Origin of the sequence: Dehalobacter sp. MCB1 (assembly GCF_003590275.1) — a bacterium.
Taxonomy (GTDB): domain Bacteria; phylum Bacillota; class Desulfitobacteriia; order Desulfitobacteriales; family Syntrophobotulaceae; genus Dehalobacter.
In genome coordinates, this window is the sequence record NZ_LXPC01000003.1 from 1 (window position 1) to 57671 (window position 57671).

At 40.0% G+C, this 57671-nt stretch carries 58 protein-coding genes and 1 riboswitch; of the genes, 4 read left to right on the top strand and 54 right to left on the bottom strand.

Going from position 1 to position 57671, the window contains the following annotated elements; translation table 11 throughout:
* Positions 1-130: 130 nt before the first annotated feature.
* From A7K50_RS01385 to A7K50_RS01420, 8 genes are all read right to left on the bottom strand, one after another.
* A complete protein-coding gene (locus tag A7K50_RS01385) occupies positions 131-856 on the bottom strand; it encodes an energy-coupling factor transporter transmembrane component T (RefSeq protein ID WP_119774482.1) in 726 nt (241 codons plus the stop codon).
* Positions 843-2339, bottom strand: coding sequence for an ABC transporter ATP-binding protein (locus A7K50_RS01390; protein ID WP_119774483.1), 1497 nt, complete (start codon positions 2337-2339; stop codon positions 843-845). The genes A7K50_RS01385 and A7K50_RS01390 overlap by 14 nt, the downstream gene beginning before the upstream one ends.
* 109 nt (positions 2340-2448) lie before the next feature.
* Positions 2449-2629: riboswitch (cobalamin riboswitch) on the bottom strand.
* A gap of 57 nt (positions 2630-2686) precedes the next feature.
* The gene (locus tag A7K50_RS01395) at positions 2687-2887 is read right to left on the bottom strand and encodes a zinc ribbon domain-containing protein (RefSeq protein ID WP_119774484.1); all 201 of its coding nucleotides are present in this window, start codon (positions 2885-2887) and stop codon (positions 2687-2689) included.
* Between the two features lie 277 nt (positions 2888-3164).
* Positions 3165-3830 carry a Crp/Fnr family transcriptional regulator gene (locus A7K50_RS01400; RefSeq protein WP_119774485.1) on the bottom strand — a complete coding sequence of 222 codons (666 nt, stop codon included), beginning with the start codon at positions 3828-3830 and terminating at the stop codon, positions 3165-3167.
* Positions 3831-4150: 320 nt separating this feature from the next.
* Positions 4151-5356 carry a 4Fe-4S binding protein gene (locus tag A7K50_RS01405; protein WP_019225851.1) on the bottom strand — a complete coding sequence of 402 codons (1206 nt, stop codon included), beginning with the start codon at positions 5354-5356 and terminating at the stop codon, positions 4151-4153.
* A gap of 258 nt (positions 5357-5614) precedes the next feature.
* A complete protein-coding gene (locus A7K50_RS01410) occupies positions 5615-5920 on the bottom strand; it encodes a hypothetical protein (RefSeq protein ID WP_015043197.1) in 306 nt (101 codons plus the stop codon).
* 12 nt (positions 5921-5932) lie between these two features.
* Positions 5933-7474, bottom strand: coding sequence for a reductive dehalogenase domain-containing protein (locus A7K50_RS01415; RefSeq protein WP_019225850.1), 1542 nt, complete (start codon positions 7472-7474; stop codon positions 5933-5935).
* 345 nt (positions 7475-7819) lie between these two features.
* Positions 7820-8176: a helix-turn-helix domain-containing protein gene (locus A7K50_RS01420; RefSeq protein WP_119774486.1), complete on the bottom strand. Its 357-nt coding sequence runs from the start codon at positions 8174-8176 to the stop codon at positions 7820-7822.
* A 125-nt stretch (positions 8177-8301) separates the two neighbouring features.
* Here A7K50_RS01420 and A7K50_RS01425 point away from each other — a divergent pair, with 125 nt between their 5' ends.
* Entirely contained in the window at positions 8302-8607 is a 306-nt protein-coding gene (locus A7K50_RS01425) for a pyridoxamine 5'-phosphate oxidase family protein (protein ID WP_119774487.1), read from the top strand.
* 140 nt (positions 8608-8747) lie between these two features.
* On the opposite strand, the gene A7K50_RS14115 is transcribed toward A7K50_RS01425, so the two are convergent.
* The 3 genes from A7K50_RS14115 to A7K50_RS01435 are packed head-to-tail and all read right to left on the bottom strand — an operon-like array spanning position 8748 to position 10719.
* A complete protein-coding gene (locus tag A7K50_RS14115; protein ID WP_020491072.1) occupies positions 8748-8891 on the bottom strand; it encodes a hypothetical protein in 144 nt (47 codons plus the stop codon).
* 13 nt (positions 8892-8904) lie between these two features.
* The gene (locus A7K50_RS01430; RefSeq protein WP_119774488.1) at positions 8905-10077 is read right to left on the bottom strand and encodes a uroporphyrinogen decarboxylase family protein; all 1173 of its coding nucleotides are present in this window, start codon (positions 10075-10077) and stop codon (positions 8905-8907) included.
* A 3-nt stretch (positions 10078-10080) separates the two neighbouring features.
* A complete protein-coding gene (locus A7K50_RS01435) occupies positions 10081-10719 on the bottom strand; it encodes a cobalamin-dependent protein (protein ID WP_020491074.1) in 639 nt (212 codons plus the stop codon).
* 392 nt (positions 10720-11111) lie between these two features.
* Between A7K50_RS01435 and A7K50_RS01440 the strand changes: the two genes are divergently transcribed.
* Positions 11112-11795 (top strand): Crp/Fnr family transcriptional regulator, encoded by a 684-nt coding sequence (locus A7K50_RS01440; RefSeq protein WP_243103601.1) that lies wholly within the window; start codon positions 11112-11114, stop codon positions 11793-11795.
* Between the two features lie 4 nt (positions 11796-11799).
* On the opposite strand, the gene A7K50_RS01445 is transcribed toward A7K50_RS01440, so the two are convergent.
* The 18 genes from A7K50_RS01445 to A7K50_RS01525 form a co-directional block, all read right to left on the bottom strand.
* The gene (locus tag A7K50_RS01445) at positions 11800-12006 is read right to left on the bottom strand and encodes a hypothetical protein (RefSeq protein WP_083916694.1); all 207 of its coding nucleotides are present in this window, start codon (positions 12004-12006) and stop codon (positions 11800-11802) included.
* 28 nt (positions 12007-12034) lie between these two features.
* Positions 12035-13213, bottom strand: coding sequence for a 4Fe-4S binding protein (locus tag A7K50_RS01450; protein ID WP_020491076.1), 1179 nt, complete (start codon positions 13211-13213; stop codon positions 12035-12037).
* 115 nt (positions 13214-13328) lie between these two features.
* Positions 13329-14723: a reductive dehalogenase gene (locus A7K50_RS01455; protein ID WP_026156198.1), complete on the bottom strand. Its 1395-nt coding sequence runs from the start codon at positions 14721-14723 to the stop codon at positions 13329-13331.
* The gene (locus tag A7K50_RS01460) at positions 14724-15107 is read right to left on the bottom strand and encodes a hypothetical protein (RefSeq protein ID WP_020491078.1); all 384 of its coding nucleotides are present in this window, start codon (positions 15105-15107) and stop codon (positions 14724-14726) included.
* Between the two features lie 231 nt (positions 15108-15338).
* Entirely contained in the window at positions 15339-16040 is a 702-nt protein-coding gene (locus A7K50_RS01465) for a Crp/Fnr family transcriptional regulator (protein WP_020491079.1), read from the bottom strand.
* 432 nt (positions 16041-16472) lie between these two features.
* Entirely contained in the window at positions 16473-17822 is a 1350-nt protein-coding gene (locus tag A7K50_RS01470) for a reductive dehalogenase (protein ID WP_119774489.1), read from the bottom strand.
* Positions 17823-17835: 13 nt separating this feature from the next.
* Positions 17836-18144, bottom strand: a complete 309-nt coding sequence (locus A7K50_RS01475) for a dehalogenase (RefSeq protein ID WP_119774490.1) — start codon at positions 18142-18144, stop codon at positions 17836-17838.
* Between the two features lie 337 nt (positions 18145-18481).
* Positions 18482-19180 carry a Crp/Fnr family transcriptional regulator gene (locus A7K50_RS01480; protein ID WP_119774491.1) on the bottom strand — a complete coding sequence of 233 codons (699 nt, stop codon included), beginning with the start codon at positions 19178-19180 and terminating at the stop codon, positions 18482-18484.
* 31 nt (positions 19181-19211) lie between these two features.
* Complete coding sequence (locus A7K50_RS01485) at positions 19212-20117, bottom strand: trigger factor (RefSeq protein WP_119774492.1); 906 nt, start codon at positions 20115-20117, stop codon at positions 19212-19214.
* Positions 20118-20271: 154 nt separating this feature from the next.
* Positions 20272-21531 carry a 4Fe-4S binding protein gene (locus A7K50_RS01490; RefSeq protein ID WP_119774493.1) on the bottom strand — a complete coding sequence of 420 codons (1260 nt, stop codon included), beginning with the start codon at positions 21529-21531 and terminating at the stop codon, positions 20272-20274.
* Positions 21532-21651: 120 nt separating this feature from the next.
* Entirely contained in the window at positions 21652-21969 is a 318-nt protein-coding gene (locus A7K50_RS01495; RefSeq protein WP_119774494.1) for a tetrachloroethene dehalogenase, read from the bottom strand.
* A gap of 17 nt (positions 21970-21986) precedes the next feature.
* Entirely contained in the window at positions 21987-23642 is a 1656-nt protein-coding gene (locus tag A7K50_RS01500) for a reductive dehalogenase (RefSeq protein ID WP_119774495.1), read from the bottom strand.
* Positions 23643-23949: 307 nt separating this feature from the next.
* Positions 23950-25335: a reductive dehalogenase gene (locus A7K50_RS01505; RefSeq protein ID WP_119774496.1), complete on the bottom strand. Its 1386-nt coding sequence runs from the start codon at positions 25333-25335 to the stop codon at positions 23950-23952.
* A gap of 15 nt (positions 25336-25350) precedes the next feature.
* Positions 25351-25656 carry a hypothetical protein gene (locus tag A7K50_RS01510; RefSeq protein ID WP_020492685.1) on the bottom strand — a complete coding sequence of 102 codons (306 nt, stop codon included), beginning with the start codon at positions 25654-25656 and terminating at the stop codon, positions 25351-25353.
* A 139-nt stretch (positions 25657-25795) separates the two neighbouring features.
* The gene (locus tag A7K50_RS01515) at positions 25796-26533 is read right to left on the bottom strand and encodes a Crp/Fnr family transcriptional regulator (RefSeq protein ID WP_119774498.1); all 738 of its coding nucleotides are present in this window, start codon (positions 26531-26533) and stop codon (positions 25796-25798) included.
* Between the two features lie 487 nt (positions 26534-27020).
* Positions 27021-27167 (bottom strand): hypothetical protein, encoded by a 147-nt coding sequence (locus A7K50_RS14120; protein WP_020492683.1) that lies wholly within the window; start codon positions 27165-27167, stop codon positions 27021-27023.
* 13 nt (positions 27168-27180) lie between these two features.
* Positions 27181-28344 carry a uroporphyrinogen decarboxylase family protein gene (locus tag A7K50_RS01520; RefSeq protein WP_020492682.1) on the bottom strand — a complete coding sequence of 388 codons (1164 nt, stop codon included), beginning with the start codon at positions 28342-28344 and terminating at the stop codon, positions 27181-27183.
* 3 nt (positions 28345-28347) lie between these two features.
* The gene (locus tag A7K50_RS01525) at positions 28348-29781 is read right to left on the bottom strand and encodes an MFS transporter (RefSeq protein WP_020492681.1); all 1434 of its coding nucleotides are present in this window, start codon (positions 29779-29781) and stop codon (positions 28348-28350) included.
* Between the two features lie 177 nt (positions 29782-29958).
* Here A7K50_RS01525 and A7K50_RS01530 point away from each other — a divergent pair, with 177 nt between their 5' ends.
* A complete protein-coding gene (locus A7K50_RS01530; protein WP_020492680.1) occupies positions 29959-30837 on the top strand; it encodes a LysR family transcriptional regulator in 879 nt (292 codons plus the stop codon).
* Between the two features lie 122 nt (positions 30838-30959).
* Here A7K50_RS01530 and A7K50_RS14125 read toward each other — a convergent pair whose 3' ends face one another.
* The 25 genes from A7K50_RS14125 to A7K50_RS01645 all read right to left on the bottom strand — a co-directional run bounded on the left by A7K50_RS14125 (position 30960) and on the right by A7K50_RS01645 (position 56640).
* The gene (locus A7K50_RS14125) at positions 30960-31103 is read right to left on the bottom strand and encodes a hypothetical protein (protein ID WP_020492679.1); all 144 of its coding nucleotides are present in this window, start codon (positions 31101-31103) and stop codon (positions 30960-30962) included.
* A gap of 13 nt (positions 31104-31116) precedes the next feature.
* Positions 31117-32283 carry a uroporphyrinogen decarboxylase family protein gene (locus tag A7K50_RS01535; RefSeq protein WP_020492678.1) on the bottom strand — a complete coding sequence of 389 codons (1167 nt, stop codon included), beginning with the start codon at positions 32281-32283 and terminating at the stop codon, positions 31117-31119.
* A 3-nt stretch (positions 32284-32286) separates the two neighbouring features.
* A complete protein-coding gene (locus A7K50_RS01540; protein ID WP_020492677.1) occupies positions 32287-32925 on the bottom strand; it encodes a cobalamin-dependent protein in 639 nt (212 codons plus the stop codon).
* A 316-nt stretch (positions 32926-33241) separates the two neighbouring features.
* Positions 33242-33385 carry a hypothetical protein gene (locus A7K50_RS14130; RefSeq protein WP_020492676.1) on the bottom strand — a complete coding sequence of 48 codons (144 nt, stop codon included), beginning with the start codon at positions 33383-33385 and terminating at the stop codon, positions 33242-33244.
* A 13-nt stretch (positions 33386-33398) separates the two neighbouring features.
* A complete protein-coding gene (locus A7K50_RS01545; protein ID WP_020492675.1) occupies positions 33399-34571 on the bottom strand; it encodes a uroporphyrinogen decarboxylase family protein in 1173 nt (390 codons plus the stop codon).
* A gap of 3 nt (positions 34572-34574) precedes the next feature.
* Positions 34575-35213 (bottom strand): cobalamin-dependent protein, encoded by a 639-nt coding sequence (locus A7K50_RS01550; protein WP_020492674.1) that lies wholly within the window; start codon positions 35211-35213, stop codon positions 34575-34577.
* A gap of 254 nt (positions 35214-35467) precedes the next feature.
* Positions 35468-36403, bottom strand: a complete 936-nt coding sequence (locus A7K50_RS01555; protein ID WP_034382454.1) for a DUF2935 domain-containing protein — start codon at positions 36401-36403, stop codon at positions 35468-35470.
* Between the two features lie 138 nt (positions 36404-36541).
* A complete protein-coding gene (locus tag A7K50_RS01560; protein ID WP_026156557.1) occupies positions 36542-37588 on the bottom strand; it encodes an SDR family NAD(P)-dependent oxidoreductase in 1047 nt (348 codons plus the stop codon).
* A 66-nt stretch (positions 37589-37654) separates the two neighbouring features.
* Entirely contained in the window at positions 37655-39046 is a 1392-nt protein-coding gene (locus A7K50_RS01565) for a UDP-glucose/GDP-mannose dehydrogenase family protein (RefSeq protein WP_083916808.1), read from the bottom strand.
* 195 nt (positions 39047-39241) lie between these two features.
* Entirely contained in the window at positions 39242-41728 is a 2487-nt protein-coding gene (locus tag A7K50_RS01570; protein WP_020492670.1) for a DNRLRE domain-containing protein, read from the bottom strand.
* 145 nt (positions 41729-41873) lie between these two features.
* Positions 41874-43142 (bottom strand): polysaccharide biosynthesis C-terminal domain-containing protein, encoded by a 1269-nt coding sequence (locus tag A7K50_RS01575; RefSeq protein ID WP_020492669.1) that lies wholly within the window; start codon positions 43140-43142, stop codon positions 41874-41876.
* Positions 43139-43849: a hypothetical protein gene (locus A7K50_RS01580; RefSeq protein ID WP_119774499.1), complete on the bottom strand. Its 711-nt coding sequence runs from the start codon at positions 43847-43849 to the stop codon at positions 43139-43141. Before A7K50_RS01580 ends, A7K50_RS01575 begins: the two co-directional genes overlap by 4 nt.
* Complete coding sequence (locus A7K50_RS01585) at positions 43822-45285, bottom strand: hypothetical protein (protein WP_119774500.1); 1464 nt, start codon at positions 45283-45285, stop codon at positions 43822-43824. Before A7K50_RS01585 ends, A7K50_RS01580 begins: the two co-directional genes overlap by 28 nt.
* Complete coding sequence (locus tag A7K50_RS01590) at positions 45279-46493, bottom strand: O-antigen ligase family protein (RefSeq protein ID WP_020492667.1); 1215 nt, start codon at positions 46491-46493, stop codon at positions 45279-45281. Before A7K50_RS01590 ends, A7K50_RS01585 begins: the two co-directional genes overlap by 7 nt.
* A 3-nt stretch (positions 46494-46496) precedes the next feature.
* Positions 46497-47567 carry a glycosyltransferase gene (locus A7K50_RS01595; RefSeq protein WP_119774501.1) on the bottom strand — a complete coding sequence of 357 codons (1071 nt, stop codon included), beginning with the start codon at positions 47565-47567 and terminating at the stop codon, positions 46497-46499.
* Positions 47527-48684, bottom strand: a complete 1158-nt coding sequence (locus A7K50_RS01600; RefSeq protein WP_020492665.1) for a glycosyltransferase family 1 protein — start codon at positions 48682-48684, stop codon at positions 47527-47529. The genes A7K50_RS01595 and A7K50_RS01600 overlap by 41 nt, the downstream gene beginning before the upstream one ends.
* Positions 48681-49787 carry a sugar-transfer associated ATP-grasp domain-containing protein gene (locus A7K50_RS01605; RefSeq protein ID WP_020492664.1) on the bottom strand — a complete coding sequence of 369 codons (1107 nt, stop codon included), beginning with the start codon at positions 49785-49787 and terminating at the stop codon, positions 48681-48683. The genes A7K50_RS01600 and A7K50_RS01605 overlap by 4 nt, the downstream gene beginning before the upstream one ends.
* Positions 49784-50698: an ATP-grasp fold amidoligase family protein gene (locus tag A7K50_RS01610; protein WP_083916803.1), complete on the bottom strand. Its 915-nt coding sequence runs from the start codon at positions 50696-50698 to the stop codon at positions 49784-49786. The genes A7K50_RS01605 and A7K50_RS01610 overlap by 4 nt, the downstream gene beginning before the upstream one ends.
* 11 nt (positions 50699-50709) lie before the next feature.
* Positions 50710-51204: a PssE/Cps14G family polysaccharide biosynthesis glycosyltransferase gene (pssE, locus tag A7K50_RS01615; protein ID WP_020492663.1), complete on the bottom strand. Its 495-nt coding sequence runs from the start codon at positions 51202-51204 to the stop codon at positions 50710-50712.
* Complete coding sequence (gene pssD, locus A7K50_RS01620; protein WP_034382459.1) at positions 51201-51668, bottom strand: PssD/Cps14F family polysaccharide biosynthesis glycosyltransferase; 468 nt, start codon at positions 51666-51668, stop codon at positions 51201-51203. Before pssD ends, pssE begins: the two co-directional genes overlap by 4 nt.
* Positions 51669-51674: 6 nt before the next feature.
* Complete coding sequence (locus A7K50_RS01625; RefSeq protein ID WP_020492661.1) at positions 51675-53054, bottom strand: sugar transferase; 1380 nt, start codon at positions 53052-53054, stop codon at positions 51675-51677.
* 212 nt (positions 53055-53266) lie between these two features.
* The gene (locus A7K50_RS01630; RefSeq protein ID WP_020492660.1) at positions 53267-53926 is read right to left on the bottom strand and encodes a CpsD/CapB family tyrosine-protein kinase; all 660 of its coding nucleotides are present in this window, start codon (positions 53924-53926) and stop codon (positions 53267-53269) included.
* A complete protein-coding gene (locus A7K50_RS01635) occupies positions 53899-54636 on the bottom strand; it encodes a Wzz/FepE/Etk N-terminal domain-containing protein (protein ID WP_020492659.1) in 738 nt (245 codons plus the stop codon). Before A7K50_RS01635 ends, A7K50_RS01630 begins: the two co-directional genes overlap by 28 nt.
* A gap of 165 nt (positions 54637-54801) precedes the next feature.
* On the bottom strand, positions 54802-55650 hold the full coding sequence (locus tag A7K50_RS01640; protein WP_119774502.1) for a CpsB/CapC family capsule biosynthesis tyrosine phosphatase: 849 nt from the start codon (positions 55648-55650) through the stop codon (positions 54802-54804).
* A 42-nt stretch (positions 55651-55692) separates the two neighbouring features.
* Positions 55693-56640 (bottom strand): LCP family protein, encoded by a 948-nt coding sequence (locus A7K50_RS01645; protein WP_083916802.1) that lies wholly within the window; start codon positions 56638-56640, stop codon positions 55693-55695.
* 523 nt (positions 56641-57163) lie between these two features.
* On the opposite strand from A7K50_RS01645, the gene A7K50_RS01650 reads away from it, so the two are divergent.
* On the top strand, positions 57164-57469 hold the full coding sequence (locus A7K50_RS01650) for a YmaF family protein (protein WP_083916801.1): 306 nt from the start codon (positions 57164-57166) through the stop codon (positions 57467-57469).
* The last annotated feature ends 202 nt before the right edge of the window (positions 57470-57671 follow it).

The window sequence follows — 57671 nt, forward strand, 5'->3', positions numbered from 1 at the left end:
ACCATTATACGGACTTTATCCCACGAGCGCTTTTGTGTCGGTTCTGAAAAAATTTTTATTCATAATGTCCTCCTAAAAATATTTTGTATATTTCCCTCTCGTTAAATTGTTTACATGCATTTTGAAGTTATCAAGGTACTAAGTTAACAGTAATGAAAAATAGGACAAGAGCCGTCATGCTGATCATTTCCCAGCTTTTTAAATGCAAATGTTTGCCAAACGTCCGCTGCTTGCTTCGGCCATAGCCTTTTAACTCCATTGCAAGAGCGATATCTGAAGTATGCCGGACTGTGCGATAGAGCAACGGCATAAACGTTAACGGAAGATTTTTGATTCTATTTTTAATCCCTTCCGAGGGATAACCCCGAACCGATTGACTCTCTGAAATTGCCAGATACTCCTTTTGCATCAGAGGAAAAAAACGTTTTGTCATAACGACCAACATAGCATAACGATAAGGAACACCCCACACTATAAGCATTAAAGCCGCATCTATGGCAGAAGTCCAGGTCGTAAACTGAACAGCAGCCAAAGTCACGGCTGCCGTGCGGGAAATACCCAAAGCAGCAGCCGGAATAGCGCCTGTATAAACAGACAGAATACCCCATTTCCAGAGAATATCTCCATCCCGGCAGAACAATAGCTGTATGACAACAATCTGCGAGGCTACTAAAAGCATTATTGGCAGCAGTATTTTATATTTTTTTAAATGGTTAGAAAAAATACAGTCCGTAATCATTACCAATGCAATCATCCCAATTTCCAGAATCAGATTCTGCGAAAACAAAGCCGTAAGGATCAGTGTTAAACACCATACCAACTTCGTACGTGGATCAATTTTTTCAATGAAATCCATAATCAACGCCTTCCTTCTGGAAATCTAACCCGATGTCTTTAAGGGTCTTTTCATAAGAACCAATCTCTTGGGCCGGAATATCCAATGCCAGACGGTGCTTGTGCATTGCCACAATACGATTGGCATATTGTTTGGCCAAACCCAGATCATGGGTAACGAGAATAACTGTTTTACCTTGCTGCTGAAATGCTGAGAGCAGCTCCATGATCACGACACTTTGTTCTTCATCTAAGCCTGAGGTCGGTTCATCAGCCATGATAATCTCAGGATCTCCTACTAAAACAGAGGCAATTGCCAGTTTCTGACGCTGGCAACGGCTGAGCCTATGCGGATGGATATCGGCGTATGCCAACAGCCCGACTTCAGTCAAAATTCCATTCACTTTCTCTTCAATTTCCCCTCTCGGCAGTTTCCTTGTTCTTAAAATAAATGCTACCTCGTCTTTTACTGTATTCGAAAAAATTTGAAGATCAGGGTTTTGAAACAGAAAACCTATTTGACTGCGTATGGTTGCAAAATTTCTTTTGGTTAGGGGTTTGCCAAATATCTGAATTGCACCAGCATCCGGGACAAGCAGACCTTCCATTAACTTTAAGAGCGTCGTTTTGCCTGAACCATTGAGTCCAATCAACCCAATAAAATCGCCGTGATTAATCGACAAATCAATTTTCTCACATCCCTTAAAATCCCCTTTATAGGTAAAGGTTAGATCCTTCACTTCAATTATTTTTTTATCTGTTGCTGTAATATTTTTTGCTGGGCTAGTTTTTTTATTTAACCGTTCTAGATAGTCATCAGGGCTGCATTCTTCTTTAATGGCTCCTTCAGCCATGATAAGAATACGATTGGTATAGGGGAGAATATCGCAGGCCCGGTCCATTACCATAATCACGGTAACTCCCTTTTCTCTGTTTAAATAAGCGATATGAGAATAGAGGTCTTGTTTTCCCTTTCCGTCTAATTCTGCGGTGGGCTGATCTAAAACAAGAATAGGAGTTTCCATCGCTAGAACACTTGCCAATACCACTCTTTGAGCTTGACCGCCGGACAGCCCATCCGTATTTCTTTGTTCAAAACCCTCCAGTCCAACGAATTGTAAAGTTTTTTTGACTCTATTCTTAATTTCCTCCCAAGGAAGTTCCATATTGGCAATGCCGAAAGCAACCTCTTCCGCCGCCGTGATACTGACAATCTGATTTTGCGGCTCCTGCATCATATAACCGATGTAATCGCACATTTTTGCTAAGGGGATTTCATGGATGTTTTGCCCCATCACCTTAATGGTACCGTTTAACTGCCCATTGAAAAATTGAGGCGCTGCTCCGGTGATGCTATGAAGCAACATCGATTTGCCCGATGCAGCTTCCCCTGTAATAGCAATGAAATCTCCTTGATTAATGGTTAAGTCAATATCTTTTAATACTTTTTTTGTTTCAGGCGGAAAAGCAAGAGATTCTATTTTAAGCTGTACCGCAGGTTCCATCGGATGAAAGCCTCCATATAAAAATCTAAACTATGTAAACGACATGCATACAAAAAAAGTTCCAGTTTTGAGAGATACTAACTCTCAAACTGAAACTTTACCATTGCTTCATGTTGATATCTTCATTGGCAGGTCTTCTGACTCATAGCTTTAACCGATTTCTGTGCCTTCCCGATTTCTCAGTGGCATCGTACAGTCATCACAGCTATTTACAGCGGCGGGTCCGTCCAGGAATTGCACCTGATTCCCTATTCTTCTCGATAAGAGACACCAAAAAAGAATGTATGATTATTACGTCTTATTCTAAATGAAATTGAAGAAAAGTCAAGAGAAAAGATGGTGAGATTTTAACATTTGCAGCCAGGACTACATTTCCCAGATGAACAGGTTTTACCACCTTTAACTCCATAGGCATTAACCGTTGTAAACCGCTGAGTTATTTTATCATCAGCGCACTGCGGACATATTTGTTTGTCTCTTGAACTAACACTACAAAAAACAGAAAACTTGTGACCACACTTTTCGCAGATAAAGTCATAAGTTGGCATTTAATAACCTCCTAAAAAATCTTTTCTTTATCAAATCAATAATAAATTCATTGAATCCCCAACATTATATCCGTATGACATCAGGAGAAAATACTAGTACCATGTCAACCCTAAATCTATATATCCTGGCGGCAGATTTCTGTTAATACTGCGTTGTCGTCAATCACCATACGCTCGGTATGCCTCAATCCTCCGCCTTGTCTTAAAAGAAATCTGCTCCCCATTATATTACAGTTTTAAGGTTGACAAGGTACTAGCTGGTCTTAATTGTAGATCTTTAAATATGTTTCTGCCAGTTTTTTAGACGGCTATAATCCTGTATAATGATCCCTCCATATATTGGCCGTATAATGTTCTCAGATTTTAAGTCGCGAAATAATTTTGACACCGTTACTCTTGTTGTATCTGCAAGTTCAGCCAAATCTTGTTGATTGATAAACAGTTGCATCCCTTGTTGATCTGCAAGTGCACATAAAGTTTCGATAATTCTATGGTCTACCTTGTAAGTGTAATGTTTCTGCAGCCGGCTTATATGGTTATTACTTTTCATTGAAAGGTCGTAGAGCAGCTCTTCAGTAAGCGTAAAATCAGACTTCATCAAACTTTTCATTTCCTGAATTGAAATTGCAGCGGCTACTGTGTCTTCAACAGCCGTAAATGAACCGAGAGGGGGAATACCGGTAAACAATGGCGCAATCATAAATAAATTATTTGCACCCAAGACATCAATGAGAACCTCATTGCCTTCTTCGTCAACTTTCGAATATTCAACCGTCCCTGTAAAAATATATAATAGCTTCTCAATCGTAATGCCTTGTTTAATAATAATGCTTCCTTTGGGATATAACAATCTTTCTCTATCCGCAAAAACTTTCTTCCAACCATCTATTGGCGACCGGAATAATTTTGTGTGTTTCAGCCATGGTAGATCATTATCACTCATGATTACACTCCCTTGTACTTAGCCTTATACTTAGACTAATTAATATGTGAAAATGTAATTATGTTGTTTCCTTGTCCTGCCTAAATCTCCTGATAATTAGAGATATGGGCAGACAGAACTACCCTTACCTTGATTATATATTATTTTTCTTCGTGGATATAGTATGCAGATAATGGACATCTAACGGCGAGCGTCAATTTAATTAACGCTGGTGAATGGTTATAAAAGTTGTTTTATGTTGCTAAATAGTAAGAGTATAACTAAAAATAAGATTGTCGCTGTCAAAGTACAGAAAAATATTTCCTTAGAGCCAAGGTGCCTCATAGTGACCTTCCTTTATTCGTTAGAATACCTTGTTCCTGTTTCTTTTGGAAAAGGGAATTTACGAACCGTCTTGCTTTCATTATGATTTCATTTATCACCCCGACTGGGCAAAAGTATAAACACCAAAATCTTCTAATAAACAACGATACAACCAGGATAATGCTGAGCAGTATCCATTGCACACTCACCCCCTGAAATCCAAAAAGGACTCCAAAGGGTTCATAACTGCCCCCTACACTGGGTGATTTCAAGCAGAAGCATAAAATCAGCACGATCCAGACTAACACGTATTTAATTTTTTGCAGCGATGTCGCTACATTATGATTACATTTTAGTTTTCCGCCTCCGATTTTTGCCAGTATTTCCTGAATTCCTCCAAAAGGACATAACCAATAACAGTATAGATTCTTCCCGCTTAAGAAGATAATTAATGGAATCCCGACGATCAAAATATACCAAAAAAGATTTTGTTTAAAAGCTGGGAAGAATCCCATTAATCCACTGGCAATGTTTGCAAGCGAAATTGAACAGTTAAACCAGAAACCTGTAAAAAATATACTGCATATAATAACTATCCATCGCAGCTTCTTGATTTTCAAACGCACTCCTATGATCGTTGCAAATATTAATAAAGCCAAACCTATTTCTTTGATCCCCAAATTAATATTCTCCGAAGGCTCTGAAATATTCAAGCCAAATTGGTTTCTACCCAACCCGTGACTAGCCTGGTGGACTGCATTGGTAATCCCTCTCGATGAAAGCGTAGCGCCCGTCACCCTGTCAATATCCCGACCAATTTCCAGCGGTTCATCTACAGCTTTACCTATAAATTGTTTCGGAAAATCCCCACTCAAAACTGAATGAATATAGGATGGTGTTTCCGTAGCATACCCTACAACCTGGACTTTTAAAATGTTACCATTGGAATCTGTAGCCGTTAAGACAGATACAGGACCGCCATAGCCGTTTCCTTGACCAAAAACTACGTATCCCTGCAGCGTATACTGACCGTTGATATTCTTATAGCCTGCATAGGTCAGAGGGTGAGTTTCAATCGCTTTAAACTCCTGAGCATCGCTCAGCATAGAGGGTAAGAATTGCTGGACATCCATCTGTCTGCCCTTAAAACTAAACAATAATGCGATCATTAAAGATCCAAAAAACATAAATAAGAACAGTTTTTTTAAATGAATTTTAGACAAAATTACACATCTCCCGGTATACCATCGTTTATTATATCCGCACTACGCGCCTTTCTCAGCACTTCTCGCCTCAAATTGAAACATAGTGCATGTAGTTCCAAGTCTTGTTAGATCCGGCTACAAGAGTGTCCCTCAAATCTTCTCGAACTGCCAACCACGCTTTTACGGCAACGGTTCGACTGCCCAGCGATTATGTTTTTGTTTTCTCTCTGGGCAGCAAACCATTCAGCCTTACCTTAAAACTGAGAACAAAAATAATTACATTTTAGATGCATTATCAGTTATTTTTGCTTTCGGTACAGTAAAAAACCAACGCCAGATCCCGACTCCTGAAATTACAGTGATTGCAGTCAAAAAGACTCCTCCCATTAAAGCAGCACGTGACTCATTTTCACCGAGACTAGTGAAAATAAATATATCCGTTAAAAAGAGTAATAAAACCCACGCACAAACGACTAACCATTTCCACCAATTTAAGCTTTGACCACGCTGCTTCGACCATGAATACAACCAATACACAGCTACTGCTGTTCCCATTCCTGCAATGAACGAATAAAGGCTCATCCGCTATCCCTCCTATTTCTTAAAGATGCCTTCCGGTATTCCGTCAAAGAACATATCCGTTCTCATCCACCAAGGCACGTCTTTATAAGTCGCCCACGTCGGAGCATTATAATCGTCCTTTGACGGACTCGGATAAAAGCTCTTTTGCCCCCATAGCATGATTTGATGTGCTATTCCGGTTCGATCTCTTACAGCCAATTCACGGCTATACTTATGCAATGCATTATCATATCTGCGCCACGGACACACAGAATAACAAACACCGCACATATGCCTGACGGGAACAGAAGCATAATAGTTCTGACATTTTTCTCTGTCTGACATCCAACGTACCACGCCATCGTCCTGCAGTTCGGGTTGTCCGGCTGGAATAGAGCCACCAGGACATTTTTCCGCACAAATACCACACTTGTCGCAGAAATCTTTTAAGCCCATGTTGATTGGCCGATCTGGCTCCATAGGAAGATTTGTCAGTACAACAGCCAATTTTACCGAGGGTCCAAATTCAGGTGTAACCAATATGCCGGGCCTTCCCATCTCACCTAATCCGGCATCAATTGCTAACGGTGTGGGTAAAAGTTCATCCCACCCTATAATTGGGTTTCCGTTATATCTGGCAGGATAGCCCAAAGCTTTGATAAAACCTGTAAGTCTTGCAGCAGCAAGACCTGACCGCGTATATGCCTCAAATGGACTGTAAAAAAGCGGTGTTGCTTCTATTAAATTAGGTTCATGGGGTACAGCAATGACAATTGCATATTGCCACCAATCCGGGATGTCTATGGGACCACCTCTTACCCCTCTTGGCGTTATTGGATCGATTCCTACCGCAGCTAAAATTGGAAGCATCCTGGGGTCCACGCCACCACCCCAGCCTAAGATCCACCTCGGATTGACTTTCGTAATACCCACTAAAGTCCCACCAAAGAGGCCTGCCATTTTTTTAATGAGTTTGCTTGTTTCTTTTGGATCCTTAACTTTTAATGGTTCTTTGATTACACCCTTAAAGTCCCACTCTTTTGGGTCCCCTACTAAGGGAGCAAGCATGCTGGTCCAAGCCTTGTTCCATGCGGTTGCAATCCCCCACATATCCTTATTCATTTTTTTCTCTTCTTCAGCGAGGTTCGGAAGAAGTTTGGTGAACCATGCTCTATCGCTTTCCAGTTTATCAGGATGCTTTGCGTAATATTCCTTCAATCTGGGCATTAAATTTTCTTCGCCTTTTTGGCTTAGTAAAGCATCTTCCTGATAGTACAGACGACGAAAGGTTGGTGAATCAACGTCTTGATCCACACGATTGACTGGTCCTTTAATCTCATAGCCAGGCTTATCTACTCTAAATGGCTCACGATTAAAATATACTTCCCCTTGTTCTGATTCCCATCCCATCATCGTATCAATGGACTTTGCATCACCAAAGCTGCTGGCAGCAATTCCCCCGAGTGCCGCTACACCTCCAGCAAGCCCGGCAAATTTAAATAAAGAACGTCTGCTGATTTGAACGGATTTAATCTTGTCTACTACCGAGCCATTTTCTAACTGGTTATTTTCCATCCTGTTCACTCCATTCCAATTTGTGAAAATAAAAAAGATCATGTTAAAAGTCCCTTAGATGCTATACATTTGCGCAATGAAGTCATGGTTTTTTAGACTCGTGAGTCTATACCTCTCCTCCTTTACTTAAAATACAGATCATATCTTAAACATGAGCGCTCGTATTCAGTTTATAGCAGTCAACTTTTTGTGTATGTTAAACAAATACTTTTCTGAATATTCAGAAAAGTCAAATGTAAACAAAGGAGCAATAGACTATTTCAGACTAATGCTCCCCAAAAATATTTGCCTTATTTTACATAGTTTCGGAGTTTACGCACAGAGTTTCTTAGTTTTTGTTTAGTATTATTCGGACTCCTGAACCTGAATCCCCCAATGTGCAAGTTGTTTTAGAATCGGCATCAAGTCACTACAAAGGTCCGTCAATGCATATTCAACCCTCACCGGCATCTCCATATATTGTTTGCGGTAGATAAGACCGTCTTCTTCCAATTCCTTCAATGAACTTGCCAACATCGTATTTGTTATGCCTCTAATCTTGCGTTTCAGTTCATTATACCTTGTTATACCGTCTTGATTAAGCGCGCATAAAATAGGCACTTTCCATTTTCCGCCTATTAACCTTAGTGCGCTTCCTAATGGACAGTCCTCCATACATGGGCAGTTATTTCTGCATGCGCTGCTGTTTTGATCGCTTTTCATAGTCAGTTCTTCCTTACCTACTCATCATTTTCTGCGTACTTGAAAAATAAAATACAGATGGTAATATTGTACTAGGTAGTAAAACTAAAGTAAAGACGATCAAAAAATATTAAGGAGATGACGAGATGGTTATTAATGAAGAGATCAAAGCAGTCATTGAGGGTTCGGCCTTCCTCTCCCTTGTTACGCTAGGTACAGATGGCATTCCTCACCCAATCATTGCAGGCAAAGGCGAAGTTGTAGACGACACAGTAGTTTTCGGCATTTACAAAATGGAAGTAACACAGCAGAATTTAGCAGCTAACAAAAATACATGGGTTGTTGCAGCCACAATGAACAGCGGACCTAAAGGCTATCGTCTCGCTGGGACAGCTGAGGTCAAGGATAAACAGCTCATTTTCACCCCGTCAAAAATTGATGCTCTGATATAGACCTTCATACTTTAAGAGGCGCATATCAACCCTCCCTGTAGGGACAGAAAAAGCCAGGATTTCTTCCTGGCTTTAGGCTGTGTAAATAATCTGCAATTTTTGATATATCTTTTTGTACCAATGTTTTTCTTATTGTCTTTTTAAAAGAGTGAAAGAAAAGTTACATATGCAAAGATCATTTCCTGCCCAATATCCCAATTCATACCCATCGCAGGATCTTTATCTGCGAGCTCCGGATGCTGTTTAACTATATCACTCCAAGAGATCAACAATTGTTCTTCCATCGTGAAGCACCTCCTATTTATAAATGCCATATTCCATGACAAATTTATTTACAGCGATGATATTTTCTGCCTTGCCATCAGCTGGTGCAAGAAGTTCTTTATCGGTACCAAAAATGTAACCGCCGCCTTCCATACCGTCGATTAATTCTTTTGCTTTGGCGATACATTCTTCCTTCGTGCCATATTGCAGCAAGGTAGCAGGGAAAAGCCCGATGACACACAAGGTGTCTGTCAGTTTTTGTTTAAGTTCCTTGGGATCACCATGTTCGAACCAGCCCCCTGTTTTCTTGGCCGGCAATTCTTGAAGATGATTGTAATAACGCGACCAATCGCCTTCGTAGAACGGTATGACATAGACATTATGGGCAGCAAAAAACTCCATGATCATTTTAAATGACGGCCAGTAAAACTTGTCAAAGTCCGCTGTTTTAAGCATCGGAGGTAAATGCAGCGGGAAAAGAAGGACCTTTGGATTTGGTTTCGGCGGACCCATGTGCACCTGGCCCATGCCAAGCCTGATGACCAACGGTGTAAATGCCTGGACAGCCTCAGCGAATTCCGCCGGACGACGGCGAATATCCATGAATGCGTTTTTAATTCCCCGGAAGAAATCTGCAATCCAATCCAATGGGTGTAAAATAATGCCGTCAAATAGCAAAGGCATTCCGTATTGTGCGGCAAGCGAACCCTCTATAGCTCCCTTTTGGCCGCCATACATTCCAAACTTCATGGCACCTTTGGCAAATGCTAAATCCCTCATCGGGGAATCCTTAGCCAGTTCGGCATATTTTCGCGGCAAGATCTTTTCTACTAAAAACCTGAATGGATCTTTAATAAATTCTGGATATTCATCATCATTCATCATTTTGGCAGACTCGTCAGAATATTGGACGATATTGCTGTCACTTAAATAGTGGAATGCCTTGCTCCCCAACGCCTGATACACGCCACCCGGCCTGTTATAAATCATATGGATCATATCCACTGAAAGCTCATCTGCCACTTTCATTAGGGCTTTACCGCATTTATCCGTATCCCAATTGGTTTCTGCATCGGTATACCCTGCAAAGTAAGAACTCCAAGTACCATAAGTACCCAGTACCGGAACACGGTCTGCTTGTTCCAACCTTAAGGTTTTAAAAACACGATCCAAACGTTCTTGATAGAGGTTCATAACTTCACTCATTAATCAACCCACCCATCTTTGGCATATTTTTACGCCTTCAGCCGCGTTTGTTGAAAAGGCATCCGCCCCTATGCTTTTACATACATTCTCATTAACGGGTACTCCGCCGATAATCACCTTGACTGAATTTCTAAAGCCTGCTTCAGTAAGCGCATCAACTGTTTCTTTCATACTGTCCAGCGCCAAAGTCAGTACACCGCTTAATCCGACAATATCTGGGTTTACTTCTTTTACCTTGTCCACAATCTGGTTAACCGGAACATTGATCCCTAAGTCGATCACCTCAAAATTTGCGGCTTCAACCATGGATCTGAATATATTTTTGCCGATATCATGAAGGTCTCCAAAAACTGTGGCCAGGACAATTTTTCCGCCTTTTGCTGAGGAACCTGCACTTAAAGCCGGTTTGAGCTTGTCCATTACGCTTTGCAACATTTCCCCGGCGAAGACCAGGTCTCCGATAAAGTACTCGCCCGAATCATAACGTTCACCTACGAGCGTCATACCTTGCTGACAGGCTTTAACAACTTCTTGAACTTCTGCGGCATTGTTGTCTTTGCTTAGCACTTCATCGATCGCCTTGTTTAGCACGTCTTCGTCCAAATCGGACATTGCTTGGGTCAGAACTTTCAGATCCACCACTTCAAATCATCCTCCTTGAATTTTTCATTTTACCGGTTGTGTCTGCAGCTTTTAGCCTGGAATGATTTTCATTCCATTTTATTGTGTATACAAGTAAATATATCACATGCTAACAATGTATGCTTTAGTTCGCGCTTAGATTTTTTTATATTCTTCTAAATTTTCAGTTATCATTTTTTGGATCAAATTTAATTTATAATAATTCACAAGCGCTAGGTTATATTACTTAGAGAACTGTACTTTAACGTAATATAAATTATTTTGGTCTTCCGACAATCCCTTTGCTTTTCTGTAGATTATATTACTTTTAAAAAATGCAAACTGTGTATCGATTCACATATTTCCAGAAACAGACATGATATGATAAATTCAGGGGAATTTATATTATCGAGGTGATTACAGTGTTTGATTATTCGCATTTTCCGTGGGAACCTTCATCTGAAGAATTATTTGATTTTATGAAGAAGAATGGTCAACGTTTTACTGTAAGCAAAGGAGAAAAAGTCATAAACACTGGTGAAAAAATAAAATATATCCAGTGTGTCGAAAAAGGAACATTAAAGGCTATGATGTTAAGTAAAGACGGAAGACAAAGAACAGTGAGCATCATTCAAGCTGGAGGAATTTACGGTTTCGTTCCCGTACTTTTGGGAGTAGAATCGTCTCCCCTTGAGATAAGAGCTTGGGAAGACAGCACAATTTGTTATATCACTAAAGACCAAGCTTTTGAAAAAATTAATGACAACCCGGTTCTGGCATTTGCTTTTATGAACTACTTGAGTAATTACGCCATTGCGCTTGTAGAAAATTTCGAATCTCTTTGGTTTTTTAATCCAAGACAGCGGTTTTTACTCTTCTTACGTAATCTTTATTCGCTTAATCATTTAGAATATGATCATTGGTATAAAGCCCCTTACGTCCTTACTCATCAGGAAATCGCCGAATCTATTGGTGCTACGCGTGAATTTGTTACGAAACAATTTTCTGATTTAAAAAACAAAGGCATGATCAAAGTCATCGATCGGAATATCTATTTCCCTAAAGACTTCAAATCATGGGTTGAATCGCAATTATAACTTTTTATTCTACTGAAAAGTTATGCATATCAATATTTTCTGGAATTTCAGGCTCCTGAAGAGTTTGGGATTCCATATTAATTTTCTGAGCATTTAAGTCTGCAACAGAATTAGAATCTATGTTCTGCCAAAAGATCAGACCGATTAATACAAGGGTAACGACACATAAAGCATGGTTTAGGATATTACCAATATTGTATTTATTATTCATTTTCTCCCTCTCGTTGATTTAATTACACCTACTCGTTTTTATTCATCGGCATTTGGTGCCGGGTAACCTTCTCAGGTGAGTGTACCAGTTTTCCGAGTCTACGCCTGATTTTGGCGCAAATATCCAAAAAAGCACCTACTGGACAGAAGCAATCGCACCAGAACCGATAGATAAAGATAGACACTGTTATAATCACAAGCAATAATAGCCAATTAAGAACAGTCCCTGTAAGCCCAAACAACGTACCAAATGGTTCATAACTGCCAATCGCCGGGTTCCGGTACAGAAAAGTTAAAAGTAAACCTGACCACAACAGTATCTTAGGCAATAATTTCAGGGCCTGATTAGATACTCTTCGGCACTTGCTGCGACCTCTTACCATACTTGTTAATTCTTGTACCCCCCCGAAAGGACACAGCCAGTAACAGTATAGGTTGCGTCCTGAAAAGAGAGCGATCCCTAAACCACCTAGTACGATTACATACCAAATCATATTACTGTGTATAGGGGGCCAATACCCCATCAATAATGCCGAGATAGAAGATAAGGAGATCTGGATCTTAAGCCAGAACCCAAAGATAACAACTGCAGCAAGTAAGGTAATATACCGTATCTTGGACTTCTTCAACACTAAGCTTAGGACCAATACGGCTAAAAACAGAATGATTGCGCTTGCTTCCGCTAACCCAAACTTCCAGGATTCCGGCTTTTCCGATATACTTAGACCAAGTTGATTGACGGCCACTTCATGACTTCCCTGTTGTACAGCATTGGCGATAGCCCTGGAACTTACTGTAGCCCCGGTGACGGAATCAATGTCAGCACCCAGTTCAATCGGATCATTTGCTTTTATGTTCTTGAACTGATCCAGGAATTTTGCCTTTAAGACTTTGTTCAAAAAACTGGAGGTCTCTCTACTCTCCACCACCACAACTTGTTGGATCTCCCCCAGCGGATCGATTACTGTAGCTATCTTCAATGGCCCGCCATAACCATTGGCCTCTCCAAAAACGACATAATAATGATCCTTACCGTTGCTTTGATCAGCTTTAAATGTTGGAGGGTTGTTATTTATTTCTTCGAAGCTTGTTTGCGGCAAAATTTGTTTCATGTAAAGGAGCTCGTCCTTCTCTGCTGCCATATTGGAATATGCCAAAACCCCGATCAACATGGCAACCGCAACAACTATCATTATGCGTTTCAACATTATTGCTTCCTCCAGAAGTATGACTAATAACTGGGTTGACAAATGAAGTACATAAAAACCTAATAATGATATGCCGGCTCCCGCTTGAGGGCCGGCATATCTTTTATCGTTCTACTTACTTCCTTGGAAAGAATTTATTAGGATCCTGCGCCCACCAGCTTGCCACATCTTTGGGTTCTGAATAACCTAACATTTTTTCCATCTTAACAAGCGTGGACCCTAGCGTCGGTGCCAAATGCGCTGCTAACTTATGCATTTCAGTTTTGGGTTTATTATATGGACAATAATGAACACAGTTACCACAAGCACTTATATTGTGATCATCCCAATACGCTTTGCATTTACAAGCATCGATCGGCCATTTTTTGACACCAGAATTTGTAGTGGAATATACGGCTTCGGCAGTACGATGATTATCCTTGGGAATAGACCCGGAAGGACAGTTATCAGCGCAAACCGCACAGGTCTCGCAGAATTTGGTCACTCCCATATCTATAGGTTTATCCGGCTGGATAGGCATGTCGGTGATCACACCGCAAATACGCAGGCGAGGTCCAAAGTCTGGGTTGATAAGCAGACCATTCCGTCCCATTTCCCCTAGCCCTGCATCAACAGCCATCGGAATTCCCAATCCTGGTCCATAACTGCCAAATGGCCAAGCACGGTAACCCATATAATTAATAAAGAGAGCCAAGTGCATAATCAAGAATTTATCAAAGCTGTACGCCCGATACGTTTCAGCTACTTCAACACAGGAAAGGGTACGCTGGTAAGCCTCGTAGTCCATTTCAATACCACAGACGATAACGTTATTCATCTCTTGAGGCAATTCATCATCTACATTCGGCAGTTGTAATTTCTTTCTTTCTTCGGGTGTCATCACCGGTCCCAACAGACCATTTTGAAGACCGAATACTTTTTCAAAAAGACGTTTAGCATCCGTCTTCCAATTCTCGGCGTGATACCGGTGACTATAAAGCCAATCTCTATTAAGCTTACATGTCCCGACAACGCTTGCGCCATAATGCTTAGCGGCCATTTTCACGGTCTGGGCTGCTTCTTCCGGACTACACTTGTATGGTTGTGTTAATCCCGGAGGAAGCTCCGGCTCCCATAGATGCGAAGCAGCAAAGCTACCAACTTTAAACATCAGCGCGGAACTCATAAATAATGACAGATCACGATGATCAAATCCCGGTTTTGGTGTACCGGAAGCGATGTTTTTTACAGTATCATGAAGCGCTGTCATCCCTTGCGGGCCAAACATATAGAACGACTGGCTTTCGTCCCAATACCCGCGGGAATGGGCGTTATTTCTATTATCAAACCGCCCAACTTCACCTTCAACCTCATAAGGCGGTTTATCCACTCTGGGGTATTCCAGCGCACTCGCGGCACCGTCTCCGAGTAATTTCTCTCTTGTTCCGGGCGTAAGTGTCAATATACTGGTCAGAGCTCCAGTCAGTGCAGTGCTTTTTAGAAAGGACCTTCTGCTAAGTTTCTTAGACATTTATGCTTTTTCTCCTTTCATTAATTTGGCAATCGTATTTTTTACAAAAGATTTGCTGACCAATAATTGAGCAACAGCAACAATAACGACCCCAATAATACCCATCAGGAATAATCCGACTATTCCGGCTTTGGGTTGCCCCTCCCATACTCCCATGTAGAGCCAATATACTAAAAAATCTACATAGAGTGTAACAAATATTGATAATACCCAGTTCCAGATGCCAAACTTGCGATTCTTCTTCTCCACAGTCTTTTTGTATAATTGAATAAGCAATACAGTAGCAAGACCCAAAATATATGCGATAATTCCACCCATACTATCGACCACGTCTCCCTTCTTTTCTACTTTTCCTTCTCTTTGTAATTTTTGCTTTTTTACCATTTTTTACCTGAACCTAATAAACACAATCATTAATGGGAACTTTTCATGTATTTTTCACGCCATATCCCCTCCTTGTGAATACTTTTTTAAACTTCATACGTCATCCGCTTAATAATATAAAGCATAATGTTTGAATTTTCTGTGTTACGATACACATAACATAACAAGAGGCCGACCCAAAAGTTTAATTCTGAGTCGGCCTTGGTATATATTTTTTACCATTAACAAAAGTCAGTACTTTAAAACTTCATCAATCATAGAAGCTAATTTTGAAAGATTGTAAATGTAAATTCTATCTTTTGTTTTTTTGAGTATTCTCTGCTCTTCTAGCATCTTAAACAGTTTACTCACTGAAACATAATGAGTTCCAGTAATGTCTCCGATGGTTTTTTGCGTTAGTTTGGTGTTTATAATGTAATAATTGTCAACAAACTTCCCTTCAGAGATACAGAGATTATATATAAACCGTAATATTCTGCTTGACGGCCGGTAATAACTTAAATCCCTTGTTTTAGCCATAAGACAATAAGACTTATCAAGAATATTCTGAATAACTCCTAGAAATACCTGTTTATCCTCATCAAATATTTCCAGAATATCTTCAAGCGCAAAAAAATAAACCGTACTTTTTCTGATCGCATAAACCTGAACTTCGCTATTGTCTTCATTTGAATTGATTGCTGCCCCGATCGTTTTTTCATTAATATGAAAAAGAAATTTGGTACAGCCATCATCTGAACCAATGCTTACACCCAGGCATCCAGACTTGACATAAAGAATAGAATTAGCATTTTTACCCTGAGCTTGAACAATTGCTCCTTTAGGAAATATACGTTTATGTGCCAGATGCAGGTACTTCTCTAGTCTTTCAGTTTGCTCAAAATTCTCAAGCATATAAGGTCGGGGAATTTGCTTCTTATTAATATCATCCATTATCTAATTCCTCCTTTTGCATATACTAATATCCTTTATCGATTCTTATGCTAAGATTAGATTTAGCAGGAGGTTGATAAAAGTGTATAAAATTAGTTTTAGATAATACAAAAAGATTAGATATTATGCCTTCACCTGCTAAAACAAATGAAGAATTGGGTCTAAACTTAGTTTACCAGGAATTATCTTTTTATAAAGAGTTTGTCAATTATTAGAAGACGAAATTAATATCAAAGATTATATCTTTTATATTGTGTATTGGTTACATAAATTATGAATATATCGTTCATTTTTTTACATAGCAATTTGTCTCTGATAACATTCGGATATAACAACTTAGGACTATTCCTTCCACTATTATATCCGAAGGGCTACCAGAGACATATGCATTTTCCTATTAAATTCTTCTTTGAATCTTACATACTCAATGAGTTAATAACGTTCAGGCCACTCTAACCACCATTTGTACTTCTCAATCTGTTCAGTACCATAGCCAAATATATCGTCAATCTGTTTGAGCAAACTAGAAGCAGTTTCACCGTGACTACCAATAAATGTACCGGCCTGATGGAACCAGGAGTCTTCTTTGGAATTCCATGGGCATACTTTCATGCAGCGTCCGCACATGGATCCTTCTTTATTGGTTACACGGAATTCAACGCATTTCTTAATGTCACTCTGCCAACGCAAAATACCATTCTTTTCAATATAATCCTCGTCTTGGGTAATCGCTCCCGAAGGACAATTATCGGCACATTTTTTGCACACCCTACAGAAATCCTGAGCGCCGAAATCAATTGGCCTATCCGGAAGTAGCGGCAAGTCCGTGGTCACAGCGGCAGCTTTGTTGCGGAATCCAATTGTTGGGTGAGCTATACAGTCACCTGTCCTTGTCATCTCTCCCAGTCCTGCGGATACCATACATGGAGCCAGGATCAAGGCATAATTGGAAAAATGATGCGCTCTGGCATTATAACCAAGATTACGGATATAGTTTGCCAAAATTACCGAAATAACGGCGGATCCATGGTAACCAAGGAATGATTGGGAACCGCTGATGCCGTCATAGCCGGTAGATGCCATCAAGGTCTTCAGGTTCTGATCAACCATGATAACGATGACATATGGCAGGCTCTCTGTAACAGGTTCTGATTTAGACAAGTCATCTTTCATCAAATCTGCAATAGGAGGCGACTTGAACTCATAGTATGCAAAGGCAGGCATTTTACCAATCCCGACTTCATCAGCCCGTAAAAAATATGCGCAATCTTTGATATGTTGGGACATTTGTTCGGGGTCGGGAATCGGCAACTTGGTCGGCGAGGGCTTTCCGTCAACCATTTCTTCAGGAGCAAGATTCATAGCAAAACCGCCGATAGCAGCATTTAAGGGGTGCTTCATAACAAATTGGAAGTGGTAGTACCCTCTTTGAGATTCCGGCGTAAGTTTGCCGCGACAAGCCAGAGCAAATCCCATCTCGGCTTCGTGGGTATTTTTGACCGTACCGACAAGCTTCGATGTGCCTAGCCACTGGTCATTGTGTTCGACAAATCTGACGGAAGCACCGCCATAATCCATAACGGGATGAAGTTTGGACTTTGCGCCGTTCTGAGGCACTGAAGCATTTGTCACTGCATCCGCAGCCTTTGCTGGTAAAGCGTTTACCGCTCCGAGAATCCCCATGCCAATAGCAGAAGCGGCACCAGCTTTCAAAAAGTTGCGTCGGTTCATCTGTAATTTTGGCTGTTGTTGCCTTCCTTCATGATCAGAAAACCTGGACATTTTTTTCACCTCTTTATACTTCTACGCTTGAATTTGTACGTTTTTGTTTACCGAGAAAGCCTAAAAGTCTGGCTAGTACGACGGCGAGAACAACTGATAATCCTAAGAACAAAAAGATTGCAGTACTTGTGGCCTTAACATGTCCTACGATGGAATTAATATAAACAAAAGAGATTCCGGTGGCGGTAATCAGATACCAAATAACGTACAATCCCCAGTTCAGGACAGTTTTCCATTTTTGATCCTTTTTCGCCCGGGGTTTAATAAAGAGGATACCAGCTAAAAACAAAATTCCGGCTAAAAAAACTAAGAAAGTTCCCATTTTTTTCACCTCCTCCATACAATTTGCATTTCTCAGAAGCCTTACACCTACGTTGAATCAACCGACCACAAACAAATACATCTGTTTGTAAATCTGAATTGACCAGATGAACGGTTTGTGAGAAATCTATCGTCAACGAGATCATAACACTAAAAAAAAAAAAAAATTATTAGCGCATGGTAAGTTTTTTGTTAACTCCTGCTAATATTCTTTTCAGTTTAAGGATTCGATAACAAAATGAAATCTGGTTTTGATATTCAAAAAATAAGCCAGGATTTTCTCCTGGCTTTTGACAGTGGTATAAAATTCTATATTTTTTCCTAACGGTATCCGTTTCTTAAATTCCTATTTCTCCATATTCCTCGAGTATCAGCTCCCTGTGAACATAAAGTTTATTCTTACAACTTTTTAGTTTACCTGTAATTTTATACTTACTGATGATTCGAGATATTGTAACCCTTGAGGCCCCGATAATTTCTCCTATCCGCTCGTGGGACAAATTCACCGGCAGTTCAAACCAATCTCCGTGTTCTTTACATTCCCGGGATTGAAGCAAGGATACAAAAAAATAAATAAGCCTTTCTCTTGGAGATGACAAAGAAGAAAAAATATTAGCACCTTCAAAAACACACCGTAATCTCTTGGTTACGTTGGCGACCATTTCAATTCCTAACTCTAAGTCATCGACCATTGCTTGGATCAGATCGGCCCTTGAAACCAAATAGATCTCGCAATCCTCAATCGCTTTAACACTAAAATTAATCGGCAGCTTATCAAATGTTGGTCCTAAGCCGAATACTCTTTTGGGACCAACCAAGCAGGCAATTCTTGACTCTCCGTGGAGATTGTGCAAGTAATAAGCAGCCCAGCCTTTGGATACAAAGTGTGCATTATGCACCATCTCCCCTTCATGCAGAATGGTCGTTCCTTTTTTATATAACATTTTAATTCCTTTACTCATCGCATGATCTATGACGTTCTCGCCAACAGGCGGGTCCACCCATTGTAAGTACACACAAGAATCAACAGTATACATGCCGATTACCTCACATAATGATTTAAGAAAACTATTGTGCTAAATTCACATGCAGCAAAAAATCCATTGCTTTTTTGCGCAGAGACTGGATGTCTTTACAGTTTTCCAGTCTCTCTCCTTCATCTACGCTTTCTCCGTCTGTAAGCCGGATTCCTTCTGCTTGGATTACAGCGTCTAAAATTTTTTCTCCAAGCATTCTTCTTGCGGCTTCCTCCTTACACTCAGCCAACAGCTCATCTGAGGACATCTTTCTTTGCATTAAGTAAACGACGAGTTCCATGTTGAAAACATTTTTCAGTTCCCTGGTATAATCCTGATACAAATCCTCTGCTGCTTGATCTAATATCTCCTGATCAAATTCGTACTTGCAGTTCTCGGCCACTGCCCCCATGACTTTACTCATATTCGCAACGTGTGCTCTAGCCCTTTTTTCCTGAAGGATTTTATTCTTCAGCATTTTCTTGAATCCCTGCAGCGTTTTTACCTTCGGCTCAATCTCTTGAATGCTTTCATCTGTCAATTCCGGCTTTTGAATCATAAATACTTTAATGATTTCGATGGAGAATGTGATCTCACGCCCCCATAAGGCTTGGAATTCAATTAAGACTGGTTGTATTGTCGTATCAAAAACGACGGTATCGCCCATCTTCTGTCCGAGCAGCTTAGCTGAAAACTCCGGTAAAACATTATCGTCACCCACCTTGAATTGTAAGCCGTCTTCTTTCACTTTCGGATAAGGCATACCCATCTCTGTTCCCACAATATTTACAATCACAGAATCGCCTATTTCAATCGGTTCATTCCTTTTCTCGACGCGTATTTCGTCCAAAGATTTCAAAATACCGTCCATCGCTTCCTTCATTTCATCCTCTTTAACTGATACATCAAAACTTTCAAGATTTAATCCTTTATACTGTCCTAGTTCAAATTGCTTCATTTCTTAAACCTCCATGTTAACTACTACTTGATACTGCGTATCTTGCCGATTTTTCAGCGATCTGCACGGATAATCCCAACCGATTGAAGCATTACAATAACATGTGCAGCACCAAGCATGATGATTAAGCCGATAAATAACAAATCCTTTATTTTTAGCTTTTGTTGGTTTTCCATCTTTGGTTCCATATTCTGTTCCATAGTTGGTTCCATATTTGATTCCATACTCTCACCCCATTATTCCGCCAACGATTCAATAAATTGAGTATAAAGCCTACGGGACAAAAGAATTGACAGTAAAACCGGTTAATAAACAGGCTGATGAAAATAAAAACAGGTAACATTAGCCACATGACCCATACAGCTTTAAACAAAAAGAAGGCGCTAAAAGGCTGGTAATCCAAGGTTCCATAGTCGCCAACCCAGGTCCCCAGCATGACTGCAAGCCATAGGATGGTCGGGGCTACCAACTTCAGAATCTTGGTAACCTGCGGCGAAATCCCCAAGGATTTAAACCCTGCAGCTTTGTTCAGAAACTCCTGTACAGCTCCAAAAGGACAAACCCATGTACAGTAAATATTCTTCCCAAAGAGGATAACAAAGCCCAACGATCCGGCCATAATCACATACCATCCCAAATTGGTCAAGCGGGGTATTTGCAGCGTTACGATTGCGAACAGATTATTTGCCGTCACAAACTCTTTGACAAAGAAACCCATAACACCAATAATGATTAAAAGCCACCAAATTCGGAAACGGGACATTTTCTTGATAAAAGTTGCGACGAGCGCGATAAGAAAAACCGCAATCATCGCTAAAGTCTTACTGTTTAATTGGTAAACGTCATAAGGGTTCGTCCATTGCTTATTAAAAAATTGCGACGCGATATACAAAGTCCCTTTGTTAACAGCTTCGGCAACAGCATGCGACGATACCGTAGAGCCGGTTACCCGGTCAACAAAATTTCCTGTTTGTCTTTTATCCAGGAAACCGGAATAACCATAGGCGCCTCCCAGGTAAATGGGCTCCCGAAGAGAAAGACCGTTAAATTGATCAAAAAATTTCTGGCTATAAAGCCTTTCAAAAAAAACCGGTGTCTCTGCCTGCCGGGTGACAATCGCTTTCTCAACCAATCCACGATCGTTAAGAATCGTCATGATTTCAATCCTGGATTGATATCCCACTGCCGAGTCGCAAACCGCATAATATTGTTTCCCTGCGGCATCTATCTTATAAGCCCGCTGGGTTCCTAAGATTTTTTCAATGGAGGTAACTCCCGGGAAGTCCTGCTGGATAAGTGCAGGGTAATCAACTGCTTTTCCGGTAAAACAAGCACCATAAATGATTGCTGCAACCGCCGTAAAGAATAGAACCATTAAATAATAGGACTTAAGATCTTTCTTCTTCCTCTCCACTTTTTTCATCCTTTTCTAATTTTCAACAAACCGTCGATGATAAAGGCGTAAAGCCACTTAAAACCCCGCAAGGCAAGTGGCTATATACGTCTTAACGAGTCATTTTAACCTTTTACCTGATTAAGCCGAGATGGTTTCGGAATTGTCTGCCTTCTTCTTTGACGGACGGTTAACCAACCGATACGTTATTGCAGCCGGTATCAAAGCCGCGCCGCCAAAGAAAAGAAAGCCCATAGCAACGGCCTGGTATTCACTCTCAACAAAGCTGGAATAACCCCAAGCCAAAGCAAAAACGAACAAGAAATTGGCAGCAAAAGCACATAACTGCATAGGAATTGTATTTTCCCCTTTAAACTTTAAGTATTTCCATATACCATATTGAATCAGCAGCATCAACATGCCGATACCCATCCAAATTAAAACACTGTAAATCTTCATGTGGGATATCCCTCCTCTTACTTTGTCGGCTCGGTGTCACTCCAGAAATCATTGACCATGTTCGTGACATAGCCTGACTCAATTCGTTCTTCAGGGTTTACGGGGCCGTTATAGCCAAACCATTCGTCAAATTTGCGTGCCGCGTCCTGAACCAACGGGACTTGGGTAGCAATTCTGGCTATATCATGGTTCCACTGCCCAATTTTATTCCAGGAACAGACCGCAATACAGTTTCCGCAGCTCCCACCGTTATAGGCCCAGAAAGAGTTGCAGCGGTGTGCGTCAACGTGCCATTTTGATGTATAAGGAACTTCAGAAGTACCACAATCCTGGGGCTGCAGAACCCTTGCTTCTTTCTCGTGAGAGATGGCCTGAGAAGGACAAGCATCCGCACACTTCATACACAGGCGGCAAAACTCACGGACTCCGAAACTTCTCGGCTTGTCAGGAATAATGTCTAAATCGGTATAGACTTTGGCGATACGAACCCGAGGCCCGTATTTTTGCGTGACAAGCATTCCATTTCTTCCTGCTTCCCCCAGACCAGCCTGCACAGCGATGGGAACACTCATTCCGGTGTCATTCCCCGATGGAACCGCATAGTACCCAAGCTCTCTTAAAAACGTTGCAAGTTTAAAAGAAACTTCTCCCATATTGGAATAAATTTTGCCGATCCCAGCGCCCTCAATGAATGATGGCGCCGTTCGGTAGGACTCATAATCCATTTCAAAAGCCAATGCAATTACATTTTTGGGTTGGAAACCGGCATATTTCACCCAATCAGCTTCAAAAATACTTTGTCCGAATACTTCCACTTCGCGGTTTTTAAGATATTTGTCAAGGTTATACGGCATATACACCGTTCTGCCGTTTGGCAATTTGAACGGCATGGTTTTTTGTCTGCACCAGTTACCGTAGGTCCAGCGGTCATCATAGGGCGCAATTCCGACGAGATCCGCCCCTAGAAAACGGGCTGCTTTCTTCACAATCTTTGTAGCTTCTTCCGCTGAGTTGAATTTCCATTGCATCCCTTGACTCCGTTTGTCTTCAGCCATGGTATTGTCCCAATTGAACATCCCTTGGAAGACCACAGGCTCCTTTGCCATTTCATTGGTTTCAGGATTAATGGGGTAATGCTGGATTATTCCGGCCGGGCCGCTGCCGAGTGCAGTATGCCCGTTGTACCAAAGCTCTACCGACCAAGCTGCAACACTCAAGGCTACGTCTAATTGGCGCCAGCCGACTTCTTTGTGCCGCAGCGGCAGAATAGTACCATCATATTGGCTAAAAAATAGAACGCCTGTTTCAGAGACTGTTGCCTGCCGGCCTTTAATACCAAGGGTCTCAGCGTTAATTCTCGGCAGATCTTTTCCGGTGTCTTTCTTTCCGGTTGTTGCCGAAACGTCATCGTGAACAAATTGTATCGGCGTCTTGTTTTCTTCCGGATCATACATTTTCATGTAGTAAATCTTGTTCCCTGGCAAACGTTGATACTTTGGATCCACTGTGTAAGGAAATTCCGAAGTCTCCTTAACAGGCGCTACAATGTTTGCCGCTTCTGCAACTAAGGGATTAAATGTTTCCTTTGCCACCGCAGCCGTTGCAACAGCCGCAGCGACAGTACCCATGAGTGAAGCTTTTAAAAAACTTCGTCTGTTAAAATTGTTTCCCATGTAGTATCTCCTCCCTAAATGGTATTATTATTTCAGTTGTATTTTACTTCAGCTAAAATGATTGACTATATCCAGTGATACAATTTTAAAAATATTTCCATTTATATTTTCTTATTAATAATGCCAAACCTTAAAGAAGATTTTTGCTTTATTTTTTACACATACTAAATTTCTCTAAAACATTTCATGTTAAAATATTACGTGAAGAAGCAATGGGAGAAGGTCTCCTCCAGTAATGGAATAAAATTAAGCGACGGGTTAAAAACCCGTCGCTTAGAGCGCATTGTTCTATTACGAAAAAATAATTTTAATGAGCAGGAGGAGCTGTTGGGGCCGGAGCCGGGATACTGGCAGGTATCTTATAAAGTTCCGGCCACTCCAACCACCACTTGTACTTCTCGATATGTTCAGTACCATAGCCGAACATATCGTCAATTGACTTGAGAAGCTTTGAATTGGCTTGCCCTCTGCTTCCAATCCACATCCCAGCTTCATGGAACCAAGAATCTTCCTTGGAGTTCCAGGGACAGACTTTCATGCAACGTCCGCAGGAAGAACCTTCTTCATTGGATACACGGAATTCCGTGCACTTTTTCATGTCGCTGTTCCAACGTAAGTAACCGTTATATTCAATTGGGTCTTTGTCATGCGTGATGGCTTTGGATGGACATTCAGCCGCGCATTTTCCACATACTCTGCAGAAATCCAACATACCAAAATCGATTGGTTTATTGGGAAGCAGTGGCAGATCTGTGGTAACAGCGGCTACTTTAAGGCGGAATCCTAGCCGGGGATGTGCTGCGCAATCTCCCGTTCTGGTTAATTCGCCCAATCCCGCTGCTAATATTAGAGGTGGCATGACGGCCATATAGTTTCCTGCATGGTTGGCTCTAGCATTATAGCCGAGACTTCTGATGTATTTTGCAATAATAACCGCAATATTCGCCGTAGCATGATAACTGCGCATAGATTGAGATGCACTGACTCCGTCATAGCCGGTGGATCCCAACATAGTCTCCAGATGTTGGTCAACCATTACGACGATTACATAGGGATAGCGTTGTGTTACTGGGTAAACACATTCCTCTACCGGTTGGTAAGTCAAATTCTTTGTGGGATTAACTTTATGGGAATAGTAGGCATAAGAAGGCATTTGTCCAATACCAACCTCATCAGCTCTCAGAAAATAGGCAAGGTCTCTAATATGCTGGGACATTTGCTCAGGGTCGGGAATCGGTAATTTTTCAGGCGCCGGTTTGCCGTCTACTGCAGCTTCTGAGGCAACCAAACCGAGAGTCGCACTTATTGCTCCTCCTTGAGGATGTTTAGGAACGAAATTAAAAACTCCTCTATGGGCTCTATCACTAATTAGCCCCCTCCGGGCCAAATTAAACCCCATATCAGCCTCGTTGGTATTTTTTACAGTCCCAACAAGCTTGGATGTCCCTAGCCATTGATCATTATTTTCCGCAAAACGGACGCTAGCTCCGCCATAGTTATGCTCGGGATGGAGTTTTGACCATTGCCCTTTTGCTCCGGCAGAATAATTAACATTACTGGTAGCAGCATTCGCCACTTTAGCAGGAGCCTTGATCGCTCCTATGACGCCCATTGCTGTTGCGGCCATTCCAGCTTTCAGAAAATTGCGGCGGTTCATTCCTAATTTTTGTTTTTGCTCTATTTTTTCTACCATGCTATTACCTCCTTTCTAAGCTTGTACTGCATTGCTTGCTTTTTTTACGCCAATAAAACCTAACAGACGAGCCAAAACAACCGCAAGTACCACAGAAATCCCTAGGAATAAAAATATTGCCGTACTTGTTGCTTTGACGTGGCCAACACTGGCATTAATGTAAACAAAGGAAATACCAGTCCAAGTAATGGCATACCATAGTACAAATAAGCTCCAGTTCAGAACCGTTTTCCACATTAATTCACGCTTGGCACGGGGTTTAATGAAAATAATTCCTCCTAAAAATAACACGCCGGCGATAAAAATCAAAAATGTGCTCATAATTTTTCACCTCCTTCCCAGTTAATGAAGTAGATTTTGTTCATTACAGATACATTATAAAAGCAACAAGCAATTAAAGCTTTAAACCGGTTTAAAACTTTAATTGCCTGTTGTTAAAATAATTAGAAATAACTAATTTTTATTGTTTCCTATTTTTCAATTGTCTTATTCTTTTCTCATGCGCTACTTCTAAAACATGTGTTTCATGTGTCAGCATATAAAGCTTTGGTAAATCACGGATAATTATTTTGCTCTTCTTTTTTTCCAGGATATTCTGCCTTCTTAACCATCCCAATACCTTAGATACTGTTACATAATGCGTCCCCGTAATCTCCGATATATCTTTCATCGATAGGTCAATATTGATTTCTATACAATCATTCACTTCGATGCCACTGGCGAGGCAAAGTTTGTAAAGCAACCTTACAACTCTGACAGTAGGATTAAAATAATTCATTTCTGTTACTTGTCTTAAATAATAATTTATTTTCGATTGATAGTTCTTAAGAACATCAATTACAATATCGTCATCTATACGAAAGATTTGTCTGATTTGCTGCTCGGTAAAAAAACAAACTTGGCTGTCTTCAGTGGCAACAGCATAGATGCGACTGAACTCTGTGAATAAAAGACTCAATATACAATACTTCCCAGCAAAATACATCAACTTTTCCCGTTCATCCTCAATGAACCTATTGATTCTAAGCCTTCCATAAATGACATAACCTAGAGTTAGCATTCTATCTCCCGGAAAAACAACCGTACTTCCTTTCGGATAGGTTTTTACAGACCCTAAATGAGTATACTTAACTAGTTTCTCAACTGGAAAGAATGTATCCGGAACTACTACGTCCAATTTTTTAAGATCTTCTTCCATACTCGTCTTCCTCCCGTCATTTTTTCAACCGCCGGGTAATATGCTGGTTAAATGCCTATCTCCCCTTTCCTCACTTTGTATATAAAAAATGTTTTAAATGTTTACATACATTAAATATTTTACTGAATGTTTTATGGTAGACTGAATACGGCTGTTAAGTCTTTTACTATCTTAAGAATTTAACAATAGCGCATATATTATACAATATTAACTTCTTTTATTGTTTAATTCGCGTTAAATTTTTTATGCCATCCGTAATGCTACCGTTCAAATTGTTTTGACATGGTGGCCCGGTTAGTTATATATCTTCTCTGAGGTAGCAGCCTAAAAAGCATTTCTATTATATAGTTGCAACATTTTTTTGTAACCACATGGTTTACGTTACTTAACAAGTCCATTACTGCACCTATTCTCAATTATGCAGGTGAACAAAAGACAACCGGGATCAAATCCGATTGTCTTTTAATTCTTCCGTATTTTCTTTGTTTTAAAACAGCGCCAGGAAAGTTACATAAACAAAAACCATTTCCTGTCCGATATCCCAATTTATACCTATCGCAGGATCGTTATCTGCGAGTTCCGGATGTTGTTTAACAATATCACTCCAGGATATCAACAATTTTTCTTCTACCATGAAGCGCCTCCTATCAATAAATACCATACTCCTTGACAAACTTGTTTACTGCGATGATATTCTCCGCCTTGCCTGTGATGATTTCCTTATCGGTACAAAATACATATCCGCCGCCTGGTGCCAGAATGTCTACTAATTCTTTGGCCTTGGCGATACATTCTTCTTTCGTACCAAATTGCAGTAAAGTTGCCGGATAAAGTCCCGAAATACACATGGTATCTCCGAGTTTATCCTTGATCTCTTTAGGGTTCCCGTATTCGAACCAACCCATGGATTTCTTGGCAGGCAGCTCTTGTAGGTGATCGTAATAACGAGACCAATCGCCTTCATAAATTGGAACGACATTGATATCCTGGGAAGCAAAAAACTCCATGATCTTTTTAAAGGACGGCCAGTAAAACTTGTTAAAGTCCGATGTTTTCAACATCGTTGGTAAATGCATCGGTATATAAACAACTTTGGGATATTGTTTCGGTGGAACCATGTTAAGCTGGCTCATGCCAAACCTGATGACCAACGGTGTAAACGCCTCTATTGCTGCTAAAAGTTCCCCGGGACAACGTCGGATATCCATGAAGGCGTTTTTAATGCCCCGGAAGAAATCAGCAATCCAATCCATCGAGTGGATAATCGTAGCATCAACAAGTTTGGGCATTCCGTATTGACCGGCCATTGCACCGACAATAGCTCCGGATTGCGCCCCAAACATACCGAATTTCATAGCGCCTTTAGCCAATGCCAGTTCTTTTACCGGTGAAGGTTTGGCCAGTTCGGCGTATTTCCTGGGCAAGATTTTTTCTACCAAAAACTTGAACGGATCTTTGGCAAACTCCGGATATTCATCGGCTGTCATGATTTGGGCATGCTCATCCGAATACTGTGCGACAGTACTGTCACTCAAATAATGAAATGCTTTGCTCCCTAATGCCTGATAAACACCGCCTGGCCTGGGAAAGTAGCGATGAACCATGTCCAGCGGGATTTCAGTGACCACTTTCATCATGGCTTTACGGCCTTTTTCCATATCCCAGTTTGTTTCTGCATCGGTATACCCTGCAAACTCGGCGCACCAGGAACCATACGTGCCAAGCAGAGGTACGCGGTCTGGCTGTTCCAGATTGAAGGCTTTGAATACCCGTTCTAGACGTTCTTGATACAGATTCGCAACTTCACTCATTGATCAACCCACCAACCCATTATTTGAAGAAATTTTAGTACGCACGCCGATAACCAAGAGACAAGCTACACCCATTAAAATACCATCTAAAATCAAAGCTGACCCCCAATTTCCTGAGCTTCCGCGAAGCACACCGGAGACTACCGGAGCCAAAATAGCACCGATCTCAGAAACAAGATTCAATGTGCCGAAAGCTGCGCCACGTAAATTGGCCGGTGCGTTCTCTGAAGCTAGGGCGTGTCCGACCGGACATAAAGCGAAGTAAATCAAACCCGAAAGAAATAGTATAATGGATTGAATAACCATATCTTTTCCACCGGTCGTTACATAGGCTGTGAAGATAAAAATAAATAATGTCATTAGCGCCAACATGACGATAAATGTATTGCGGCGGCCATTGGGTTTATGGGAAACCATATCGGATATTTTGCCGCCCAAAGGAAAACCGATGACTCCGGCAATGGCATTAAATGATATAACAAGAAGCGCCGCAGTGAGCGTTCCGCCACCAAAATCTTTGACAATGGCACCGCCCCAAAAACTATAAAACCAGAGATGCCATAATAAGGGGATGTGTACAAGGTAGATAAGAATAAGGTTTCTATCCTTTAGTACAGGGCCAACCTCGCCGCCTTTAGTAACGACAATATAGCCTAAAAATACAATGGCCAAGAAGGATAAAATGACAGCAATCATTATATCACTTAATCCTACCGTATTTGCCGCAAAATAAATAGCCATAATGACAATCAAGAAAACTATGGAATATTTAGATAAATTGATTATGGCCTTCATGTAATTTTCAGAAACGCTTTTATCTTTCGGCTTTAAAGCAATCCGCATGATTATAGCCACGACAATGGTAACTATCCCCAGAACGATAAACGGCATTTTCCATGCATTTTGACCTAAAACAGACTTACCCGCATTTATCAAATATATTGTTCCAACCAAAGCCGCCGACAGCCCCACAGTAAGCCCGGCCATAACGACACCCATTCCTAAACCAAGCTTCTTAGGGGGAGTCACCTGGGCAACCAAGGAGCGGTCATTTGAATAAAGAACGCCTTCGCCTAACCCGGTTAATACACGTAAAGCAACAAAAACCATCAAGCCGCCAATCAAACCGGTTAAAAGTGTTGTAATTCCCGCCCAGAAGATACTAATAACAATGATTGTGCGATAACCAAATTTGTCTCCGAAGTATCCTCCAGGAAATTGTGTCAGCATGTATCCGGCAAAAAATAAGCTTCCCAGTAATCCGCCAAGGGCATACGGGTTTGCAGCAGCGCTCAAAAAACCCACCTTATTGGCAATCATCCAGCTCACCACCGGACCAGTACATGCGCGATCAGCATATGATACGACCCAGCCAATAAACAACATTGCCCATACCGTATGGTAGCTTTGCCATCCTTTTTCTGTTTGTTCCGTCATAAATAAACTCCTCTCATACTTGATTTATTTGGCTCAAAGATATTTGTCCTCTTGAACCATTTCTATAATTTTTTGTATTTTCTAAAAATTAGTTTATCAGGAAACCATTGATATGTATAATATATATATAGTGATATATGCATATGATTTTTGTATCGAATCAAGAAAGGGGTACTCATGGATATACGTCAATTACGTTACTTTCGGACAATTGTTGAAAAAGGACAGATTACACTGGCAGCAAAGGCTTTGAATATGGCCCAGCCCCCTCTGAGCCAACAACTCAAGCAGCTCGAAGATGAGCTGGGAACGACGTTAATTATCAGAGACTCCAAACGTTGGGAAATGACTGAGGCTGGAATATTGTTGTATCAACGCGCAGTAGAATTGATGAATTTAATGGAAGATACTAAAAAAGAAGTCAAAGAATTCAGAGATGGAATTCGAGGAACGCTACTCATTGGCGCGTCGTCAACTTGCGTTTCCTTACTGCCTGGCCGAATTAAGCTCCTTCAGGATCAATATCCAAAACTTTATTTTAAATTATTGCTGGGCGATTCGCGTTTTCTTGAAGAAATGTTGGAGAAAAGATCAATTGAAGTTGCTTTGCTATTACTTCCCGTTAAATCCAAAGAAATTAAGGCCCTACGTTTGCCCAAAGAGCCGTTTGTGGTTGTAATACCATCAGACTGGAACATGTTTTTTCCTGAGGATACTATAAGCTTACAAGATATTGTTACCTATCCTCTCCTTCTATTGAGAAGAATTGAGGGAAGAGGTTTATATGAGGAAATCCTCGAAAAGTTTAATGCGTACGGCTTAATGCCTGATGTAATATTCGATTGCCCTGATATTTCTACACTGCTGACTTTGGTTACTTTGGGAGTTGGGTTGACCTTAGTCCCCAAATTCAGCATCAACCCTGTTTTTTATGACAAGATAAAAATTCTACATATTAAGGAATCTTTCCTTGAAAAGGAACCTGCAGTGGTATGGGTAAAGGACAGATATTTGTCTAAGGTAACCAAAAAATTTCTTGAGACATTCTCAGAGTAAATTGGAATTTCTCTTTCACTTTACTCCTCAATTATGCAAAGTGAACAAAAGACAACCGGGACCAAACCCGGTTGTCTTACTTACTTTTGCTTAATTTATATTTAGTTCCTTATTCCTTTGTTTTAAAAGAGCGCCAGGAAAGTTACATAGGCAAAGATCATTTCCTGTCCAATATCCCAGCTCATAGCCATCGCAGGATCTTTATCTGCGAGTTCCGGATGCTCTTTAACGATATCACTCCAAGAAATCAACAATTGTTCTTCCATCGTGAAGCACCTCCTATTTATAAACACCATACTCCATGACAAACTTGTTTACGGCGATGATGTTTTCCGCTTTACCTGTAATCAGTTCCTTATCCGTACCAAATACATATCCGCCGCCCGGGGCCAGAATATCCACTAATTCTTTGGCCTTGGCGATACATTCTTCCTTCGTGCCAAATTGCAGCAAGGTCGCAGGATAAAGCCCGGAAATACACATGATATCCTTGAGTTTCTCTTTGATTACTTTCGGATCGCCGTATTCAAACCAACCCATGGATTTCTTGGCAGGCAGCTCTTGTAGGTGATCGTAATAACGAGACCAATCGCCTTCATAAATTGGTACGACATTGATGTTCTGGGAAGCAAAAAACTCCATAATCGTTTTAAACGCCGGCCAGAAGAACTTATCAAAATCAGAAGTTTTCAACATTGTGGGCAAATGAATCGGTAATTCCAGAACCTTCGGATATTGCCTCGGCGGCGTCATAAGAGCCTGACCCATACCAAGCCTGATAATCAACGGCGTAAATGCCTCAATAGCCGCCAAAAAGTCATTGGGACAACGGCGGATATCCATGAAGGCATTTTTAATGCCCCGGAAGAAATCAGCAATCCAATCCATCGGGTGTAAAATAACACCGTCAAATAGCATAGGCATTCCGTATTGCGTGGCAAGCGCGCCTACAATACCCCCAGATTGTGCCCCAAACATGCCGAATTTCATAGCGCCTTTGGCAAATGCTAAGTCTTTTATCGGTGAAGGTTTGGCCAGTTCGGCATATTTCCGCGGCAAGATCTTTTCTACTAAAAACCTGAACGGATCTTTGGCAAACTCCGGATATTCATCAGCTGTCATGATTTGGGCATGCTCATCCGAATACTGAGCGACAGTACTGTCACTCAGATAATGAAATGCCTTGCTCCCCAACGCCTGATAAACGCCGCCAGGCCTGCCAAAGTAGTTATGAACCATGTCCAGCGGGATTTCGCTGGCTACTTTCATCATGGCTTTGCCGCCTTTTTCTATATCCCAGTTGGTTTCTGCATCCGTATACCCTGCAAACTCGGCGCACCAAGACCCATAAGTACCCAGTACCGGTACACGGTCCGGCTGCTCCAGATTAAAGGCTTTGAATACTCGGTCTAAACGTTCTTGATACAGATTCGCAACTTCACTCATTGCTCAACCCACCCATCTCTGGCATATTTTGACACCTTCAGCTGCGTTTGTGGAGAAACCATCGGCTCCTATGCTTTTACAAACAACCTCATTAACCGGTACGCCACCGATAATCACCTTGACTGAATTTCTAAGGCCTGCTTCAGCAAGACCGTGAACTGTTTCTTTCATGCTGTCCAGCGCCAAAGTCAGTACGCCGCTTAATCCGACAATATCCGGGTTTACCTCTTTTACCTTGTCCACGATCTGGTTAACCGGAACATTGATCCCCAGGTCGATCACTTCGAAACCCGCGGCTTCTACCATGGACCTGAAAATATTTTTACCGATATCATGAAGGTCTCCGAAGACAGTAGCCAGGACGACTTTTCCGCCTTTTGCTGAGGACCCTGTGCCTAAAGCTGGTTTGAGCTTGTCCATGACGTTTTGCAGCACTTCCCCGGCGAAGACTAAATCCCCAATAAAGTACTCGCCTGAATCATAGCGCTCGCCTACGAGCGTCATACCTTGCTGACAGGCTTTAACAATTTCTTGGACTTCTGCGGCATTGTCATCTTTGCTTAGTACTTCATCAATCGCCTTGTTTAACACGTCTTCGTCCAAATCGGACATCGCTTGAATCAGGACTTTCGAATCTACCACTTCAAACCATCCTCCTTAAGTTTTTTACAGCTATTTTTTTAGTCTATGATAATAAAATTTGCTGTCTATACAAGTTAATATATCATAGGTAAAATTTAAAAAATCTTAGCGCTTACTAAGGGGGTAATTTATATATTTTAAATTTTCAAAATTATTATCAGTAAAAAAACAAATGAAAATTAGGGGCGCGTGATCTGTTCAAAAATATAACCTAAAAGGCCGGATAAAAAAGCCAGGATATTCTCCTGGCTTTAAGCCTTTGCTTCATATGATATTCTTGTTCCTATTTCCCGGGTGGTAATATATTTTCTTCGTTTTAAAAAAGCGCCAGGAAAGTGACATAGGCAAAAATCATTTCCTGCCCGATATCCCAATTCATGCCCATTGCTGGATCTTTATCTGCGAGCTCCGGATGCTCCTTAACGATATCACTCCAAGAAATCAATAACTTTTCTTCCATCGCGAGGTACCTCCTATTTATAAATACCATACTCCATGACAAACTTGTTTACGGCGATAACATTTTCTGCTTTCGCATCCTGAGGCGCAATAAGTTCTTTATCAGTACCAAAAATGTATCCTCCGCCAGGCGCCAGATCATCCAATAATTCTTTCGCTTTGGCAATACACTCTTCCTTGGTGCCATACTGCAGTAAAGTCGCCGGGAAAACTCCGATAAGACACATGGTATCTTTGAGTTTATCCTTAAGCTCTTTGGGATCGCCATGTTCGAACCAGCCCATTGTTTTCTTGGCAGGCAGTTCTTGAAGATGATTATAATAACGTGACCAATCCCCTTCGTAGAACGGTATGACATAGACATTATGGGCAACGAAGAATTCCATAATCATTTTAAATGACGGCCAGTAATACTTGTCAAAATCCGCTGTTTTGAGCATCGTAGGTAAATGCAGCGGCATAAGAAGAACTTTGGGATTTGGACTCGGCGGTCCCATGTGTACCTGACCCATACCGAGTCTGATGACCAACGGTGTAAACGCTTGGATGGCTTCAGCGAGCTCAACCGGACGACGGCGGATATCCATAAATGTGTTTTTAATGCCCCGGAAGAAATCGGCAATCCAATCCATCGGGTGTAAAATAATACCGTCAAATAACACAGGCATTCCTTGTGCGGCAAGCGAACCCTTAATGGCTCCCTTCTGGGCGCCAAACATTCCGAACTTCATGGCGCCTTTGGCAAATGCCAAATCCTTCATCGGGGAGTCTTTGGCCAGTTCGGCATATTTTCGCGGCAAAACCTTTTCTACCAAAAACCTGAATGGATTTTTAGTAAATTCGGAATATTCATCATCTTTCATTATTTTCGCACCCTCATCGGAATACTGAACGATATTGCTGTCACTTAAATAATGGAATGAACTGCTCCCCAACGCCTGATACACGCCGCCAGGTCTGGAAAAGGGCTGATGAAGCATATCCAACGGAATATCATTCGCCACTTTCATCATTGCTTTCCCGCATTTATCTGTGTCCCAATTGGTTTCAGAATCGGTATATCCTGCATAATAGGCACTCCAGGTACCATAAGTGCCTAACACCGGAACGCGGTCTGCTTGTTCCAGCCTCAAGGTTTTATAAACCCGGTCCAGACGCTCTTGATATAGATTCACAACTTCACTCATTGATCAACCCACCCATCTCTGGCATATTTTTACGCCTTCAGCAGCGTTAGTCGAGAAACCATCGGCTCCTATGCTTTTACAAACAACCTCATTAACCGGTACTCCGCCGATAATTACCTTGACTGAATTTCTAAGGCCTGCTTCAGCAAGACCGTCAACTGTTTCTTTCATGCTGTCCAGCGCCAAGGTCAGTACACCGCTTAATCCGACAATATCAGGGTTAACCTCTTTTACCTTGTCCACGATCTGGCTAACCGGAACATTAATCCCCAGGTCAATCACCTCGAAACCTGCGGCCTCAACCATGGATCTAAAAATATTTTTACCTATGTCATGAAGATCTCCGAAAACGGTAGCCAGGACAATTTTTCCGCCTTTTGCTGAGGACCCTGCACTTAAAGCCGGTTTGAGCTTGTCCATTACGCTTTGTAACACTTCCCCGGCAAAGACCAGGTCCCCGATAAAATATTCGCCCGAATCATAACGCTCACCTACGAGCGTCATACCTTGCTGACAGGCTTTAACAACTTCTTGAACTTCTGCTGCATTGTTTTCTTTGCTTAGTACTTCATCAATCGCCTTGTTTAACACGTCTTCGTCCAAATCGGACATCGCTTGAGTCAGGACTTTCAAATCCACCACTTTCAATCATCCTCCTTGAATTTTTTTGTTTAGTTCTGCAATGCTGAAATAATTTTCTTATTTCATTTACTCGTCTATACAAGTAAAGATATCATTTGCTAAAAACACATGAATTAGTTGACGATAATTTGTCCATAAAAAAACAAACGGGATCAAACCCCGATTTTGTATTTTAGCTTAGAACAGTATCCCAATTCCATTCTATTGATTCAAATATGCTGTCTATTTTGAAATGATAGAAATAATCTAAGGTGTTATAATTGTAAATCCCGTTTTGACCTGTTTAATATTCTAAGGTAATGATTGGCTTCTCTTAATACATGATCTGCTAAGAGTGGAATGATTATTGATTTTATCTTACATGTTAGTAGCCCTTCTGTACCTGCTGCTTTAAAATCCCTTAATGCTCGGGTTGCCGTAATAGTTTCCCGTGTCAGACGTCCTATGTCTGTCTTTTTTTGGGCTGCTGGTACTCTTTGCTCAAGTGAATGAAATTCCCTATCAAAGCCCTCTGCTTTGACTATTAGGCTAGATTCAGTTGGATCTAATAAGTGACGAATAAACTGTGCATGCTCCGCCATTTGCCTATTCCAAAATTTTTCTTCTTCAATAGCCTCCTGAACAAAATCAATTGCCATGTGCCGTTGCAACCGTTCTAAATGATTTATGTAAAATAAGGCTTCTCTTCGGATATGGATTATTAATAAAGGAAAATTAAAAGTGAACAATTTACATTGAAGCATTCCGTTAAGTATGTTGGTTTTAAACTGGACCAATGCATTGGTCAAACTAATGGCTTTCTGATTTAAGACAGTGACTTGTGCCTCCAGTTGTGCTGGATTTATTCCGGTATTAGGGGTTAGTCCGAATTCTTCATTCGTAATAACTGATTCAATAGCAATACCGGATAGTTCCTCAGTAATTTGTTCTGCTCGTAGCGTTTTATCTGTTATTGATTCCCCTGAGCTTAATGTTTCTTCACTGATAACCCCGTTTGCCAAAAAAACAGCTTCCCTTAATAATTCAGCAAATTGGGTCTTAAACATATCCGCTTGCCGCGCGAATGCTGCATCCTTCGCCACAAAACCAGCTTCGAGAAATATGGAGTGCTCTTTCATAATTCGTCCAAAAAAGAGGTGTAATTCCAGGGATTCCCGGACAAAATCTCCTGGCAGTAATATTGCGTTCAATTAAATCCCTCCTAAATTAACTCTTATGCTAAAACGTATTTTTCAAATAACTCATTTATTCCATTATCTCTAGAAATCTCCTCATGTCTTTTTTCTAACGGATCTGTCTAGTTTGCTGTTGTCAATCCTTCCAAGAAATTAGGATATCCGATAATAATCAACATACCAATCCGCAAACCGTTGCAGCCCTTCCTCGATAGTTGTACTCGGCTTAAACTCAAAATCCCTCTCTAGGGGTGTACTGTCGCTATACGTGGCCTTTACATCTCCAGGTTGCATTGGAAGGAGCTCTTTCTTCGCAACAATCTCTCGACTGACCGCTTTACTCAACGCCTTCTCTAAAGCAGCGATATAATCCATCAATTGTTCCGGCCGATTATTACCAATATTGTAAACTGCGTATTGTAACCCATCGAGGATGCTGTCTTTATCTACTCTCTTAGCTGGCGGATTACAAAGTATCCTCATCATTGATTCTATAATATCATCGATATAGGTGAAGTCTCGATAACAATTCCCGTAGTTAAATACCTTAATGGCCTCGCCATTAAATATCTTCTGAGTAAAAGCATAATAGGCCATGTCCGGTCTTCCCATCGGGCCGTATACAGTAAAGAACCGCAAGCCGGTAGAAGGTATGCTATACAATTGGCTATAGCTATGCGCCATTAATTCATTGGATTTCTTCGATGCAGCATAGAGAGAAACAGGATTGTCTACTTTATCCTCTGTTGAAAACGGCACTTTCATATTAGCGCCATAGACTGAACTTGACGATGCATAGACTAAGTGTTGGACAGGATTGTGACGACAGGCTTCCAAAATATTATAGAAACCAATAATATTACTCTGAATATATGCATCCGGGTTCTTAATAGAATATCGTACTCCCGCCTGTGCTGCTAAATTCACCACAATCTCGGGCTTATACTCTTCAAAGACCTCCTTAAGGGTTTCTCCATCTGAGATATCCTCTTTTATAAAAGTGTACTGTTCTTGTTCTTCTAATAGCTTAAGTCGGCTCTCCTTTAAATTCACATCATAGTAGTCGTTCATATTATCAATGCCAACGACTCTGCATCCTTGTTCCAAAAGCTTCTTAGATAAGAAAAAACCAATGAATCCGGCGCTGCCGGTAATTAAATAAAGTTTACTCGGGTCTAATTCCTTATATCCTTCTATCATGGTCATCAACTTCTCCTTTTATAATAGATAGATAGCTTTCCTAACTAATATCCTCACTTAATACCATTATTTTCTGCCAATCGAATAGTATTCAACGCCGCTTTCTCTCATCTCATTTACATCGTAAATATTCCGGCCATCATAAACAAGAGGTGTACGCATGAGCTTCTTATAGTCTCCCGGCTCCAGTGCTTTAATTTCTTCCCATTCGGTAAATATAAAGCAGACATTTGCACTATCCAGTGCTTCTTCAGCTGTCCTTACATAATGTATGCTTTTCTTGCCATACTTCACTTCTTGTTCTAAACCCGTGTTAAAAAATTGTCTTTTAAAGTTCTCCGTACCAACCGGATCATAGGCATAAATATCCGCCCCTTGCGTTAATAATAAAGGTACATTTGCTAGCGATGGGGCTTCTCTTAAATCATCAGTCCCGGGCTTAAAGGTTAGCCCTAATACTGCTACTTTCAAACCATTAAAGGTGATAAGCCGCTGACAAGCCTTCTTATACAGAAGGAGTTTTTGATCGTTATTGACATCGATAGCAGCCTTAACTGTTCTAATGTTATACCCATGCAAAGTTGCCAGATAATCTAGTGCTTTCGTATCTTTTGGGAAGCAACTCCCGCCATATCCAATACCCGCATTTAGGAATCTACTGCCAATCCGGCTGTCATACCCCATCCCTCTGGCGACTTCTTCAATATCGGCGCCGACCAGTTCACAAAGGTTTGCAATATCATTCATATAGGATATTTTTAATGCTAGAAAATCATTGGCGGCGTATTTAATCATCTCAGCAGAGCGTCTTGACACGGATACGATCGGCAAGCCAAACGGCTCATAGATTGTTATAAGCGTATCCCTGGCTTTTTGGCTATTTGTGCCGATAATAATCCTAGCCGCCTCAAGCGTGTCGCGTACTGCCGTGCCTTGAGCTAAGAATTCTGGATTTGATGCGACTTGTACTTCTACATCATTTGCTAAAAAATCCTGAATAAACTTCTCGACTTTATCATTGGTACCCACGGGAACTGTGGATTTCACCACTACGAGGCAGTCCTTTTCTACCGTTTCCGCAATTTGTCTTGCAACTGTTGCTATGTATACTAAGTTAGCAGAACCATCAGGCTGTTCAGGGGTTCCTACACCAACAAAAATGGCATCTGCATTTTTGTAAGCAGATTTATAGTCTGTCGTAAAAGTTAATCTCGCTTCATTAAGGTACATCAATTCCTGTAAATCTTGTTCGTAAATTGGAGATGTTCCCCGTTGCAGCATTGTTATTTTTTTCTCATTAATATCTACACAAGTGACGTTATGTCCTCTATGGGCCATACATACCCCTGAAACCAAGCCAACATAACCCGTCCCCGCTACGGTGATGTTGAGCGGACGTTCAATACTTAATGGCTTTTGAGATCGGGGGGATAACGTTTTAAATGTTATGTCATACATAATCATTAATCATTCTCCATTTCCGTTGATTGATCTTCGGAGAAAAACATCTGGACAAACGCTCTCCTATGTAATCTTATTCCAGTCCAATCTATACAAGAATCAATAAATCATTTTTTTGTTCGGCACAAAAAGAAGAGCCCTTAGGGACTCTTCCTTCATAATATCGTTAACTACATATTAACAATATCCCTGCTACTCCATCTCGATTACCAGTTCAGGTAGGTTGAGGCTAGCTTCACTGGAATTATATTTGGTATACTGGGATGAAATGTTTGCTAAAGCAAAGCTGTACTCTCCATTGCCTGTAATCGCTGCTGTCACATCATAATCAACCCAGGAATCAATTGTTACCTTCGTCTTTGTACTCAAAGGCTCCCCTATTATACTCGGGGCATTATTGTAAGTTAATCCACTTTCCAACCAGGGAATACTGGTTCCATTGTAATTGTTGGATACAGCATAGATAGAACCTCCATCTCTACTGCTTGCAACAGAATATACCCTTATCTTAGCGTTCTTCATCGTACCGCTTAATCCGGTTACATTGAACTTAAGATAGCTATGGAGCGTATATGTGCTTTTACGCACTTCCAATGTAGTTATTGAGCCGTAGTTTTTATTCGGATTTATACTGCTAACCTTTGCATCGTCGGTTGGCGTAAACTTGCTAATCTGGGGTATGGGGTCTACTGATACAGTAACACTCGCTGAACTGCTCACTCCGTTGCTGTCGGATACTGTGGTTGTTATGGTATGAGTACCGATAGTCAAATTGCTAACGTTAAATGAACTGCCATTTCCGATTAAACCATCAATCGATGAGGTCCATGTCATACTCGCACTCAGGTTCCCATCCTCCGTATCACTGGCGCTTCCGCTGAAGTTTATGGCGTCGCCACTCATATAAGAGGCTCCGTTTACAGGACCGATTATACTCACGGTTGGCGCATTGTTGTTCGTTGGTATGGATAACTCATATATTTTTCCGTCGTTTTCATTTGGATCCACATTGTTATCTACACCGCGATCAGTTACATACATAGCCACAGATGCCGGATCGGTACTGCTCGGTCCGAAGCCTATCCCCGAAAGTTTTCGGGCTGAAGCTGCAGAGATATCAATCGTTTGTTCCAAAGTACCGGCTACGGTAACCTCTGCCACAACAGTCCTCGATGCTGTGTCTGAAATGTACAAATGGCCTGTAGCTGGGCAGAAGCCAATTCCTTCTGGATCGTGTACTCCTAAAATTGTAGTGTCAAAGTTTGTCACAAGATCATCACCATATGGCGGTACACCATCGAACTGGCCATTGATACCCGGCTTAATTAGATAAACTTCTTCATTGACACCATCAACGATAAAAAGGGTGTTGGACGAAGAATCAAATGCCACTCCTTCAGGATCGTTCGAGCCAAAATATGAGGTCATAAACACTGAACGGGTGTCGTCTGAAGTGCCAAAAAAACCATCCTTGCCGGGTGCCACCTCAAATATTCTATGCCCATCGTCCTCCGAAATAAACATATGCCCGTTGGCAGGGTTATAGGCAATGCCCGTTGGTTCTTTGGTAAAAGATCTTATATTAGAAGTTCTAACGATTGTACCGCTAAGCGTGGTTTCAAATAGGTTCGCGTTTGCCCATAGATTGGTCATTTCATCCACTTCGGAATCACAAAATAAAAGCGTATTTGATGATGGTAAATATTCGATGCCGCATGGATCAGGACTCGGCGGTGTTAAACTAGAAGTGTCGATGGTATGGTACAGCACTGAACTAAACGTACTTGCAGCCATAACAACCGGTTCGTATAAGGACAACTCAATGATACGGCTACTGTCTGCCAGATAAAGACTTGTTTGCTGCGGATTATCAGTCTGATCAAAGCTTGGCGCAAAAACCAAAGCTTTCAGGTTAGTGAGTTTAAAAGTTGATAAGTTGCGGGTGGCTACAATCTCTCCGGACTGCGCTATTTCATATAGCGTCTGGTTATCTTGACTAAAAAGGTGAAGATGACCGGTTGCCGAATCAAAGGCCAGCCCATGGGGCTTTAAGATGCCAAGTTGCCGAAGATCCACCGTTGTAATAGATGCATTCTCCAACCCCTTGCTGCCTGCTGGCGTGATTTTAATTATACTCGGCCCGGACAAATCCAAAATAAATATCTGTTTTCCGGTATGATCCACGGTCATGCCCTTTGGCTTTTTCAATCTCCAAGATTGAATATTTTGCCGGGTCAGCATAGATGGCTGCAATTTGCCGTCAGTTCCCGTTGGAACCAGGACAAGGCTCTGTCCGCTTTGTTCTAAGATCAACAAGCCGCCAAAATCCTCATCATATGCGGTATTTACAGAGTCCAGTTTGGCAACCGGAATACGAACTGATCCTTCAAGTTTTTCATCCATCGTAACTGACAATAAATCAGTAAATTGTGAGAGTGATGGGTCCGATGGATTCGTGTTCATAACCTCAAATTGATTTGTTTTGGGTAGGAAGGTCAGCCCCCCTAGGTTTGGAATCCCGATATTCATTGTGTCGATTACCCTGACCTTATGAAAAAAACCACCTTGACCCTGGGGTTTTTCAGCAGCATAGGTAATGGGCGTTATCCAAGTAAGCACAATAACCATGGCAAGACATTTTGACATTGGTCTCCAGAAATGCCATTTGTGGGTTCTCATTTATTATCCTCCTTATCTTTCATTCAATTATTTTTTATATTTGCAATCTTCTTTTCCATCACTTCCATTGAAGAAGAAAATCGCCTTCATATCATAGTTATGCTATTAAACTTTGTCCTTATTATTGGTATTTGCCAGACCATACTTATTTCTTTATAAAATTAAAGATCATCTTAATATCTTTACGCTTGATTATCAACATATCTAATAACGGTGTTCTTGTTTTCAGACAAAAATATACTAAAAAGCTTATCCCACAAACTATATATGAAGCAAAAGAGGCAGCTGCAGCTCCCATTATGCCATATGATGGAATAAGGATAATATTTAAACTCACATTTAAAATTGCAGCTATACCTAAAAGAACCAGATTCACATTTTTATGACCATTCACCACATTGTATGAATAAACCATTTTGTAAAATACCATACCTAAAACTCCTGCTAATAATATCATCGTAACAAAATAGGCACCGCTAAATTCAGCTCCATATAATAGACAAATAACTGGTTTGCCAAAAAACACGGCAGCTAGAATAAAAAGAAGCATCATAAAAAATGAGATCCTGCTAATTTTGACCACTTCTTCAGCCGTTCTTCCTTTAGTAAGCTTAGATAGTAATATATCTTTAAGCGCATCCGGTATCATCCATAATTTATTTGCTAACAGTACACCCAGCGAGTAAATACCTATTTGAGCCATATCTATGTTGAAATATTGTAGAATAAGCACATCAACCTTATAATTTATTTCCATAAAAATAACTGTAACCATTGGAACAATGCCGTATTTTATATAGGGAGAAATCCCTTTCAAATTGGGACGAATAGTTTTAACTTTGATTTTTAAATTTGAAACTGCAATGATAAAGTAGACTAAATGTTTTACTATTAAGAAAGTGATACAAAGAAAATAGTTTGCTGTTGTAAAGATCATTAGAATAACAAGAAAAGCGATATCAAACAAGTCAAGTCGAATACTGGCAGTATTTCGCAATTTAGGATTTTCTATTAAGACCACATAGTTTAACTGCTTAATTCCCATCAGTAATGGGATTAGTAAAGTTACAACTTTAAGATCCGTCGGTAAATCCAAAAGAAAAATTAAGATAGCACTTATAATGATGTAGAGGAAAAACAGTCCAAAAACATAATTGATATATTCTCTATAAATATCCTGACCAGTCTTTTTTTTAAAAAAAGGATACGCCTGATATACACCAAAACAGAGAACTAAAGAAATCAATCCTGCATAATTCAAAATAACAGAAGCCTCACCCCTCAACTCCGCCCCTAAATACCGGGTATAGAGTATGGAATGGACTAACCCTGTCATTACGCCAATAATTCTGGCTAACATGGAAAAAACATATGCGTTATCTGTCAGTTTACGTATAGTTTTTTCGAAAATCATTCGTATTGGTTCCTTTGACTTAATAAGTTTAACATTCTTTGTATGTTTATTTGTATTGGTTTATCCGTTTCAAGATCAATAATCGGCCATTCTTTTTGGATGGTTTTTACTTTGTTGCGTACTGCAATAAAATTAATTTCTGTTATTCGCAATAACTTTTTCAAGTCCAAATCATTGCTAATTACATCCAATCTTCCTGTGTTTTTTTTTCTGATGTGTATCCGTTTACTGGATAATTCTATGGGTACATTGCAATTTACGATATAAATCTTGCTCTCAGCTTTTAAGATAGAAGTGAAACACCGATTAAACCTTTCACAATGTTTTAACTGATCAAATCCTAATAATGAAATTATATTTTGAATTAAACCATGATCACATAAAATGAAATTATATTCTCCGGTTTTCAAGCACCATCGATAGATCAAACTAATTCTTAATGCAGCCCAATATATAAATAATGTATTTTCTTTTTTTCTTCCTATTACTAAAAAAAATCTTATGTATTGAAGAAATAACGGCCATTCAAAACATCTAATTATGTTTTTAAATGGGTGCTCTTTAAATATATGATAAGCTTCACCGAATAGAATGACGCGATATCCCCTTCTAATTAACTCTTCCTTTAATTCTCTTGCCAATGTTGTTTTACCGCATCCTGCTAACCCATTAAATTCGATTATCTTTGTTTCCGCAGGTTGTCCCATATTAATTCTTTTATCTCCTTTATCTCTTTACCATATTCCATGGTCGAATCAATGTAATACACTTTTGAATATTCAAATGATAAACTTTTAACTATTTCATGTTTTCTTTTTACGGTATCAAAATCTTCCTCTGGTTTTCTTTTGATCGATATTTCAGGTGGTAAAATCAGTTTAAATACAAGTCCAGGAACAATTTTTTCAGCCCTGATAAGATAATTCTCTTCCACTTTGGCACAGTAAAGTATATATTTTTTTAACAATGGATTGCTAATTTTATCTACATAGTTAACTCTAATCTTAGGACCATCATTAATACCAAAATGCTTTGTTTGGGGATATCTGTCAAAGATAGCAATACCTCCGCACAGAACATATTTTTTTGCTTTGTTGAGCGATTTATATGTTCTCCTGGCAGCAGATATATGATTACTTAACGTAAGTAAAGCAGATAACACAGCTACTATTTTATAGATTTTTTTGTTTTCAATTTTTTTCTTTAAAGTTTTTTGCCATGAATAATAGTGTTCTCCACTGCCAAGATAAAACTTATTGGCATCTAACTTCCATGTTAACCATTCCAGTATTTCATCCGTCACAGTACTTTTTCCTGAACCATCCTGCCCAATAAACGCTATCATCATTCCACCAGTTTGGGGTGTCTTTTTATAGATAATTAACCTTTTAACTTTTTTTCTTAATAAATTCCTGATAGGAAGCACGATATTAAAATAATTTTTCTGCACAAGTGACGTAAATGTGCTCATCGTACAACAAGGTATCATACTTTTAGTTATATACTTGTGTAATGACAAAAAGTCTTCGGAAGTAAGGGTCTGTCTTTCAATAAATTCTTTTAACAACTTGTCACTACCATAAAATTTTTTTATTAAAATTGTTAATGGTGTTAAGTTAATTCTTTTTTTTAAATAAGTTATTTCTTTTAAAGTGCCGATGTCTAATTTAAAATTGCCTCTTTTTGCAGTGTAAATCTTCTTTAATGATGCTTTCAGGGCAATACGTGTATACAGGGTCATGATCTCCATATTTGGCTCCATGATATATACACCTGTACGATTGTCTTTAATTCTTGTGTCAAGAGCCTCCTGCGACCAAGGTAAGTTATATTCTTTCAGACCTCGATGGCCGGTTATGATTTGGTAATGTAGATGAATATGGATCAATCTGCCCGTTTGGGCATCATAGCCAATCCAATCATCTACGCCTGGATATCGAGAACCGTATTGTGGATTACACTCAATAAAATTTAAGTTCCTCAGTATGCTTTCACAGTGATTTTTGTTGTCCAAAGAAACAAGTACATCTAAATCTGTCAAACCATTTAGACCTTCTTCGAGGTGCTCATTGCTTTTCCAATGGCAATAATGTATTTTGCTGTTATTCCAGTTAAAAAAAAGCTGTTTTGATATCTCTAGCATCTTAAACCGCCCCCTTTTCCGTTTACCTTTTCTTCTTGTCTAAAAAGTAAAGTCCAGGTGAGTGCCAGGATAATTTGCGTATATATATCGATATAAGATACCATCCCATATTCATTTACAATAATGGATACCAAGATGGTGACCATGATCAATTGTAAGGGGGCAAGCCTTTTTTTAAGGCGAACAGCTTTCTCCAACATCTTGAAATATATAAAATAATAGATTGCTGTTCCAATCATCCCCAGATCAACTAACAGTTCAATATAATTATTATGAGCATAGACACCGGTTGTTCCGGCATAAGTTTTCATTGTTCCAAGCAGACTCATATAATTGTTAATACCATAACCAATCCATGGCTTCATCTTAAACCATTCCAGGCCCCACTCGATCATCTTTAACCGCATGCTCGTACTTCCATCTGTTTTACCAGTACCAATAAATCCATAGATCAGCGTCTCAAAGCGAGAACCAACCATGTCGTAGACAAAGGGAATATTCATAATCGCATAAAAGGCTACACAGACCAACCCAATTGCGAGCAGGGCATTTCTGAGGCGTTTTAAAATATTACTTTGACTGAAGATGTAATACAAAAGTAACGGAATCAGCATAAACAATATGGCTTTCCTCGATCCGGACAAAATTACAATCCCTGTATTCAAGGCCATACTGAACAGGTAAATGATTCTATATTTTTTACCTGTCAAAAATAAATAAGCACCCAGCACAACTGCGATCCCGGCACGCATCCCGATTAAATTGGAACTCATTATACTATCCAGGTTTCTGGTATCCTGAAACGCAAGAAGCCCAAAAGACATAACAACTCGCATTTCCAGAATCATTGGGGCAAAGACCATTGTATTTAATATCAAAGTAATCCTGTCAGTTTGATTTTTAATATACACAAGCAGACAATAAATTCCGATAAAATTCAGTACCAACGTCTGGTAGCGATAAGCAGCATTATCGATAGAAAGTGCCCAAGAAAAGGATAACCCTGCAAATATGCTAAAGGCTAGCATCCATTTTACATAAGTATTAAGATAGAGTTTTTGTGACTTCATAATATAGATAATGCAGGGGATAACAAGTAAGACTTTAATCAGCCTTAACAGATTATCTCCTGGGTCCAGCACTATAGAACCAAAGATGTATAAAACGATCAAAATATCCACTATTTTGATTCTATTCGATAAAATCATGTATCACATCATCCGTTCCCATTCAGTTACTATTTTACCCACTGCCAAATCTAAACTGACTTTTGTAGCATTCCTGGAAATAGCAGCTGCTTTCTCTGGGTTTTCTATGATATATTTCATTGCTTCAAACATGGCCTTCACATCTCTCACCGGAACCAATATCCCATTCTCATAGGAATTAATCATCATTCTCGCTCCGCCGCAAGGGCAGTCAGTGACAATACATGGGAGACCGATGGCCATCGCCTCGATCATAGAGTTGGAAAGGCCTTCGTAATCCGAAGAGGAAACAAACATGGTACACTCGATTACTTTTTCATGTATATCTGGAATGCTTCTGTGCACAGTAATGCAATGCCGTAAGTGTTTTTGATCAATATAGGTTTCTATTCGATTCCTTTCACTGCCGTCTCCATAAAGGGATAGCCTATATTCGGGGTACTCCTTATGAAATAATGCAAATGCATCAATCAACAGCAAGAGGTTCTTTTGCTTTTCTAAACGTCCAAAATTAACGATTTCTTTTCTTCTTTCTCCCCAGAACAATTCCGGCAGTCCTTCCATAATAGGGTTGGCAATAACAACTGTTTTCTCTTGAACCGCTTTTGGAAAGTAGGCCTTAGCACCCGGTGTCTGGCATACCAGACCGTCTGCCCATCGATATAGAAAGGATCTGAGGGGTTTAATCATTTTTTTATTATCCTGTTGGGTCGGATCATTTCTTTCGGAGATAATTATTTTATTTTTCAATCTCAAACCCGCAATGATCGTCTGCATGTTAACAAAGTATTCGAAGGCAACGATAGTAGCACCTGGGTTGTTTTTAAATACGTTTCGCAGTTGCCGAATCCTGTCCAATTTATTGATCAGTTTTTGTGTATATCTTACTTTTAAAAAGATTTGCTCAACCCATTGATTCATTGGATAGGTTTCATACCTGTTATTAAAAGCGTATACCGAAACATGATACCCTTTTCCTGCAAAGGCGTTTGCTAAAACACTGATAACGCGCCCCGCACCCCCGTTGGCTACTTCATTGCTGATAAAGATGATACGATTTGCTTTTTCCATCATTTATTTCATCACCTCCTCCAACTAACTTATAATAAATTTCTTTTAATTGCTTGGCATTTTCCTGAATATCAAAACCAGCCGCCTGGATTTGCTCTAATACACCCTCTTTTATCTTTTCTCTGTCAGGGATTTTTATGGAACGAATCTTTTCGGCCCATGCAGACGGCCCTTCTTGCAGCGGCATATAGGTAACCAAATCTGTTAATTTACATTCTTTTGTGATTACGTCAGAAATCACACAGGGCAGACAGGCAATCTGCCACTCTAACACCACGTTAGGTAAGCCTTCGAATCTAGACGGAAAGATCATAATATCCATTGCTTGCAGCATATCAGCCATATTGGATATACTCCCGGTAAAAATAACTTGTTCTTCTAATTCATACGCTTCAACCATTTTCTCTATCTGTGGACGAAGTGAACCCTCACCTATCAAATAAAGTACATAATGTTTATCTTCACAAGCCAACTCCTTGAATATCTTAATTAAATATTCATGATTTTTTTGATAATTGAAGTTGCCGGCATGCCCTATAACAACCTTACCGGTTAATTTTAATTTTGTTCGTAGCTCAATTCTTCTGTTTGGGTTATAAGCAAACTTTGAGATATCTTTGCCATTAGGGATTACTCTGAAATCTTTATTGCCAAAGAGCCATTTGCCCGCTTGAATACCACACGCAAAGCCCTGTGTATAGGACAAATTAAATAACGGCCGCAGTAACTTATTTAATCTAGGATAATTCGTACATGTATTACGACTATGGGCAATCCTTACTTTACAACCCGCCAATTTAGCAGCCCACATCTCGATAGCTAATGTGGTACTATTGCCATGAGCATGAACAATGTCATATTGATTTCTTTTTATCAAGCGGCGCAAAGCTAAAAAATACCGGAAAGTTTCCTTCATTCGTAACGGAAGCACATGTATGCCGCATCCCATCTCTCGTATAATCCTAAGCATCTCCGGATGAAAGTTCTGGCTGACTAAAGCAAAGTCAATCTTCATGTCGGAGCGTTCTGTTGCTTCCAAATAAGAAGTGATACTATTCGTGATGCCTTCAAAATCTAAACCAATGGTATTTAAAATTAAAATTTTTAACATAGTGATCATTTTTTCTTTGAAATTAAGTTGATCATTTTCTCAGTATCATCTCCAAAAAAGCTGCAACCATTGACCATCTGAGGAAACCATATTGATTGAGAACTAAGATTACACTCAATAATTACCACATTATCATCCTTATCTATCATAAAATCCCATGAGATTATACCAATTCCGGGAATACGCCCATGTAACCTTTTAGCAGCATTAATAATTTGCAAAGTTGAAGAGACGCTGTATCCTTCAAAAACAACACCTGAATCCGGATGCTTATAAAATCTATCTTGCATTTCACTGAATCCGACCTTATTTAAAATTCCATGATCTGTAAGACCAATCATAATACCTCCAGCGTGAAGATTATCAATAAACTTCCCTCCTCGTCCAATACGTAAGGCAAGCGGACCATGATGTACAGAATTATCGACAATATATGTAATAATTCGTATTGTATTAATCGATTTGTCATAAAGTCTTGCATAATCAGAATGTGCGACTAACTTTTCTTGGATGATATAATTATTATTTAATTTTATAATGATGTTTTTAACACTCTCCCCTGATAATAAATCTATACCATTTTGGATATTATGCATGGTTATACCGATACCGGAGTTAGTGTTAATGGTTGGCTTAATAACAATATTCCCCACATCTTTTAGGACCTCTAACATCTTTTCTTCAGTTATTATGTTGTGACTTCCATCATAAAGATAACCCCAGGCATTCGAGACAATTGTTTTGGGTACTTTAACCTCATCATCTTCAAATAAGATTCCTAACAAATTTTTATCACATAGCACTCTGCAAACATGTCTTTGGTTCATCACTAATTCTAATTTTGTTGTAAATAATATTTCTGGAAAGTATTTAGCATCAAATTGACCCATATAACTTTGGTATAATCTGTTCCAGGTCCTTGGTATTTTCCTGCCATATGCCTGCTTCCACATTCTATCAATTTCTTGAATCTGATGAGGTTGCAGTTGAATTTCTGAATATAGTTTTTTCTTCTTCCTTATGTTCTTCATCTCATGAATCCAGACGACCAATATCCATAATAGGCGTAAAATTAAATCCATAAATTTTTCAAACCAAATATAGAATTTCATAAATTTACTCCTATAAGTTCACTTTTGTCAGGTAATTTAATCCAACTTCCCATCTTGACATCAAATTCATAAGGCTTAATATTTGCAAATCCTGCACTACAGGTAAAGGTTATTTCACCTAAGTACAATTTATCTCGAATTATGTAAAAGTCTATCCGTGCATGTAAGAAAGGTTTTGCTAATATCTTCGTAATTTCTACCATCTCATCATAATGCTTTGGTTTGGCCTGATAATCTATTTCAGAGGGATATCCATATGAGACTCCGTTCATCTTATTCCAATCAGCATCATACATTGTCATCTTATGGTTCGTAAACCTATCCGTATGTATTGCGGTAAATTCAATACCACCGGCGCCATTGATATTATTAAAATAGTACAATTTATAATCAATAGGTAAAGTATCACCGTCTTCCGACAAGAACCTCTCAATGATAATTCTTGGTCTTACTTTTCTATAGAACCATTCTCCATAGCAAGGAAGATATTTATGTTTTAACCATTTATTTAACTTTTTTGTTGTACGTTCGATATTTAATTTATCTTTATTTCTGCAAATAATATTTAGTCCTGAGCCATGGGTTACTTTTAATACAAATTGCTTTGGAAGTTTATCGAAAGGTATTTTATTTGCATCAAAACCTTCCCATAGTAAATCAACTAGAATCTCTTTGTAACCACAATCTTCAACATACTGGCGAACAGTATATTTGTCTGCACAAATGGGAATTAAATCATTTCTATAATAAAGTTTTATCCAATTTATTTTTTCATTAAAGGTTCTAGGATTAGATAAATTGAGTTTGTAACCTTTTTTCAGAAAAAATAATAATTTTAATTCAGTTGTTGGATTTATTTTAAAAAGAATATTCATTGGTATTAATAAAATGTTTTTTAATGTTTGATTCATTTAATGTATCCTCACTTCAAGTTTTCCTGAATAAATCCGTCAATCAAATCGATAATCGCGTTTGGATTTAAATTTTCCCATTTTACCACATCAGCAGTTCCATCTTTATAAGATTTAATGGCATCATATAATTCATCTATTTCGAAGACAGCTAATATATATTTATTTTCTGCAAAAGCTTCATTGGTTTGTATTTGATGATCATCGATATGCTCCCCATACCTTGCTAATCTTGTCACGCCTATTACTTGTTTGCCTTTATTTAATGCTTGTATAAATGAACCCGTAGCTCCGTGAGAAATTACGATTTGGGCCTCATCAATCTTTGATTCAAACTCATCACGATTTAAGAAATCTTTATAGGCAAAGTGTCTTGGAATATATTTGGACGTGCCTATTTGAGCAAAAATTTCTTCATCTATCAGGCCTTGTTCGATGAGCTCGTCTAACTTTTTAAACAACCTGTCAAAAGGATAGTGCCTTGAACCCACACAAACGAAAATCAATATAGGCACCCCCCGTAAACAGCATTATCATAAAACTGCTTTTGGGACTCCCATTGTACAATGAAAAGATCTGTGTGCTTATGCATCTTAAGACCTGCTTGAGTAGGCATTTTTGCCCGGGCAAATGTCTCAATAAAGACAAATTTTTTTTTACTAACCCGAGATAAAAAATAAAAAGGATAAGCTACGATTGTCCCAGTGGTAATTACAAAGTCGGGTTTTTCTTTTATCCATATGAAAAGAACCATTAAGCTATTGGCGATCATTTTGGGGATCATAAACTTATCCTTTAAATCAGTTTGATACATCAGGTACTTAGCATCACACTCAAAAATCGTCTTCTCAGAAACATAAAAGCCATCGTATTTATCTAGCAGAGGCTGTAATCTCTTCAACTGTTCCCAATGCCCCCCTGAAGACGAGACCAAACATAATTTAGGACGTTTTACTCTTATATCTTTCATGTTCACCTAACACGCACCTTTCCTCATTAAAACCACCGGCACCGTCTTTGCTAAGATCACCATATCCAACCAAAACGTCCACCTGTCGACATACTCAGCATCCATATCCATCCACTGATTAAAGTCGACATGATTTCGCCCACTAATCTGCCAAATACAGGTAATTCCCGGCCTTACCGCTAATCTTTTTCGATGCTTCGGATCATACATATTTACTTCACTCGGAAGTGGCGGCCTTGGTCCAACCAAACTCATATCCTGCTTAAGAACGTTCCATAATTGCGGCAATTCATCTAAACTAGTCTTTCTAAGAAATTTTCCTACTGTTGTTACTCGGGGATCATTTTTAATCTTAAAAACAGGGCCGCTCATTTCGTTCTGGTCAGCAAGCTCTGCTTTTAACGCTTCCGCATTCACGACCATCGATCTGAATTTATACATCTTGAAAATGCGTCCATTAAGACCAACCCGTTCCTGAGAGAAAATGACCGGACCGTTTGAGGAAATTTTAATTGCCAGGGTTATGGCTAACATGAGTGGGCTGATCAATAATAAGATTACCAAGGTTACTCCGAAATCGAAGAATTGTTTACCCATCTCTTGCCAAGGATTTCTTGGATGACTATCGAAGGCAACCATCGAAAGCCCACCAAAATCTAAAGATCTGCTACTGGCAACTTTGGCTACCATATCATCGACCATAATCACGACATTTTTCCCCATCATATCGAGTAATGCAAGATTCTCCTCAATTCCTTCTTCAGTGACTGACGCTGTCACAACCGTCGTATCCACGATATGAAGATTCATAACTGATTCTAACTGAGAGTAAGTTCCTAAATAAGGTATCTCCAGACCATTTCTTTGGGGCGCTAAATAACCAATAATTTTATAGCCCAATTGAGGATTGTTTTTAACTTTTTCTAGATATGTTTTAGCAGCAATACCGCTTCCTAAAATTAAACTGTACTTGGTGTTATATCCCGATCGTCTCCCGTATTGCAAAATCAGCCGAATCAGGATATGAACGCTGAAGGTCAGTCCTAAAGCGATGGCTACAAAATAAAAAATAAAACGGTCACCTATGAATTTCGGATCAAATAAAATTAAAAAAGAGATTGTCAATATAAAGGAGAGAAAATGTGATTTAAATATTTTCAATAGTTCCTGTTCAAAAGACATAAAGCGTCTCGATTCATATACTCTCATTACATTAGAGTTTAAAGTCCAAAAAAGAATATAAGACAGGAAAATCAGAAAATACTTTAGCGGAATATAATCCGAATTGATAGCGAGCTTGATAATGAGGTAAAAACCAATACCTATTAGGAAAAGGTCTATCAACAATGAAATGGGCTCAATGATCCCATTTTTTTCCCTTAACATCTCCTCGCTCCTTCCACACCTCTTATTCCTAAAGATTATTCAAAATTCAAGCTGTTAATTCCAATGAATTTCCAATTTTTTTCGGCATTTATCATCAAGGATGTCCTTTTGTCAGAAAAACAAAAAAAAACTAGACCTAAAGGCTTAGCAACAATGAATCTTTATGCGCTTTTATCCATCGCATCTCATACACGAAGTGTTTTTTAATTCTTTTAGTAATAATAATTTTGCTTCTTGGATTGCACCTTGGCTTTATTCAATATGGTACCAAGGATTTTAGCTCCTACTTTCTCGAGCTGTTCTTTGGCGCGCAGGGCATATTCCCGCTTAACTTCCCGTGCAGCCAAGACAAGGACGACACCATCTACCAACTGGGCTAGAATTGAAGCGTCTGTAACGGGAATGACTGGCGGGGAATCGATAAGCACGAAATCATAGGTTTGGGTTATTTCATTCAAAATGTGTTTCATACGCCGGGAATCTAGAAGCTCGGCAGGATTCGGGGGGATTGGACCGGATGTCAGGATATCTAATCCTTCGTGTGGAGTTTTAACGATAAAATCAGAAACGGGTACATCTTCTGCCAAGGTGATAGTTAGCCCCAACAGATTAGATAGCCCGAAGATCTTGTGCTGTGACGGATTACGCAAGTCAGCATCAATAATGATGACGTTTTTTCCGGCTTGGGACATGCTGACTGCAAGATTTGCTACGATGGATGATTTACCTTCCTCGGATCCAGCGCTAGTAAAGAGGATACGCCTGATTACTTTATCGGCATTGGCAAACTGGATGTTCGTACGTAGGGTGCGATAGGCTTCCGCTGTCAGGGATTTAGGATTGTCTAAGGTTCTGAGATTATATTCTCGCATGGTCTCTCCTTTCTAATTTTGTCATACCGATAATCGAGTATAACTCCCAACACCGACAGCCCCAGGAGTTCTTCTGCTTCCTTACTGCTGCTGATCGTGTTGTTCAGATATTCGAGCAAAAGGGATAGCCCGAGGGCTCCTATAAAACCTGCTATAAAGGCGATGAGAATATTCACGATCTTGTCCGGCTTGACTGGAGCAATGGGGGCCACGGCTTTGTCGACAATGCTGACTGAATCGACTTTTTTGATCTCCATGACTGCCGCTTCGAACTTCCGCGCTACGCTATTGGCGATATCTGCAGCTAATTGAGGGTTTGTATCTGAGACAGTGATCTGAAGGATTTCTGTCTCATTAATTTGACTAACGCTAATATTTGAATTCAATTCGTCTTCGCTTAATCCTAAATTGAGCTCGATGATGACCTGTTCCCTTACAGTTCGGCTCTTGGCGATTTCGCCATAGGTCTTTGCAAGCTGCCTATTAGCCTCTAGGACATTATTTTCCAAAAGCTGTCTGGCAGACTGTTCCTCTAAATCGATAGCTTTCTTGCCCACGATGAGAGTAGTTGAGGATTGATAGACCGGCTTGAGTACATAAAAACTAATCCCGCCGCTGATCAAAGCCGCCGAGAGGGGAATGGCGACGAGGATCAACCAGCGTTTTTTAATGACTTCCCAAATTTTTCTCAGGTCGATTTCCTGTTCCATTCTTTCCTCCTCATAATGTCAAAACAACCAAGAAATACACTTAATAGTTATTTGTTATTTGTTGTCTGTTATTAGTTATGCCTGTCCCGTTCCTTTTATTCTCTGTATTTTTTAATTACTTCACTTTAGGCTCCCTGTATTAAGATGCTGAATCTAGGTTTTTACTTATCGAGAAGATCCCTCATTGCTACCGCTGGCAAAGAAACTGCGTATTTTTTCTCCCGCATTTGCCTTGAATCCCCAGCCTTTTCCTTTATTACGAAAGGGAGTCATTGTTTGTTCCTTATTCAGGATCTCCAATCCTTCACCTCCTAAAATAGCCTGAGGATTCGTCTTAAAGTAACGCTCAAAGTACTGGGGCCCAACTCTCTGGGAAAAGTACAGGAGTGCTTTTTTATACCTGTCCTCATGATGATATGCAAAATGGGCATCTGTCCCGATCAGTTGTACCAAGCCATTTTCCAGTAACCAGTTGGCTAACTTAAGTGGTCCCCGGCCGAAAAGTCCTTCCAAACTTCGCAAATCCACTTGCAGAAGAACCCCATTGTTTTTCCACTTTACCAGAAGTTCTGTTGCTTCGGCTAAATAGCCGTAGCGTTCAGGATGCGCCAATACGGGAACAATTCCTTGCACTTGTAATTCAAAGATCACTTGTTCCGTATAACTGGGCAGTACCTGAATCGGGAGTTCAAAAAGAAGATATTTATGACTATCGGCCATAGTAAGAATTTTATTTTCCTTGAGATATCGAGGTAATTCTGGAAAAATATAATTTTCAGCTCCAGGGAGTACTTCTATAGGGATACCCTCCCGTTCCAATTCAAGGTTCAAACGGACTGTCGCCTCTCGGATAACCTTGGGATCCAGGAATCTACGTCCCTCAAGTACATGTGGAGTTGCAATAACCTTCTGAAAGCCTACCTTGCTCAGTTGACGGGCTAAAATCAACGACTCATCCATTCCCTTTGCTCCGTCATCAATTCCCGGCAGGAGATGACAGTGGACATCAATCAAAAACTTCTCTCCTTTCTAGCTTAAAAACTTTTGCGCTAAAAATCATTGAGCATTAGCAAGCGCTTGCTCTACCACTTTCTGAACACCATTTAGATCAGGTTCATAATAATAAACTACTGCACCGACAAGGGGATCTTGGGCTGAAATTCCCTTGCCGGGAAGTTGATAATATTGTATTTCATTCTCTGTAATCCCCTTGAAGTTTAGTCCCATGGCAGCCATCTCTGCAGCAGACATATTTGTATCGATTAAATCTTGGTAGACTATATGAATAGTCTCCGACAGTTTCGAAATATTTGAGAGGTTAAGCATCGTATTGGCCAAAGTAGAAAGAAGATAAAACTGATTGCACTGCCGATCAAAATCTCCATTAGGTAAACCATATCTTGCCCTGGATAACCGTAGCGCTTGATCTCCTGACAGATGGTTTATTCCGGCAGATAAATGAATCCCGCGAAGATCATCATTTACTGCGTTAGGAAGATTAACCTCAATCCCTCCCACTGCATCAACGGCTTTTTTAAAACCTTGGAAGTCAATTTTTACATAATAATTAATCGGCACACCAAGCAAATTACTTACCGCTTTAACACTTTCCAGTGTTCCTTCACGGACTCCCCCCTGCTCTTCACCTACCGCATTGGCATGATTGATCTTAGTTAATCCCACATTCGGAAGATTTACACGCGTGTCGCGCGGGATTGAAATCATAGCTACGTGATGCGTATCCACATTGGCTGTAACGAACATTAATAAATCCGAACGCGCAACTTCATTCCCTCTATTATCTGTTCCCAAAACAAGTATATTCACTTGGCTGTTCGCTTTTTGAGTCTGGTCTTTTTTGTCATTCGCACTCATTAATGAATTTGCCGGTTCAGAAATAACCCCCGCATGGTGAAGTGTATTCCATTCCCAATAATAAGCTCCTGCTCCTATAATACCGATAATCATCAGAAGTAAGCATGATATTACAATTGCCTTTTTCATCTGGCCCCACTCCTAAGTTCAAACAACTTATTCCATTCTAAGCCAGACTCTCCAAAAATATTCCATTGTAACAAAAAAGAAAAAAGCACTGCCAATGGATTTAGCAGCCTTTTAAGGAATATGGCTTTTTGTCCATCTAATTTTTTGCGTTCTGTCAGACGGACTTTCATACAACTACGTGTTCTTCAAGAAAGGAAGAGACAAAAAAAGGCACAAGAGAGGCCTGACGGCCTCACTAGGGTTCTGTCCCGTCCCCGTCCCCGAGGTGTCGTTTATATTTTCCAAGGAGAGTGTTGAGCGATGTAGGTGTCCAATATAGCGCAAGCCCAAGGATTAACACGGTAATATTAGAATTTTCTAGTTCAATTTAAAATATGCAAAAGCTTGATTATCCATTGATTTAAATAATGGATAATTGAACTTGTATATCAAGTATTTTGAATAATCATTAACAAGAATAAAAGATAAATCATATACCTGTATTGGATATGATTTCCATGGAAAGGAGTTAAATGTAAGAATAATGGAAAAACCTCACGTTCACGACTTTTATAATGAAACCACTTTTGATTTTGGACATTCCCATCGAATGTACGGTATAACAGGATATGATATACCTTACGGCAGTTCTCATGTCCATTCTTATAATGGGGTAACAACCGTTGACCATGTTCATGTCCACTATTTCTCCAGGACTACCGGTCCCGTAATACCATTACCCGGCGGTGGCCATACTCATCAGTACCACGGTACTACTTCATTTGAAGATGGCCATACCCACAATTACAATTCCTTAACGGGAAATGAAAAATACTCCTGGCTCTTCTAAATTAACTTATGCCAGAAAGTTTATACTTTCTGGTTAATTTACACATTTTCCTCCCAAAGTCAAAAAGACCTTTGATGTGAACAAATACCGCAAAGGTCTACTCCTACCGATCCACAAATAGGATTCAGGAAATCACCTGTGATCTTTTTGATGGAATCTGGGGCAAGGAACCTATTCAAAATAAGTACTCTGTTTTTACTAT

Bases quoted from the DNA above. Each gene is read 5' to 3' on its own strand.
- A7K50_RS01385 (WP_119774482.1), bottom strand. From the start codon at position 856: ATGGATTTCATTGAAAAAATTGATCCACGTACGAAGTTGGTATGGTGT.
- A7K50_RS01390 (WP_119774483.1), bottom strand. From the start codon at position 2,339: ATGGAACCTGCGGTACAGCTTAAAATAGAATCTCTTGCTTTTCCGCCT.
- A7K50_RS01395 (WP_119774484.1), bottom strand. From the start codon at position 2,887: ATGCCAACTTATGACTTTATCTGCGAAAAGTGTGGTCACAAGTTTTCT.
- A7K50_RS01400 (WP_119774485.1), bottom strand. From the start codon at position 3,830: ATGAGTGATAATGATCTACCATGGCTGAAACACACAAAATTATTCCGG.
- A7K50_RS01410 (WP_015043197.1), bottom strand. From the start codon at position 5,920: ATGAGCCTTTATTCGTTCATTGCAGGAATGGGAACAGCAGTAGCTGTG.
- A7K50_RS01415 (WP_019225850.1), bottom strand. From the start codon at position 7,474: ATGGAAAATAACCAGTTAGAAAATGGCTCGGTAGTAGACAAGATTAAA.
- A7K50_RS01420 (WP_119774486.1), bottom strand. From the start codon at position 8,176: ATGAAAAGCGATCAAAACAGCAGCGCATGCAGAAATAACTGCCCATGT.
- A7K50_RS01425 (WP_119774487.1), top strand. From the start codon at position 8,302: ATGGTTATTAATGAAGAGATCAAAGCAGTCATTGAGGGTTCGGCCTTC.
- A7K50_RS14115 (WP_020491072.1), bottom strand. From the start codon at position 8,891: ATGGAAGAACAATTGTTGATCTCTTGGAGTGATATAGTTAAACAGCAT.
- A7K50_RS01430 (WP_119774488.1), bottom strand. From the start codon at position 10,077: ATGAGTGAAGTTATGAACCTCTATCAAGAACGTTTGGATCGTGTTTTT.
- A7K50_RS01445 (WP_083916694.1), bottom strand. From the start codon at position 12,006: ATGAATAATAAATACAATATTGGTAATATCCTAAACCATGCTTTATGT.
- A7K50_RS01450 (WP_020491076.1), bottom strand. From the start codon at position 13,213: ATGTTGAAACGCATAATGATAGTTGTTGCGGTTGCCATGTTGATCGGG.
- A7K50_RS01455 (WP_026156198.1), bottom strand. From the start codon at position 14,723: ATGTCTAAGAAACTTAGCAGAAGGTCCTTTCTAAAAAGCACTGCACTG.
- A7K50_RS01460 (WP_020491078.1), bottom strand. From the start codon at position 15,107: ATGGTAAAAAAGCAAAAATTACAAAGAGAAGGAAAAGTAGAAAAGAAG.
- A7K50_RS01465 (WP_020491079.1), bottom strand. From the start codon at position 16,040: ATGGATGATATTAATAAGAAGCAAATTCCCCGACCTTATATGCTTGAG.
- A7K50_RS01470 (WP_119774489.1), bottom strand. From the start codon at position 17,822: ATGTCCAGGTTTTCTGATCATGAAGGAAGGCAACAACAGCCAAAATTA.
- A7K50_RS01475 (WP_119774490.1), bottom strand. From the start codon at position 18,144: ATGGGAACTTTCTTAGTTTTTTTAGCCGGAATTTTGTTTTTAGCTGGT.
- A7K50_RS01480 (WP_119774491.1), bottom strand. From the start codon at position 19,180: ATGTATACTGTTGATTCTTGTGTGTACTTACAATGGGTGGACCCGCCT.
- A7K50_RS01485 (WP_119774492.1), bottom strand. From the start codon at position 20,117: ATGAAGCAATTTGAACTAGGACAGTATAAAGGATTAAATCTTGAAAGT.
- A7K50_RS01495 (WP_119774494.1), bottom strand. From the start codon at position 21,969: ATGAAGATTTACAGTGTTTTAATTTGGATGGGTATCGGCATGTTGATG.
- A7K50_RS01500 (WP_119774495.1), bottom strand. From the start codon at position 23,642: ATGGGAAACAATTTTAACAGACGAAGTTTTTTAAAAGCTTCACTCATG.
- A7K50_RS01505 (WP_119774496.1), bottom strand. From the start codon at position 25,335: ATGGTAGAAAAAATAGAGCAAAAACAAAAATTAGGAATGAACCGCCGC.
- A7K50_RS01510 (WP_020492685.1), bottom strand. From the start codon at position 25,656: ATGAGCACATTTTTGATTTTTATCGCCGGCGTGTTATTTTTAGGAGGA.
- A7K50_RS01515 (WP_119774498.1), bottom strand. From the start codon at position 26,533: ATGGAAGAAGATCTTAAAAAATTGGACGTAGTAGTTCCGGATACATTC.
- A7K50_RS14120 (WP_020492683.1), bottom strand. From the start codon at position 27,167: ATGGTAGAAGAAAAATTGTTGATATCCTGGAGTGATATTGTTAAACAA.
- A7K50_RS01520 (WP_020492682.1), bottom strand. From the start codon at position 28,344: ATGAGTGAAGTTGCGAATCTGTATCAAGAACGTCTAGAACGGGTATTC.
- A7K50_RS01525 (WP_020492681.1), bottom strand. From the start codon at position 29,781: ATGACGGAACAAACAGAAAAAGGATGGCAAAGCTACCATACGGTATGG.
- A7K50_RS01530 (WP_020492680.1), top strand. From the start codon at position 29,959: ATGGATATACGTCAATTACGTTACTTTCGGACAATTGTTGAAAAAGGA.
- A7K50_RS14125 (WP_020492679.1), bottom strand. From the start codon at position 31,103: ATGGAAGAACAATTGTTGATTTCTTGGAGTGATATCGTTAAAGAGCAT.
- A7K50_RS01535 (WP_020492678.1), bottom strand. From the start codon at position 32,283: ATGAGTGAAGTTGCGAATCTGTATCAAGAACGTTTAGACCGAGTATTC.
- A7K50_RS14130 (WP_020492676.1), bottom strand. From the start codon at position 33,385: ATGGAAGAAAAGTTATTGATTTCTTGGAGTGATATCGTTAAGGAGCAT.
- A7K50_RS01545 (WP_020492675.1), bottom strand. From the start codon at position 34,571: ATGAGTGAAGTTGTGAATCTATATCAAGAGCGTCTGGACCGGGTTTAT.
- A7K50_RS01560 (WP_026156557.1), bottom strand. From the start codon at position 37,588: ATGATAGAAGGATATAAGGAATTAGACCCGAGTAAACTTTATTTAATT.
- A7K50_RS01565 (WP_083916808.1), bottom strand. From the start codon at position 39,046: ATGTATGACATAACATTTAAAACGTTATCCCCCCGATCTCAAAAGCCA.
- A7K50_RS01570 (WP_020492670.1), bottom strand. From the start codon at position 41,728: ATGAGAACCCACAAATGGCATTTCTGGAGACCAATGTCAAAATGTCTT.
- A7K50_RS01575 (WP_020492669.1), bottom strand. From the start codon at position 43,142: ATGATTTTCGAAAAAACTATACGTAAACTGACAGATAACGCATATGTT.
- A7K50_RS01580 (WP_119774499.1), bottom strand. From the start codon at position 43,849: ATGGGACAACCTGCGGAAACAAAGATAATCGAATTTAATGGGTTAGCA.
- A7K50_RS01585 (WP_119774500.1), bottom strand. From the start codon at position 45,285: ATGCTAGAGATATCAAAACAGCTTTTTTTTAACTGGAATAACAGCAAA.
- A7K50_RS01590 (WP_020492667.1), bottom strand. From the start codon at position 46,493: ATGATTTTATCGAATAGAATCAAAATAGTGGATATTTTGATCGTTTTA.
- A7K50_RS01595 (WP_119774501.1), bottom strand. From the start codon at position 47,567: ATGATGGAAAAAGCAAATCGTATCATCTTTATCAGCAATGAAGTAGCC.
- A7K50_RS01600 (WP_020492665.1), bottom strand. From the start codon at position 48,684: ATGATCACTATGTTAAAAATTTTAATTTTAAATACCATTGGTTTAGAT.
- A7K50_RS01605 (WP_020492664.1), bottom strand. From the start codon at position 49,787: ATGAAATTCTATATTTGGTTTGAAAAATTTATGGATTTAATTTTACGC.
- A7K50_RS01610 (WP_083916803.1), bottom strand. From the start codon at position 50,698: ATGAATCAAACATTAAAAAACATTTTATTAATACCAATGAATATTCTT.
- pssD (WP_034382459.1), bottom strand. From the start codon at position 51,668: ATGAAAGATATAAGAGTAAAACGTCCTAAATTATGTTTGGTCTCGTCT.
- A7K50_RS01625 (WP_020492661.1), bottom strand. From the start codon at position 53,054: ATGTTAAGGGAAAAAAATGGGATCATTGAGCCCATTTCATTGTTGATA.
- A7K50_RS01630 (WP_020492660.1), bottom strand. From the start codon at position 53,926: ATGCGAGAATATAATCTCAGAACCTTAGACAATCCTAAATCCCTGACA.
- A7K50_RS01635 (WP_020492659.1), bottom strand. From the start codon at position 54,636: ATGGAACAGGAAATCGACCTGAGAAAAATTTGGGAAGTCATTAAAAAA.
- A7K50_RS01645 (WP_083916802.1), bottom strand. From the start codon at position 56,640: ATGAAAAAGGCAATTGTAATATCATGCTTACTTCTGATGATTATCGGT.
- A7K50_RS01650 (WP_083916801.1), top strand. From the start codon at position 57,164: ATGGAAAAACCTCACGTTCACGACTTTTATAATGAAACCACTTTTGAT.